The 57,671-nt window shown below is 62.3% G+C and carries 47 protein-coding genes (1 of these 47 running past the window's edge); 21 read left to right on the plus strand and 26 right to left on the minus strand.

The genetic code is table 11. The features are described 5' to 3' along the window. Nucleotides 1–225: 225 nt before the first annotated feature. Complete coding sequence (locus ATN37_RS19125) at nt 226–1,638, minus strand: C4-dicarboxylate transporter DctA (RefSeq protein ID WP_007734438.1); 1,413 nt, start codon at nt 1,636–1,638, stop codon at nt 226–228. A gap of 119 nt (nt 1,639–1,757) precedes the next feature. Between ATN37_RS19125 and ATN37_RS19130 the strand changes: the two genes are divergently transcribed. Beyond that, nucleotides 1,758–3,344 (plus strand): sensor histidine kinase, encoded by a 1,587-nt coding sequence (locus ATN37_RS19130; protein ID WP_218695505.1) that lies wholly within the window; start codon nt 1,758–1,760, stop codon nt 3,342–3,344. Continuing rightward, the gene (locus tag ATN37_RS19135) at nt 3,341–4,030 is read left to right on the plus strand and encodes a response regulator (protein ID WP_003945570.1); all 690 of its coding nucleotides are present in this window, start codon (nt 3,341–3,343) and stop codon (nt 4,028–4,030) included. Before ATN37_RS19130 ends, ATN37_RS19135 begins: the two co-directional genes overlap by 4 nt. A 44-nt stretch (nt 4,031–4,074) precedes the next feature. Here the strand turns inward: ATN37_RS19135 and ATN37_RS19140 are convergent, their stop codons facing one another. The 3 genes from ATN37_RS19140 to ATN37_RS19150 all read right to left on the minus strand — a co-directional run bounded on the left by ATN37_RS19140 (nt 4,075) and on the right by ATN37_RS19150 (nt 8,269). Then, entirely contained in the window at nt 4,075–6,189 is a 2,115-nt protein-coding gene (locus ATN37_RS19140; RefSeq protein ID WP_058039169.1) for a S9 family peptidase, read from the minus strand. After that, entirely contained in the window at nt 6,186–7,079 is an 894-nt protein-coding gene (locus ATN37_RS19145) for a phosphoribosylaminoimidazolesuccinocarboxamide synthase (RefSeq protein ID WP_003945463.1), read from the minus strand. The genes ATN37_RS19140 and ATN37_RS19145 overlap by 4 nt, the downstream gene beginning before the upstream one ends. A gap of 155 nt (nt 7,080–7,234) precedes the next feature. After that, the gene (locus ATN37_RS19150) at nt 7,235–8,269 is read right to left on the minus strand and encodes an ABC transporter substrate-binding protein (protein ID WP_218695506.1); all 1,035 of its coding nucleotides are present in this window, start codon (nt 8,267–8,269) and stop codon (nt 7,235–7,237) included. Between the two features lie 250 nt (nt 8,270–8,519). On the opposite strand from ATN37_RS19150, the gene ATN37_RS19155 reads away from it, so the two are divergent. Continuing rightward, nucleotides 8,520–9,452 carry a tyrosine-protein phosphatase gene (locus ATN37_RS19155; RefSeq protein ID WP_042452657.1) on the plus strand — a complete coding sequence of 311 codons (933 nt, stop codon included), beginning with the start codon at nt 8,520–8,522 and terminating at the stop codon, nt 9,450–9,452. Nucleotides 9,453–9,548: 96 nt separating this feature from the next. Here ATN37_RS19155 and ATN37_RS19160 read toward each other — a convergent pair whose 3' ends face one another. The 3 genes from ATN37_RS19160 to fepB all read right to left on the minus strand — a co-directional run bounded on the left by ATN37_RS19160 (nt 9,549) and on the right by fepB (nt 12,628). Further along, entirely contained in the window at nt 9,549–10,211 is a 663-nt protein-coding gene (locus tag ATN37_RS19160; RefSeq protein ID WP_003945911.1) for a response regulator transcription factor, read from the minus strand. Continuing rightward, complete coding sequence (locus ATN37_RS19165; protein ID WP_007734428.1) at nt 10,208–11,485, minus strand: sensor histidine kinase; 1,278 nt, start codon at nt 11,483–11,485, stop codon at nt 10,208–10,210. Before ATN37_RS19165 ends, ATN37_RS19160 begins: the two co-directional genes overlap by 4 nt. A gap of 147 nt (nt 11,486–11,632) precedes the next feature. After that, on the minus strand, nt 11,633–12,628 hold the full coding sequence (fepB, locus tag ATN37_RS19170) for a Fe2+-enterobactin ABC transporter substrate-binding protein (protein ID WP_039973419.1): 996 nt from the start codon (nt 12,626–12,628) through the stop codon (nt 11,633–11,635). A 66-nt stretch (nt 12,629–12,694) separates the two neighbouring features. On the opposite strand from fepB, the gene fes reads away from it, so the two are divergent. Continuing rightward, nucleotides 12,695–13,930, plus strand: coding sequence for an enterochelin esterase (gene fes / locus ATN37_RS19175; RefSeq protein ID WP_218695507.1), 1,236 nt, complete (start codon nt 12,695–12,697; stop codon nt 13,928–13,930). Nucleotides 13,931–13,943: 13 nt separating this feature from the next. On the opposite strand, the gene ATN37_RS19180 is transcribed toward fes, so the two are convergent. The 5 genes from ATN37_RS19180 to ATN37_RS19200 form a co-directional block, all read right to left on the minus strand. Beyond that, nucleotides 13,944–15,332: a DUF1254 domain-containing protein gene (locus tag ATN37_RS19180; RefSeq protein ID WP_218695508.1), complete on the minus strand. Its 1,389-nt coding sequence runs from the start codon at nt 15,330–15,332 to the stop codon at nt 13,944–13,946. A 55-nt stretch (nt 15,333–15,387) separates the two neighbouring features. After that, nucleotides 15,388–15,801 carry an HIT family protein gene (locus ATN37_RS19185; RefSeq protein WP_042920316.1) on the minus strand — a complete coding sequence of 138 codons (414 nt, stop codon included), beginning with the start codon at nt 15,799–15,801 and terminating at the stop codon, nt 15,388–15,390. Between the two features lie 66 nt (nt 15,802–15,867). Then, nucleotides 15,868–17,289, minus strand: coding sequence for an adenylosuccinate lyase (purB, locus tag ATN37_RS19190; protein ID WP_003945775.1), 1,422 nt, complete (start codon nt 17,287–17,289; stop codon nt 15,868–15,870). Nucleotides 17,290–17,344: 55 nt separating this feature from the next. Then, a complete protein-coding gene (locus tag ATN37_RS19195; RefSeq protein ID WP_003945736.1) occupies nt 17,345–17,950 on the minus strand; it encodes a TetR/AcrR family transcriptional regulator in 606 nt (201 codons plus the stop codon). Between the two features lie 64 nt (nt 17,951–18,014). Then, complete coding sequence (locus ATN37_RS19200; RefSeq protein ID WP_070162182.1) at nt 18,015–19,175, minus strand: pyridoxal phosphate-dependent aminotransferase; 1,161 nt, start codon at nt 19,173–19,175, stop codon at nt 18,015–18,017. A 162-nt stretch (nt 19,176–19,337) separates the two neighbouring features. Here ATN37_RS19200 and ATN37_RS19205 point away from each other — a divergent pair, with 162 nt between their 5' ends. The 4 genes from ATN37_RS19205 to ATN37_RS19220 all read left to right on the plus strand — a co-directional run bounded on the left by ATN37_RS19205 (nt 19,338) and on the right by ATN37_RS19220 (nt 27,265). Beyond that, nucleotides 19,338–20,948 carry an ABC transporter substrate-binding protein gene (locus tag ATN37_RS19205; protein WP_218695509.1) on the plus strand — a complete coding sequence of 537 codons (1,611 nt, stop codon included), beginning with the start codon at nt 19,338–19,340 and terminating at the stop codon, nt 20,946–20,948. 54 nt (nt 20,949–21,002) lie between these two features. Then, complete coding sequence (locus ATN37_RS19210) at nt 21,003–24,371, plus strand: serine hydrolase (RefSeq protein ID WP_218695510.1); 3,369 nt, start codon at nt 21,003–21,005, stop codon at nt 24,369–24,371. Nucleotides 24,372–24,373: 2 nt separating this feature from the next. Next, on the plus strand, nt 24,374–25,789 hold the full coding sequence (locus ATN37_RS19215; protein ID WP_256933397.1) for a serine hydrolase: 1,416 nt from the start codon (nt 24,374–24,376) through the stop codon (nt 25,787–25,789). Nucleotides 25,790–25,876: 87 nt separating this feature from the next. Continuing rightward, the gene (locus tag ATN37_RS19220) at nt 25,877–27,265 is read left to right on the plus strand and encodes a HAMP domain-containing sensor histidine kinase (protein WP_054188020.1); all 1,389 of its coding nucleotides are present in this window, start codon (nt 25,877–25,879) and stop codon (nt 27,263–27,265) included. 3 nt (nt 27,266–27,268) lie between these two features. Here the strand turns inward: ATN37_RS19220 and ATN37_RS19225 are convergent, their stop codons facing one another. Further along, nucleotides 27,269–27,943 (minus strand): response regulator transcription factor, encoded by a 675-nt coding sequence (locus tag ATN37_RS19225; protein WP_037132434.1) that lies wholly within the window; start codon nt 27,941–27,943, stop codon nt 27,269–27,271. A 117-nt stretch (nt 27,944–28,060) separates the two neighbouring features. On the opposite strand from ATN37_RS19225, the gene ATN37_RS19230 reads away from it, so the two are divergent. Then, nucleotides 28,061–28,894, plus strand: a complete 834-nt coding sequence (locus ATN37_RS19230) for a phosphatase PAP2 family protein (protein ID WP_230359515.1) — start codon at nt 28,061–28,063, stop codon at nt 28,892–28,894. Here the strand turns inward: ATN37_RS19230 and ATN37_RS19235 are convergent. Continuing rightward, on the minus strand, nt 28,830–29,912 hold the full coding sequence (locus ATN37_RS19235) for an ABC transporter substrate-binding protein (protein WP_256933398.1): 1,083 nt from the start codon (nt 29,910–29,912) through the stop codon (nt 28,830–28,832). The genes ATN37_RS19230 and ATN37_RS19235 overlap by 65 nt on opposite strands. Before the next feature lie 42 nt (nt 29,913–29,954). Between ATN37_RS19235 and ATN37_RS19240 the strand changes: the two genes are divergently transcribed. Next, nucleotides 29,955–30,467: a MarR family winged helix-turn-helix transcriptional regulator gene (locus tag ATN37_RS19240; protein WP_308125223.1), complete on the plus strand. Its 513-nt coding sequence runs from the start codon at nt 29,955–29,957 to the stop codon at nt 30,465–30,467. 74 nt (nt 30,468–30,541) lie between these two features. Here the strand turns inward: ATN37_RS19240 and ATN37_RS19245 are convergent, their stop codons facing one another. Next, nucleotides 30,542–32,110 (minus strand): GMC oxidoreductase, encoded by a 1,569-nt coding sequence (locus tag ATN37_RS19245; RefSeq protein WP_218695585.1) that lies wholly within the window; start codon nt 32,108–32,110, stop codon nt 30,542–30,544. Between the two features lie 242 nt (nt 32,111–32,352). Continuing rightward, nucleotides 32,353–33,609, minus strand: a complete 1,257-nt coding sequence (gene purD, locus ATN37_RS19250) for a phosphoribosylamine--glycine ligase (RefSeq protein WP_007734401.1) — start codon at nt 33,607–33,609, stop codon at nt 32,353–32,355. A gap of 171 nt (nt 33,610–33,780) precedes the next feature. Here purD and ATN37_RS19255 point away from each other — a divergent pair, with 171 nt between their 5' ends. From ATN37_RS19255 to ATN37_RS19280, 6 genes are all read left to right on the plus strand, one after another. Further along, nucleotides 33,781–35,403: an ABC transporter substrate-binding protein gene (locus tag ATN37_RS19255; RefSeq protein WP_218695511.1), complete on the plus strand. Its 1,623-nt coding sequence runs from the start codon at nt 33,781–33,783 to the stop codon at nt 35,401–35,403. Next, nucleotides 35,400–36,434 carry an ABC transporter permease gene (locus ATN37_RS19260; RefSeq protein WP_007734398.1) on the plus strand — a complete coding sequence of 345 codons (1,035 nt, stop codon included), beginning with the start codon at nt 35,400–35,402 and terminating at the stop codon, nt 36,432–36,434. The genes ATN37_RS19255 and ATN37_RS19260 overlap by 4 nt, the downstream gene beginning before the upstream one ends. Further along, entirely contained in the window at nt 36,427–37,248 is an 822-nt protein-coding gene (locus tag ATN37_RS19265; RefSeq protein ID WP_007734397.1) for an ABC transporter permease, read from the plus strand. The genes ATN37_RS19260 and ATN37_RS19265 overlap by 8 nt, the downstream gene beginning before the upstream one ends. Further along, complete coding sequence (locus ATN37_RS19270; RefSeq protein ID WP_218695512.1) at nt 37,245–38,162, plus strand: ABC transporter ATP-binding protein; 918 nt, start codon at nt 37,245–37,247, stop codon at nt 38,160–38,162. The genes ATN37_RS19265 and ATN37_RS19270 overlap by 4 nt, the downstream gene beginning before the upstream one ends. 1 nt (nt 38,163) lies before the next feature. Next, complete coding sequence (locus tag ATN37_RS19275) at nt 38,164–38,811, plus strand: ABC transporter ATP-binding protein (protein ID WP_218695513.1); 648 nt, start codon at nt 38,164–38,166, stop codon at nt 38,809–38,811. 70 nt (nt 38,812–38,881) lie between these two features. Next, nucleotides 38,882–40,186 carry an HNH endonuclease signature motif containing protein gene (locus ATN37_RS19280; protein WP_218695514.1) on the plus strand — a complete coding sequence of 435 codons (1,305 nt, stop codon included), beginning with the start codon at nt 38,882–38,884 and terminating at the stop codon, nt 40,184–40,186. Between the two features lie 85 nt (nt 40,187–40,271). Here the strand turns inward: ATN37_RS19280 and ATN37_RS19285 are convergent, their stop codons facing one another. Both ATN37_RS19285 and ATN37_RS19290 read right to left on the minus strand, forming a co-directional pair. Continuing rightward, complete coding sequence (locus tag ATN37_RS19285; RefSeq protein ID WP_218695515.1) at nt 40,272–42,419, minus strand: glycosyltransferase family 39 protein; 2,148 nt, start codon at nt 42,417–42,419, stop codon at nt 40,272–40,274. Beyond that, nucleotides 42,416–43,657 carry a glycosyltransferase gene (locus ATN37_RS19290; RefSeq protein WP_007734387.1) on the minus strand — a complete coding sequence of 414 codons (1,242 nt, stop codon included), beginning with the start codon at nt 43,655–43,657 and terminating at the stop codon, nt 42,416–42,418. Before ATN37_RS19290 ends, ATN37_RS19285 begins: the two co-directional genes overlap by 4 nt. Before the next feature lie 87 nt (nt 43,658–43,744). Here ATN37_RS19290 and ATN37_RS19295 point away from each other — a divergent pair, with 87 nt between their 5' ends. The 3 genes from ATN37_RS19295 (at nt 43,745) to ATN37_RS19305 (ending at nt 46,100) form a co-directional block, all read left to right on the plus strand. Then, entirely contained in the window at nt 43,745–44,173 is a 429-nt protein-coding gene (locus ATN37_RS19295) for an HIT family protein (protein WP_064074148.1), read from the plus strand. A 238-nt stretch (nt 44,174–44,411) separates the two neighbouring features. Then, nucleotides 44,412–45,047: a ScbR family autoregulator-binding transcription factor gene (locus tag ATN37_RS19300; RefSeq protein ID WP_064074149.1), complete on the plus strand. Its 636-nt coding sequence runs from the start codon at nt 44,412–44,414 to the stop codon at nt 45,045–45,047. A 156-nt stretch (nt 45,048–45,203) separates the two neighbouring features. Further along, nucleotides 45,204–46,100, plus strand: coding sequence for a serine hydrolase (locus ATN37_RS19305; RefSeq protein WP_007734380.1), 897 nt, complete (start codon nt 45,204–45,206; stop codon nt 46,098–46,100). Nucleotides 46,101–46,171: 71 nt separating this feature from the next. Here ATN37_RS19305 and ATN37_RS19310 read toward each other — a convergent pair whose 3' ends face one another. The 7 genes from ATN37_RS19310 to ATN37_RS19340 form a co-directional block, all read right to left on the minus strand. Then, on the minus strand, nt 46,172–47,791 hold the full coding sequence (locus tag ATN37_RS19310) for a CdaR family transcriptional regulator (protein ID WP_003945928.1): 1,620 nt from the start codon (nt 47,789–47,791) through the stop codon (nt 46,172–46,174). A gap of 47 nt (nt 47,792–47,838) precedes the next feature. Next, complete coding sequence (gene menC, locus ATN37_RS19315; RefSeq protein WP_218695516.1) at nt 47,839–48,954, minus strand: o-succinylbenzoate synthase; 1,116 nt, start codon at nt 48,952–48,954, stop codon at nt 47,839–47,841. Then, nucleotides 48,951–49,889: a GNAT family N-acetyltransferase gene (locus ATN37_RS19320; RefSeq protein ID WP_202426978.1), complete on the minus strand. Its 939-nt coding sequence runs from the start codon at nt 49,887–49,889 to the stop codon at nt 48,951–48,953. The genes menC and ATN37_RS19320 overlap by 4 nt, the downstream gene beginning before the upstream one ends. A gap of 2 nt (nt 49,890–49,891) precedes the next feature. Continuing rightward, nucleotides 49,892–50,986: a M20 family metallopeptidase gene (locus ATN37_RS19325; RefSeq protein WP_003945833.1), complete on the minus strand. Its 1,095-nt coding sequence runs from the start codon at nt 50,984–50,986 to the stop codon at nt 49,892–49,894. Between the two features lie 143 nt (nt 50,987–51,129). Beyond that, entirely contained in the window at nt 51,130–51,987 is an 858-nt protein-coding gene (locus ATN37_RS19330) for a tryptophan 2,3-dioxygenase (RefSeq protein ID WP_003945883.1), read from the minus strand. A gap of 14 nt (nt 51,988–52,001) precedes the next feature. Continuing rightward, a complete protein-coding gene (locus ATN37_RS19335) occupies nt 52,002–53,282 on the minus strand; it encodes an MFS transporter (RefSeq protein ID WP_218695517.1) in 1,281 nt (426 codons plus the stop codon). A 208-nt stretch (nt 53,283–53,490) separates the two neighbouring features. Further along, entirely contained in the window at nt 53,491–54,336 is an 846-nt protein-coding gene (locus ATN37_RS19340) for a M55 family metallopeptidase (RefSeq protein WP_007734371.1), read from the minus strand. Between the two features lie 203 nt (nt 54,337–54,539). Between ATN37_RS19340 and ATN37_RS19345 the strand changes: the two genes are divergently transcribed. Continuing rightward, complete coding sequence (locus tag ATN37_RS19345) at nt 54,540–56,015, plus strand: amidohydrolase family protein (RefSeq protein ID WP_218695518.1); 1,476 nt, start codon at nt 54,540–54,542, stop codon at nt 56,013–56,015. A 47-nt stretch (nt 56,016–56,062) separates the two neighbouring features. Then, entirely contained in the window at nt 56,063–57,373 is a 1,311-nt protein-coding gene (locus ATN37_RS19350; RefSeq protein ID WP_218695519.1) for an alanine racemase, read from the plus strand. A 25-nt stretch (nt 57,374–57,398) separates the two neighbouring features. On the opposite strand, the gene ATN37_RS19355 is transcribed toward ATN37_RS19350, so the two are convergent. After that, a protein-coding gene (locus ATN37_RS19355; RefSeq protein ID WP_218695520.1) for a cell wall metabolism sensor histidine kinase WalK crosses the window boundary here: on the minus strand, nt 57,399–57,671 show its 3' portion. The gene runs 1,179 nt beyond the window's last position; 273 of the gene's 1,452 nt are visible here — the last part of the coding sequence; its start codon lies beyond the right edge, outside the window; it ends in the stop codon at nt 57,399–57,401.

The raw sequence follows: 57,671 nt of genomic DNA on the forward strand, positions 1-57,671 counted from the left end.
CAGCTCTTTGAGCCGCGCATCGCTGATACCCGGCTGAGCCGAGTTCGTCTCTGTCTCACGATCAATCACATCAGTCATAGTGGCGTATCTCCTTTCAGAGTTACACCGTTGTTCTTACAGTCCCGTTGGTGCGGCGGTCTCTTTCATCGTTACGACCAGGATCACTGATCGTAGATCGGGTTCCGCGCCTGCAGCGCAGTCAAACGTTCAGCAGAGCGGACGTTTCTAGTGATGGCTCACGAACGACTGTTTGGTGCCGGTCGGAGCCGTTTCGAGCTTGTGCTGCTCTTCTTCGTCCTCGTCGTCGAGCATCGTGGCTTCGTTGAACGGAATCTTCCCGTCGAGTACCTCGACGACGCGTTCCTTGTCGATCGTCTTGGTCCAGGCGCCGACCAGGAGAGTCGCAACCGCATTGCCCGAGAAGTTGGTGATCGCTCGCGCTTCCGACATGAAGCGGTCGATTCCGACGATGAGTCCGACGCCGTCGAGAAGCTCGGGGCGATGGCTCTGCAGTCCGCCTGCCAGCGTGGCCAGACCGGCGCCGCTGACTCCGGCAGCGCCCTTGGAGGCGATGATCATGAACACCAGCAGCGAGAGCTGTTCACCGAAACCGAGTGGCTGTCCCATGGCGTCGGCGATGAAGATCGAGGCCATCGTCAGGTAGATCGCGGTGCCGTCGAGATTGAACGAGTAGCCCGTGGGAACGACGATGCCCACCGTGGTGCGCTCGACGCCTACGTGCTCCATCTTGGCGATCAGACGCGGCAGTGCCGATTCGGAGGACGACGTGGCGAAGATGAGCAGGTACTCACGGGCCAAGTACTTGACCAGCTTGAAGATGTTGAATCCGGTGACCGCGCGCAGCAGCGTTCCGAGAACACCAAAGACGAAGATCAGGCAGGTCAGGTAGAAGCCGATCATCAGCGTGCCGAGCTGGACGACGGCGTTCAAACCGGTCTGGCCGACGACGCTGGCGATGGCACCGAAAGCACCGATCGGGGCGAGCCAGAGGATCATCGTCAGGATCTTGAACACGAGCTTCTGGATGTATCCGACGGCCTTGAGGATCGGTTCACCCGACTTGCCGAGCGACTGGATCGCGAAGCCGACCAGAAGGGCGACGAACAGAGTCTGCAGCACGCTGCCGGCTGTGAGGGAGGACAGCATCGACGTCGGAATGATGGACGCGATGAAGTCCCAGGTACCGCCCGCGCTGTGGGCCTGATCTGCAAGCTTGGCCACGGAGGCCGCATTGGGCGTGATGTTCAGGCCACTGCCCGGGTTGAGCAGGTTGCCGACGCCCAGGCCGATCGCGAGTGCGATGGTGGACATCCCGATGAAGTAGGCGAGTGCGAGGCCGCCGACCTTGCCGACCTTGGCCGCCGCTCGAACCGAGCCGATGCCGAGCACGATGGTGCAGAAGATGACCGGGCTGATCATCATCTTGATCAGGCTGACGAACAACGTGCCGAGTACACCGACGGACTTACCGAACTCGGGTGCGAGCCAACCGACGAGGATGCCTCCGATGACCGCGACGATGACGCTCATGTAGAGCCAATGCGTCTTGTCGCGCTTTGCCTTGGTGCCCTCGGGCTGTGGGGAACCGTCTACTGTCCCTGTTGCCGTGCTGCTCATGGGGTGTCCTTTGGATCGGATATCTGTGAAGTGATCGGGATCACTTCGAGTCGTGGAGAATTCTTGTTGCAAACAGGTGGGCCCGGAAGTTTGTGTTCATTACGTTCAGGAGGCGCTCGATGGTCGAACGAAAGACCGGCCGACGTATGAGCGTCGCCAGGCAGATCCTGCTCCTGCAATTGGCGTTGTTGGCGCTGGTCATCGGTGTGGGGGCCGCGCTCGCAGTTGTCGACGAACGCCGAGACAGCGACGACGCGATCCGCAGGCAGGTGAGCTCGATAGCGCAGACTCTCGCCCTGTCGGATTCGACGGCGGCAGCCCTGACGAGTCCGGACCCGACCGCGATTCTGCAACCACAGACCGAGAAGATCCGACAGGCAACCGGCGTCGATTTCATCGTGGTGATGGCGCCTGATCGCACTCGGTTCACCCACACGAGCCCGGAGCTGATCGGTCAACTCTTCACCGGGAACATCGACCGCGCACTTGCCGGCGTGACCTTCACAGAGACGTACGCCGGGTCGCTGGGGCCGTCGATCCGCGCAGTCACTCCTGTCTACGATTCCGGCGGAACCTTGGTCGGTCTGGTTTCTGCCGGTGTCACCCGCGAGCAGATCACCAAGCAGTTCGCCCAAAGTGTTCCGGTCATCCTGTTCGTTGCCGGCGGCGGTCTTCTTGCCGCCCTCCTGAGTTCACTTCTGGTGAGTCGGCGTATCCGGCGACAGACCTTGGGGATGGCGCCGGATGAACTGCGCACCATGTACGAACACCACGACGCCGTCCTGCACAGCATCGGTGAGGGTCTGGTGGTGATGGGGCGAGGCCGAAGCAGAGATGCGCGAGTGGATATCGTCAACGACGAAGCGCGTCGCCTCCTCGATCTACCGGACGGGCCCGTGCCACTTTCGTCCATCCCCGAGACCATGCGATTCGACGACGCCTCTCCCGCGAAGGATCAAGTGCACCTCACCGACAAGCGTGTGCTGGTGGTCAACCAACACCCGGTTGAGTGGGAGGGCAACAGAATTGGCACCGTGCTGACAATTCGCGATCACACCGAATTACAGAACGTACTCGGGGAATTGGATTCGGTACGCAGTTTTGCCGAGTCGCTTCGATCGCAAGCCCACGAGAGTGCAAATCGTCTGCACACGATCATCACGATGGTCGAGTTGGGCCGGAACGAAGACGCAGTAGCCTTCGCCACCAATGAATTGCGAGTGTCCCAACAGTTGATAGATCGTCTGATGAATGCGGTCCACGAACCGGCGCTCGCCGCACTGCTGCTCGGGAAAATGAGTGAAGCGACCGAACGCGGGGTCGACCTGACCATCACCGAAGACACCGCGCTCGGTCCGGTTCCTTCGCTCAATGCACGCGAGTTGGTCACGCTGGTCGGCAATCTCGTGGACAATGCTATTGACGCATCGCGCGCGAGCGAGTCTCCGTGGGTGGAAGTGACGGTAATGGAAGAGGATTCGATGATGGTTGTTGCCGTCGCCGACAGCGGCCCGGGAATGACACCCGAAGCACTCGAAAAGGCCAAGGGCCGAGGCTACTCCACAAAATCCGGCTCTCGCGGACTCGGTCTCGCACTGGTCTCTCAAGTGGTGAAACGGCACGGCGGCACGCTCACCAGCGAACCGGCGATGGGCTCCATGCTGGTGGTCCGCATCCCGCTGCGCGAGGCGGAAGCGCCGCGATGATCCGTGTACTGATAGTCGACGACGAACCGTTGATCGCGCAGGCACACCGTTCCTACGTCGAGCGAGTGCCGGAATTCGTGGTCCACGGCGTGGTTCATTCCGGGAACGCCGCCGTGCGTGCAGTTACGGCGGCCAACGCCACCGACCAGCCCATCGACCTGGTCCTGCTCGACATCGGGTTGCCCGACGCCAGCGGTCTCGACGTGGCTTCCGCCCTGGGCGGTTTGCGGCCCAGTCCGGACATCATCGCGGTTACCTCGGCGCGCGATCTGGAGGTGGTCCGAAGCGCCGTGGCTCGCGGGATCGTCCTCTATCTTCTCAAGCCGTTCACTTTCGCAGCATTCCGCGACAAGCTCGAGCGCTACCTCGAATATCGTGCAGCGCTTCCCGCTGGAGAGTCTGCGGTCAGTCAACACGACATCGACCGCGCGATGTCCGCGCTACGAACGTCCGACGATCGAGCAGCGGCACCGAAAGGCTTTGCGTCTCAAACACTCGGACTCGTCGCAGCGTCTGTCCGGGATTCTGAGGGACCCGTGACCGCTGCAGAGGTGGCAGCATCGGTCGGCGTGTCCCGGGTGACAGCCTGGCGCTACCTGGAAAAGCTGGCAGACGACGGCATGCTCACCCGGGAGACCGAGTACGGGCGCGCTGGGCGCCCTCAGGTTCGTTACCGCAGAACCTGATTGACACAGAACCTGACAGTCACCGAACCTGATTGACACAGAAGCTAGTTCGCGCCCACGGTGTCCAACACCCAGGCGAACTCGAACGCGACCTCTTTCCACTTCTCGTACCGACCGCTGACACCGCCGTGTCCGGCGCTCATCTCGGTCTTGAGAAGTAGCGGAGCATCACCGGTCTTGGTGGCGCGCAGTTTTGCGACCCACTTGGCCGGCTCCACGTACAGAACACGGGTGTCGTTGATGCTCGTGATCGCAAGAATGGCGGGATAGTCCTTGGCTTCCACGTTCTCGTACGGGCTGTACGAGCGCATGTAGTCGTAGACGTCCTTGTTGTGCAGCGGATCTCCCCATTCGTCCCACTCGATGACCGTCAACGGCAGCGACGGATCGAGAATCGACGTCAACGGGTCGACAAACGGAACGTTGGCGAGAATGCCGGCAAACAGTTCCGGAGCAAGGTTGGCGACAGCGCCCATCAGCAATCCACCTGCACTACCGCCGTCGGCAACCATCCGGTCGGCCGACGTGACACCGGTGTCGATCAAATGCTTTGCGCAAGAGACAAAATCGGTGAAGGTGTTCTTCTTGGTGAGCGTCTTGCCGTTTTCGTACCAGTGACGGCCCATCTCGCCGCCGCCGCGCACGTGTGCGACGACGAAGACGACACCGCGATCGAGCAACGACAAGCGGGCAACCGAGAACGACGGGTCGATGCTCGCCTCGTAGGAACCGTAGCCGTACAACAGCAGCGGCGCGGGACCTTCCGGCGCACCTACGCGCCTCACGATCGAGAGCGGAATGCGGGTTCCGTCGTCGGCTACTGCCCAGTCGCGACGCTGCTCGTAGTTACTCGCATCGAAGTCTCCGAGAACGGGCTGCGACTTACGCAGTGCCAGTTCACCACTGGCGACGTAGTAGTCGTACACCTGCCCGGGAGTGATGAATGAGGTGAATCCGAGCCGGATGGTGGGCTGCGCCCATTCCGGGTTGGACCCCATGCCGATGCTGAAGAGTTCTTCGTCGAAGTCGATCTCGTGGCGTTCGCCGTAGCCGTCATCCGTCAACGGCCACACGGCAACCCGAGTGAGCGCCTCGCGGCGGTAGCTCAGGACGAGGTGTCCGGCAAAGGCTTCGGCTTCTTCCAGACGAACGTCTGCGCTGTGCTCGATCAGCGTCGTCATGTTCGTCGGATCCGACACGGGAGCTTCCACCAACACGAAGTTCTCTGCCTTGATGCCGTCGACGACGTCGTTGTGGAGGATCAGGAAGCGGTCCTCTCCCCCGATCACGGCGTGCTCGGCCCCGTACTCGACGCCCTCGCGACGCGGGATGATGACGCGGAAGTCGCCTTCCGGGTTCGCCGATTCCAGCATCCAGCCTTCGCTGGTCACCTTGGAACCGACCCAGATCATCAGGTACTTCTCGCTGCGGGTGGACCCCACCGAAACCCAGTACCGTTCGTCGGGCTCGTGGAACACCGAAACATCTTGACTCTGCGGCGTTCCCAGCTTGTGACGCCACACCGTGTCCGGACGCCAGGAGTCGTCGACCGTCATGTAGAAGACGTGACTGTGGTCGATCGCCCAGGTGGCGCCAGGCGCGGTATCGGGAATCTCGTCGGCGAGCATCTCACCGGTCTCGAGGTTCTTGAACCGCAAGGTGTACCGCTCGTCGCCGACGATGTCCACCGAGTACGCGAGCAACGTGCCGTCCTCGCTGATGGAGAACGCGCCGAGCGAAAAGAACTCGTGCCCTTCGGCTTCGACGTTACCGTCCATGAGGATCTGCTCGTCGGCCAGCTCGACGCCGGGCGTCAGGTCGGGCGGAGTCCAGTCGTCTTCACCGGCGATGGGGCACCGGCACTGGACGGTGTACGACTTGCCTTCCACGCTGCGCGAGTAGTACCACCACTTACCCATGCGCGTGGGCACCGACATGTCGGTTTCCTGCGTCCGCGACTTGATCTCCTGGAAGATCTTCTCGCGCAAGGGCTCGAGCGCGGCCGTCTGCTCGTCGGTGTACGCGTTTTCGGCTTCGAGGTATGCGACTACCTCGGCGTTGTCCTTGTCCCGCAGCCACTCGTAGTCATCGACGAACGTGTGTCCGTGATGGGTACGTTCGGCGGGGACCTTCTTTGCGACCGGCGGGATCAGGCTCATGCGCTGGGACCGACCCAATCGTCGAAGGACAGACCGGAAATGCGCTCGTACGCCTCGATGTAGCGTGCCCGGGTCGCGTCGACGATCTCCTGCGGCAACGGCGGCGGTGTCGTGTCCGAGCTACGGTCCCAGCCGGATTCAGGGCTCGTGAGCCAGTCGCGCACGAACTGCTTGTCGAAACTGGGCTGCACCTTGCCCGCTTCGTAGCCTTCGAGAGGCCAGTAGCGCGACGAGTCGGGGGTGAGCACCTCGTCGGCGAGCACGAGGTTTCCAGCGGAGTCGAGACCGAATTCGAGCTTGGTGTCGGCAAGGATGATTCCGCGATCGGCTGCGAAGTTGGAGGCGCGGGCATAGACGTCGAGAGTGTCCTCGCGAAGCTGCACTGCCAGCTTCTGGCCGACCTTCTCCACTACCTGATCGAAGCTGATGTTCTCGTCGTGATCCCCGAGAGCCGCCTTGGACGCCGGGGTGAAGATCGGGTCGGGCAGACGCGAGGCCTCGACGAGGCCCTCGGGCAACGCGACGCCGCACACTGCGCCGGTGTTGTTGTAGTCGACCAAGCCGGAGCCGGTGAGGAAGCCACGAACGACGCATTCGACGGGAACCATGTCGAGGGAGCGCACCACGAGAGCGCGGCCGAGAACCTCTTCCGGGATGCGATCGTCGTCGGGCTCGCCGGCCAGGTGGTTGGTGCCACCGAGGACGTTGAAGAAGAACACGCTCATCGCGGTGAGCACGCGACCCTTGTCCGGGATCGGCGTGCTGAGCACGTGGTCGTAGGCCGAGATCCGATCACTCGCGACAAGCAGCAGATGCTCGTCGTCGATCGTGTAAAGGTCACGGACCTTGCCACCGGCCAGATGAGTGTAGGAATCAAGTGTAGGACGCACCCGGTCACCCTATCGGGCGTTCGCAGTTCGTACAGAACCCCGGTAGCCGGGACAGGTAAGCGTCCTCGCCGTTCGGAGAGCTGTCCGCCCTGCTCATCCGGATATGCAGGTGGCCCCTCGCCAGCAGGCGAGAGGCCACCGTCACAGTCGATGAACTACTGGTTTGCGGGCAGCTTCGACAGGCCCCCGTCGATCGAATCCAGCGTCAGAAGAGCCGTCTGATAGGTCGCGGCCAGCGAATGCTGGACCTGGACGACGTTGCCGGCCTTCACTGCGGGCAATTCCTTCCACAGCTCGGAATTGACCAGCTCCTGCAACTGCGGAGACATCGAGCCGTCGGCGTTGAGGCCGTAGACGATCACGTCGACATTTCCGAGATTTTCGCCGATCTTCTCGATGGATACCTGTTCGACGTGGATGTCGGCGGGGTCTGCGGGGGTGCCGGGGAACTGCAGTCCGAGTCCGTCGAAGAGATTGGTCGTGTACGAGGACGCGTACTCGCGTGAGAAGGTGCCGGCTTCCGGCTTGCAGACGTTGCACACGCCGCCGAAGGTCAACGAGCCGAGCTTGTCCTTGTACTTCGCGGCCAGTTCGGCGGTTTTGGCGTCGTAGTCGTCCTTGAACTCGCCGTAGGTGTCGGAGACATTCGCGGCATCGGCGAACTGCTCGCCCAGCACTCGCCAATCAGCAGGAACCGTCGGTCCCAGGAAGACGACGGGAGCGGCCGCCTCGAGCTGCGCCATGTCCAGCTGGCTTTCGACTCGAGCGGGAACGCCCATGATGATCAGATCGGGCTCGGCAGCGACGATTCCCTCGTAGTTGAGCTGGGAGACGTTGCCGTCGGGTGCGACCTTCGGCAGAGCTTCGTAAGCGGCCTTGGTCTTGTCGTCCATGTTGCCGAGTTCACGGGTCCACTCACATACTGCTGCCAGGTTCGCTCCCGCCTGAATCAGCGGCAGAACTGCGTATCCGCAGGCCACGATCCGTTGCGGGTCGCTCGGGATCTCGATGGATCCGTTCTGTGCCTCGAAGACACGGGTCTGCGAGCTCGCGGCTGTCGTCGACGATTCGGACGACGCCTCCTCGGAGTTGCTACAGCCGGCGACGCCGACCGCCAGCGCAGCTGCTGCGCCGATCACCACTGCGCGGCGAAACCGCGACAGACCTTGAACCCGCATGTTGAACTCCATCTGAACGCACCGGACTGCTCCGGAATTGATTTGGTGAGGCTAACCAATATCAGGGCACTGGACCTTTACACAAACACAGCTCCCGAGGAATGAACTGCGCCTCCCGAGCCGCCCACGCTCACAGCAGCACGCCTCCCACTGAGAGGGAGCAAAGCAAGATTCCTCTCGAATCAGACACGCGAACTCGCTACCTTGCCTTCGCGATACCTCATCGACTCGCCACTCTCTCCGCTCGACGAAGGGCTCACACATGTCCCGATCCACCCGTACCTGCTCACTACGGTCTGCCGCGGCCATTGCGTTGACCAGTAGCTTTCTCATCACCGGTTTCGGCGCCTCGATCGCGCAGGCCGAACCTGGCCCCTCGGCTCCGCTGTTCGGCTCGCTGGATTTCGGATCCAGCAACTTCGGCAGTTCCGAGCAGACCCCAGATGCGCCGCGGCTGACCGGGATCGACAATTTCCGCGACGTCGCAGGCACCGGCGCCGGATACTCGGGAACTTTCGGCCTGCCCGTGAACAAGGGAGTCTTCTACCGCGCGAACGCGATCACGCCCAAGGGCGATGACATGAACAATCTCGAAAAGCTGGGACTGACAAAGGTTTACGATCTGCGCACGGAACCCGAGATCGCCAGTAAGCCCGATGTCTTGCCCGACGGGGTTGCGTACGAGAACATTCCGATCCTGTCCGGGAACATCGCCGAGATGATCGCGAAGATCAAGTCCCCCGAGGACTCACGATCGATGATGCAGGACATGAACCGCGCCTTCGTCACCGGAGCGACGGAGCGAGCCGGGTTCGCGCAGTTGCTCACGGGTCTCGCGGAAACCGAAGGTGCACAGGTCTTCCACTGCACCGCAGGCAAAGACCGCACCGGCTGGACGTCGTTTCTGCTGCTGAGTATCGCCGGTGTCGACCGCTCGGTGATCATGAACGACTACTTGCTGACCAACGAGTACACAGCCGAAGGCATGAAGGCCACGCGCGCGGGCATCGCGGCGAGCCTGGGCGAACAGATGGCCGTCAACATGGAGCCCCTGTTGGGTGTCGAGGCAAGCTATCTCGATGCCGGTCTCGCCCAGTTGGACCAGACCTACGGGTCGGTCGATCGGTACCTGACCGAGGGCCTGGGTCTGAGCCCGGCGACTGTCATGACGCTCAAAGCCAAACTGCTGGGCTGAGTGGCACGGATGCCCCGGGTTCGACGAGGGATCGGACCCGGGGCACGTGTACTTCTCTGCCCGTGCCGCGGCGGATGCGCCGCAGCGTCCCGTGCGTCAGCGCGATACGGCGATCACGTTGTTTCGGTACGCCCAGATGACGATCTGCACACGGGTACGCACCTGCAGCTTCTTGCAGATGTTGCTGATGTGCGACTTCACCGTGCTCTGTTCGAGGCTGAGGGAATCTGCGATGTCGTTGTTTCCCAAGCCTTGTGACAGCAACTGCACCACATCCATCTCACGCGCACTGAGACCGTGATCCGATCCGGAGCGCGCCGTGGACATCGGTGCCGGCTTGCGCCTCGCGAACTCCACGATCAGTCTCGACGTCAATCTCGGCGAGAGCACCGAACCACCTTCGGCCACGGTCAACACTGCCGACGAGAGCTCTTCGGGATCGGCGTCTTTGAGCAAGAACCCTGCGGCACCGCTGTCGAGCGCCTCGAAAACGTACTCGTCGAGATCGAACGTGGTGATCACGATGACGCGGGTCCCGGGAAACTCGGCAAGGACCTCCCGGGTCGCAGTCAACCCGTCGCCGTGCGGCATTCGGATATCCATCAGCACGACGTCCGGACGCAGTGCACGCACCTGCTCGTACGCCTCGACTCCCGTCTTGGCATGCCCGACGACGCGAATCTCGGGGTGACCGGAGAGAAACAGCTCGAACCCCTGCCGTACCACCTGCTGGTCGTCTGCAATAAGGACATCGATCATGCGTTGATCCTCCCGTTCACCGGCACCAGTGCCTGCACAGCCCACTCACCTTCCGAATTCGGTCCGGCGTCCAGTTGACCACCCATGAGCGTCGCGCGTTCGCGCATTCCCACAATTCCGAGGTTTTGCCCGTCGGAGGCCGGGCGAGCATTCCCGAGAGTATTGACCACCCGTACCCTCACCGCACCGGCTTCTCGACTCAGACACACCTTGGACTCGCTACCCGGCGCATGGCGAAGGACGTTCGACAACGCCTCCTGCACGATGCGGTAACACGTCAACTGGACTCCGCTGTCCAGGTCGTCGAAGCGGCCGACCTTCTCCAACGAGATCGACGAGATGGTGCGCTTGCAGTCGTCCACCAACTCGTCGATGTCGGAGACCATGGGCGTCGGGAAATCGGGGTCTTCCTCACCCAGGCGAAGTATCCCCACGATCTGCCGCAAGCTGTTGAGGGCCCGCTGTCCCTGCTCGATGACGCCACCCAGAAGGGCTTGCGCTTGTTCGGGATTGCTCGAGAAGAACTTGTCGGCGGCACGAGCCTGGATGATCATGCCGGTCATGTGGTGGGCAGCGACGTCGTGCAGTTCACGTGCCATGTCCTGCCGTTCGGCGACAACGGCATTCGCGATCTTGCGTTCGCGGTCCCGGTGCAGATCCGCTACTGCCTGACTGTTCTCCACTGCTTGTTTTCGCAGGCGCGCGACAATCTTTCCCATGGCTGCGACGACCAGGAAACTCGTGACGGTGTTTGCCGCCGGTTCGAGGAACAAGTGAGGCAACTCCCCCACCTGAACCTCGGCGACCGTCAGCCCGTCCCGTTCGGTGAGATACATCGCCAAGATCACGTCCATCGCCATTCCGAGGACCAGCAGTCCGACCAGGCGCATGCCTGTCACTCGGATGGACACTGCCATGATCGCGAACCAGAAAAGCGGCGTGGCCCCCAGCGATCGACTGCCGAGGAAGAGCATCAATCCGCCGGATCCTGCCAACGTCAGGAGGTAGTACGCGATCGGGTACCGCCGGCGCGCACACGCCACAACGGTCAACACCGTCAGGAAACCCATGATGCCGACGACGGTTCCCGGATCGCTCAGCACTCGATTGCTCGTCTCGGGTTCAGTCTTGAGACTGGCGAGACCGAACACCCACGGCACACTCAGCAGGCCGACGATCACGGCCGCCGTGGCCGGGTTGTTCAGGTTGAAACGTCCCCACCCTCGCGATGCCAGGGCTTGCCCCGGGGCATTCTGACCAGCCGAGTCGAACATCCACTCCCCATTCCGCATCCGATGATTGACGTTCATGGTGGCATGCGCGCACCACTTGGTCCCACATTCGGCGAACGTGAAGGGAATGTTCGATTCCCGGCTCCTACCAAAGCACTAGTTGAAGGTGAAAGGCCTAGTACTTATGGCTCAGCTGAACTGCTCGACCAACCGGTTCACCATGTTGGTTGCGCTGTAGTAGTCGAGACGGAAGGTGTCCAGACCCACGGCATAGACGTGGTGATCACGAATTGCCGGATGCTGGGCCAACAGTGGAAGTGCCTCGACCGCCTTCACCGCACCGTCGTCGGCACTGACCAAGATCAGGGTGTTGCCCGCGATACCGTCGTAGAGGTTCTCCGCCGAGACCTGAATGATGTCCTTGCGCTTACCCATGGATTCACTGCTCTTCGCGGACTCGGGAATGTCGGCGACCGTGAAACCCATCGCCGTGAGCAACTTCGCCTGCCCCGACTCGTGCGTCCAGATATTGGCGCCGCTGCCGTCCTCGTAGTAGACCAGCGCAGTGGTCGGCTGCGGGGGAAGTGTGATCTTGGCCTTCGCGGCCTCTACTGCGCTGTCGAACTTCGCGACCGTGGCCGCCGCGTTGTCTTCGAGACCTGTCGCCTTACCCAGCACAGCGGCGACTTCCTGCCAACTACTTCCGCCGTAGTCCACCACGATTGTCGGCGCGATGGCCGTGAACTGTTCGTACAGATCGACGACGGAGTCACCTCCAGTTGCCGAGACGACGATCAGGTCCGGGTTCTGCGCCAGAACGGATTCCGCGTTCGCACCGCCCATCGGCAACACTGCAAGTCCGCGTTCTTCTGCTATGTCGCCCCACTGTGTGAACAACCCCTGCGCATCCGAGACGTCGGTGTTCGGTCCCGTCGATGCGGTAGCCACCACCGGAGCGTCGATCGACAACAGCGTGCCCGTCAGCGTCACACTGGTCGAGACGATCCTCTCCGGCTTCGACGTGATCTCCACCGGCCCCTTCGGCGTTTCCACGGTACGCGGCCAATTACCCTGCGATGCAGCTGAGTCAGCATCGGAATCGGCATCCGCAGAACTACAACCGGCGAGGGCGAACCCTGCTACCAAGACTGCGGAGAGCACCTTCAGGGTGCGTGATTTTTTCATTGTGACGCCCACTGGCGGACCACTCCTCGAATTCAAAAGCCCATCAAATTAGGTTAGGCTGTGCTCATGCTAACTCAGGCGGTGACCGAATTGTCCGCTACCCTCGCGGCCTCGCCCGACATCGAGACGTCCTGGAATCGGATAGTGCAACAAGGAACGCCGATCATCGAAAGCGTTGATACACAGACTGTTCGAGTTACGTTCCTCTGGCGTCAGCCCGAGGAGACCGAGGTCGAGCGCGTTTACCTGGATGCAAATTCGCTGACCGACCATCACGCAGAACAACTCAGCGTGATGCAGCGACTCGGAGACAGTCCGGTGTGGTTCTACACCGCCGAAGTCTCGAACACCTGGCGTAGCAGTTACAGCATCATCCCGGTACCGAAGTCCGTAGTCGACGAGTTCGACTATCCGGGAGCAGGCAAGGAAGACTCGACCCGCCGCACACGCTGGTTGGGGTTGCTCGAGCACCGAATTGCCGACCCACTCAATCCGCTTTCCGCAGGTGTGAACACAAGGCGTTCCGTCGCCGAGATGCCCTTGGCGCCGGTCCAGTTCGGTTGGGATGCTCCAGTTTTCAGGAAGTCGGTACAGCTCACCTGGGCTAGTTCGACTTTGGACGTCGAGCGGCCGGTGTGGATCTACGAGACCGTGGACGACGGATTGACACCGCTCGAAGAACGGCCGCTCGTGATACTTCTCGACGGGCGTCACTGGGCCGAGGTCATGCCGGCAGGCGCCGCCTTCGATCGTGCGGTCCAGACCGGCAAACTGAAATCCTGCGTTCTGCTGGCCATCGATTCCGTTGACAATCAACGCCGTTCGCAGGAATTGCCGTGCAACCGCGACTACTGGAGTGCAGTCGTCGACGAACTGCTTCCGCAGGTGCGCGCCGTCACACCTTTCTCGTCTGATCGAACGCGAACGGTGGTCTCGGGGCAGAGCTTCGGCGGCCTGGCTTCGATGTTCGCAGCACTCGAATTCCCCGAACACTTCGCGCTGGTCGCCAGCGGGTCCGGTTCGTTCTGGTGGCCAACCGGCTTGAAGCGCGGGGAAGACGGCCCGCCGGGTGGAGACATAGCCGCACGCATCGAGCGCGACGGCGTACCGGACGGATTACGCGTTGTCCTCGAAGTAGGTAAGCACGAGTCCGACATGGTCGGGCACAGCGCAGCGGTCGCACAGGCGCTGGAGGCCGCAGGAGCGCAAGTGTCGTGTCGGATCTTCGACGGCGGCCACGACTGGTTGTGCTGGCGCAGTGTCCTTCTGGACTCCGTTGTCGAACTGATCGGCAGTCCGTGAGACAGACCACGCTCTAGGCCGGCTCGATGTCACCAAGCTTCCAAGTCCGATCGAAATATGGTTCGAGCGGTCCGTAGAAGCGGAAGTACGAGAACCAGTGCTGACCCGCAATGGTCTGAACCCAATTGGGTTCCTTCCCTACCGGAGCTGTAGGTCCGTAGTAGAGATCCACCGAACCGTCCTCGTTGACAACAAGATCGGGATCTCGCGAGCCACGGTCGCCTCGGCCCTGCTGGTTGTCGACAAGGCAGCGTGTGTCGACCGAGTAGACCGTCGCGGACCAGAACAACTTTGCCGGGACATCGGCGGGTACGTGGAGTGTGTAACTCTTTCCTCCGTCCAACCAGTGCCCCTCGGCGTCGGCGTAGCTACCCAGATACGCCTGCCCGAGTCCGGGCGTCGTACTCTTCATCGCCTCGGAGAAGCTGACCGCCTCGTAGAACCACGACGCGCGTTCGTAGAACTCGTCGTAGTTGTCCCCTCGCTGAGCTGAGTTGTCCAGGACAATCGCCAAGTCCCACTGGCGATCCGGCCAGTAGCGCGAACCGGGGAAGCGTTTGACGAACGCATTCGCCTGGGCGAACACCTCCCCCACTTCGACGGCCCGTTGCAAGATCTTTCTCACTCGATCATCCGGGGCGAAGGGCTTGCCCTTCTCAATCCCCAGCTGCCGAAGCCACGCCATCGGGAAGCGGTCGCGCTCTTCGACAGGTTCGTCCTGCACGATGTCGTGCAGGAGTTCCCAGTATCGAAGGTCTCGCGGCTGAATTCCGCTCCAGGGCTTGCCGTCCGGTGAGACCAGATGCGTCGGACTCGGATTCTCACGATCGGAGTACGGGTACACCCGGACGGCGTCGACCAACGCGTCCGAGCGCGCCGGGTCGGGATCGAGCGTGCGGAAGCCGAACATGATGTGCATCATCGGGGAGTGGACAACGGTGTAATCACCTGTGTCCTCGACACTCTGACCTGGGCCGACTACAAGGGTCTTGCCACCCTTGCCTGCATCGGGGCCCATCTCACCGAGCACCGCGAATTCTCGTTGCCAGAAATCTGCGATGCCCCCGGCGGTCGGCCCTGGCGGCAATTCGATCACCAACGGCCCCGTTGCACCGAGATCGAAAAAGTTCAAGATGTACGGAGTCGTCGCGTTGGCGGTGATCAGGCCTAGTCGGTCACGATATGAGCGGTAGACGACGATATCGGAGGCAGTTGCTCCGAAGATGTTGGTATGCACGTCCATCCACTGAGCCCAGGACACGATGGGTATGGCCCACAAGTACGCCTGCACTGCTGTTTGGAAGTCGAGCTCGTCGAAGACCGTTGCGATGGTTTCGCGAGCGGGAAGCTCTCCGTCCCTCGGGACAAGTCCGGAGGAATACGTCAGTTCGATGTCGGCCATACCCAGATGGTGCTGGGAGAAACCTCGGCGCGAATCACCCACACCGGGTGAACCTCTAGTTCAGTGCGCCTCGAATGACGGCAGCCGTGCTGTCGAGGATTGTCCGATTGGGCGTGCGAGGTAGGGCGCGCAGGCCGAAGCCGTCGCCGCGATTTCGCGGAATGACATGCAGATGAACATGGAAGACTTCCTGCCCCGCAACAGCTCCGTCGGAGAGGTGCAGATTCACTCCGTCGACGGGAAGAGATCCGGTACGCATCGCCGCGGCGATCTTCTGCGCGACGGCGAAGATCCTGGCACCGTCGTCGGGATCGAGCGTGGACAATCCACTGGCATGGCGCTTCGGCACGACCAGGAGATGGCCGGATGTGAACGGCCGAATATCCATGAAGGCAAGAACGTTCGCATCGTCGTAGACGACACTGGCCTCGGCCTCACCGGCGATGATGGAACAGAAGATGCAGTCCATGGTCTCCGGCCCCTGTGCGCCTTTTCGGTAGTGGTGACCACCGAAAAGGCGCACGGGGCGTAGCCCTTACAGAATCGGCGACGGCGCGTACGCCGCAGCTTCGGGGTTGGCGTCGACAAGTTTCTGCACCTCGGCGACAACGGCATCGACCTGAGCCGAAGCGGCACCGACAAAAGCAGCCTTGTCGGCCAGGGCCTCGTCGAGTGCAACGCGGTCGAGCGGCAAACGGTCGTCGGCGGCAAGGCGATCGAGCAGGTCGGGCTCCTTGCCCTCTTCACGCATCGCCAGCGCAACTGCGACGGCATTCTCCTTGATCGCCTCGTGTGCGGTCTCGCGTCCGACGCCGGCGCGGACGGCGGCCATGAGCACGCGCGTCGTGGCGAGGAACGGCAGATACCTGGTCAGTTCCTTCTCGATGACGGCCGGGTACGCGCCCATCTCGATCAGCACGGTCAGGAAGGTCTCGAACATGCCGTCGATCGCGAAGAACGCGTCCGGGAGCGCGACGCGGCGCACGACGGAGCAGAAGACGTCGCCCTCGTTCCACTGTGCACCCGCAAGCTCAGCTGCCATGGAGCCGTATCCGCGCAGGATCACCTGAAGTCCGTTGACTCGCTCGCACGAGCGGGTGTTCATCTTGTGCGGCATCGCCGAGCTGCCGACCTGGCCGGGCTGGAAGCCTTCGGTGACCAACTCGTGGCCGGCCATCAGGCGGATCGTGTGTGCAAACGACGACGGGCCCGCGCCGACCTGAACGAGCGCGGAGATGACGTCGTGGTCGAGGGAACGCGGGTACACCTGGCCGACGCTGGTCAACACGTGAGCGAATCCGAGGTGCTCCGCAACCTTCGCTTCGAGCTGCTCGAGTTTGGCCGCATCGCCGTCGAGGAGGTCGAGCATGTCCTGAGCGGTCCCCATCGGGCCCTTGATCCCACGAAGCGGGTACCGGTCGATCAGCTGGCGCAGACGCGTCAGTGCAACCAGCAGCTCGTCGGCGGCCGAAGCGAAACGCTTGCCCAAGGTGGTGGCCTGAGCTGCGACGTTGTGCGAGCGGCCGGCCATAACGATGGACGAGTACTCGGCAGCGCGCTCACCCAGACGGGCGGCGACGGCGATGCCGTGGTTGTAGACGTGTTCGAGAGAACGCACGATCTGCAGCTGCTCGACGTTCTCGGTGAGGTCGCGGCTGGTCATGCCCTTGTGAACCTGCTCGTGTCCGGCGAGTGCGTTGAATTCCTCGATGCGTGCCTTCACGTCGTGGCGGGTGACCCGCTCGCGGTCCGCGATGGACTCGAGGTCGACGTTGTCGATGACACGCTCGTAGTCGTCGATGGCGTCGGCCGGAATGTCGATGCCCAGCTCTGCCTGCGCACGCAACACCGCCACCCACAATTGACGCTCGAGCACGATCTTGTACTCGGGAGACCACAGAGCAACGAGCTCCGGGCTGGCGTAGCGGTTGGCAAGGACATTCGGGATGCGGCTCACGAGGCCTCAGTCTAACGGTGGCCGAGCAGTGCCGTTACCCCCGATAGAGACCGAGCTAGACCGGCGGCGCCATCACGTCGATCGATTCCAAGAGCATTCCCCTGGCCAACCCCCGTGGGTCCGGGTCGTACTCCCCCAGAGCCGTGATCATCGCACCGTCGACCATCGCGACAAGACGGCGCAATTGCCCCTCGGGAGCCGACCGGCCCGAGCGTCGAAGCGCATCGGTCAACAGGTCGTCGAGCTGGGCTCGTAGGCGCAACTGCACGTCACGAAGTGCGGGATGACGGGCACATGCCACAAATCGTTCGTAGCGCGAGATCAAACGCTCGCGGCTCTCCGGCCGCTTCTCTTCGTCTCCGAGCAGCAGCTCGACCAACAGTTCGACGGTTGATTCCGCGCCCCGCCGACGTTGGGTCACCGCAGCCACTCTGGCGCGCATCGCTTCCATGTCGGCGTTGCCGTTGAGCTCGACGGCACACGCGATCAGATCGTCGAGTGAGTCGAAGTAATAGGTCGTCGAAGCCAGTGGAAGGTCAGCTCTGGTTGCCACCGCTCGGTGACGAACGGCGTCGAACCCGCCCTCCAGCAAAAGTTCAGCAGCGGACGCCACCAGAGCTTGGCGACGTCGTTCGCCCTTGGGCGTAGCTGCAGAAGACACCACGACATCGTGCCAGCAGAGGGCACCTCCGCATGGCGAAACAGCTCGAAGACCCTGCTGTTTGTTACCCGAGCCACTTCTCGAGGCGGGTCAGTGCCTCCTGGATGTCGGCTGTCGCACCCGCGAACGAGAGTCTGACCATCCGGTTTCCGTGGACGGTGTCGAAATCGATTCCAGGTGCCAGCGCGACCCCGGTATCTGTCAGCAACCGGGCACACCACGCGGTGGCGCCCTCGTCGCCACACAGATGGCCGATGTCCGCGTAGACGTAGAACGCACCGTCGGCGGGAGCCAACTCGGTGATGCCCAGTTTCGGCAACCCGGTCAACAACAGTTCACGATTGACGGCGTACCGCTGAACGTGCCCGTCCAACTCGACCTTCGCCTCGTCCGAGAACGCCTCGACGGCGGCGTACTGAGAGATCGCGGGCGGACACACGGTCATGTTCGACGCGAGTCTCTGCAGCGGGCGCCGAAGATAGGTCGGCACCAACATCCACCCGAGTCGCCAACCCGTCATCGAGAAGTACTTGGACACCGAGCCGATCACGACGGATTCGCGTGAGGTCTCCCAGGCGCTCGACGTGTGCTGATCGCCGTATCCGATGCCGTGGTAGATCTCGTCCGAGATCAGAAGAGTTCCGTGCTGCTCGCACCACGTCGCCAATGCAGCGAGCTCCTCGGGCGAGATCACCGTGCCCGTGGGATTTGCCGGGCTCGCGACGATCAGACCGGCAGGCGGCGACGGCAAAGCCTCGAGCATTTCCACTGTCGGCTGGTATCGAGTTGCCGGCCCGCAGTCGAGTTCGACGACGTTGCAGCCGAGAGCGGCAAGGGTATTGCGGTACGCGGGATATCCGGGTCGAGCAACCACCACGGTGTCGCCCTCGTCGAACGCGGCCAGGAAGAGCAAGGTGAACGCCCCGGACGAACCGGTCGTCACCACCACGTCTTCGGCGTCGACGGCGATTCCCGATCGCTCGCTGTGGTAGCGCGCAATAGCCTCGCGTAGCTGCAGGATCCCGAAAGTCTCGGTATACCCGAGTAGTTCGGTGCCCAGAATCTCTCGCGTCGCACGTAGCACCGGCGCCGGCGCGGGCGTCGACGGTTGACCTGCCGCCAAGGTCAGGACGTCACCATGTGTCCGCTGACGTTCGGTCGCGGCCTTCCATACATCCATGACATGGAACGTCTGGATATCTGATCGACGAGATTCTGAGCGCACACTCCGACGGTAGTCGAACCGTGGTGCGGCAAGAAACGACGGCCACCCATTGTGACGATCCGACAGATTCAGGCGCTCAGCATGAGTCGATTCAACGAGACCTGGGCCACGTCCCTCGCGCAACATTGATCAACGACTTCCTTCGATCAAAAGGTGCATCAGATGAAAGCTCGCTCAGTGCCCACTGCGGCTCTGGTCACGATCGGCGTTCTCACGGTTGCCTCGTGCGGAAGCACCTCTGATCCTGGCGGCAATTCTTCCGGCGACTACGCGAAGGACGGCAGTTTCACCACGATCGTGAACACCGATCCCGGCAACCTTCATCCCCTGATCACCAATCTGACTGCCACGCAGGCGATCAACAGCTATACGAACGACTCGTTGTTGGCCATCGACCCCAAAACCCGCGCAGCGGGCTCGTATCTGGCCGAAAAATGGAGCGAGAACGGAACTTCGCTGAACTTCACCCTCAAAAAGGGGATCACGTGTGAAGACGGCACGACCTTCACTGCCCAGACAGCGGCAAACAACATCAACTGGGTCGTCGACACGACCAACGGCTCGCCGTGGTTGGGAGCATCCGTACCCGAAACTGCGGTAGCAACCGCTGATGGTGACGAGCTCACGATCAAGACAACGGAACCCGCGCCCTTCCTCCTCGAGCGCATCGGCGGTCTCAAGATGGCGTGCCAGGCAGCCCTCGACGACCCTGCCAGTGTTCGAGGCAGCAGCAACGGAACCGGACTGTTCAAGATCACCGAAGTAGTGGCCAACGATCACGTCACGCTCGAACGCCGCGACGGATACAACTGGGGGCCGAACGGCGAAACCACGTCGGACACGCTCGGAGTGCCCAAGACGGTCACGATCAAGGTCGTGACCGACGCCGCGACGACGGCGAATCTCGTCCTCACCGGAACGGTCAACGCGGCCCCGGTTGCCGGCGCGGATATCGAACGTGTGGAAGCTTCAGGCCTCGAGTCGATGACGTCCAACACCCTGAGCGGACAGTTCATCTTCAACCACAATGCGGCTCTCCCCACCAAGGACGAAGCCGTACGCACCGCACTCGTGCAAGCGATCGATCTCGACGATTACACGGACATCAACACCGGTGGCAAAGGCTCACGAGCTACGGCACTGGCAGTAGTCGATCCGCGGGCGTGTGACTTCGACAGCGTCACCGGTGTAGTTCCGAAGTTCGACATGGCCGCTGCGAAAAAGACTCTTGCGGACGCCGGTTGGAAACCCGGATCCGACGGTGTCCTGACCAAGGACGGTCAAGCGCTGCAATTGACGGTCATCTTTGCCAACTACCGCGACACCACCTCTGCAGCAGCAGAATACGCGATGAAGCAGTGGCAGGAGCTCGGCGCGAAGGTGGAGCTTCGTGGTGGTGACAACAACTTCATCATTTCCAACACATTCGCAGCGAAAGACCTTACGTCATGGTCGATCTCGATCGGACTGACCGTCCAGAGCGATACCCCCAGCATCTTCGTTCCGTACTTCGCCGGCCCCACCCCACCGTCGGGTGTCAACTTCGCATCGATCGACAATCAAAAGTACGCCGAACTGGCGGCGAAGGCCTCGGTTCTGCCCGGGCAGGAATCCTGCTCGGTGTGGAAGGAAGCGGAACAAGCACTGTTCACCTCGTCCGACGTCATTCCGGTGTCCACGTCGCCGAACTTCATGTTCTTCAACGGCGCAACGGCCCTGTATGCACCAGTTGGCGGCACCCTGGCCGGCCCTGGCATTCGCGTTCTGAAATAAGCCGGAAGACAAAGCTTTACGTCTGCATCTATTTCTCCGATTCGAAGGATCTACATGACTGACCGTCCATTTGTTCTCGACGACCTCCACCGTGTGGTCACACCAACTGAGACCTCAATCTCTCCCGACGGCACCGTGGTCGTCTTCGTTCGCTCGGAAATTGTTGCCGGAAAGGCAACTACATCGCTCTGGGCGGTGTCCCGCGATTCCCAGGCTCACCGCCTCACCGCAGGGCCCGCCGATTCTGCCCCTCGGTTCTCTCCGGACGGAACCTCGATTGCCTTCCTGCGTAAGGTCGGCGACTCCGCGCAGCTGCACCTGATCCCGCTCGCCGGTGGCGAGGCCGAAACTCTCACCACATCAGCATCACTCCCCCTCGGCGCCGGTGCAGCAGCCTGGAGCCCGGACGGAAATGCCATCGCGTTCGCCGCTGTGGTCTCACGCTCGGACTCCGCCGATCCGAATGCTCCCATCGTCACCGACCGACTCGGATACAAGGTGGACGGTGCCGGTTGGCTCGGCACCTTCCGTCGCCACCTTCACACCGTCGATCTGGAGACGAAGGCAGTTCGACGGCTCACCGACGGTGATTGGAATGCCGACGTTCCGTCCTGGTCGCCCGACGGCACGGCCCTTGCCTTCACCGCGAATCTCGAACCGGACAGCGATCTGAACCTCACGTTCAGCGCTTACCGCATCCTCGTCGACGATCTGTCGGTTCCCCCGCAGCGACTCGGTCATGCCACCGGAGTGCAGGGCTCCACACTGTGGCATCCGCAGGGAGATTCGGTCGTCGCCATCGGCACTCCCGAGGTCCGTGTCGGAACTGCAGACCTGATCCGGCTGTCCGTCCCCGGCCCAACCGAGACACCGGTCGACGTCACCCTCACAGCTCATCTCGATCGCAACGTGATGCCCGGTGCACCCGGTTACCCCGGCGGCACACCGGCACTGTCGAATACTCGCGACGAAATCGTGTTCTGCCTACGCGATCGTGGATGGACGCATCTGTACGCGGCCGACATCGAAACCGGCACCTCTCGATCCCTCGTCGCCAATCCCAACGAGGTCGTCTCGGCGCTCTCCGTTGCCCGTGACGCCCGCGTCGCCTCCGTCATCGTCACCACGCAGCAGTCCTTCGGCGAGGTCGCACTCGTCGATCTCGACAGCGGCGCGGTCACCACGCTGACGAAATTCACCGCAGAAGCACTCCCCGAGGTGACACTGTTTGCCGCCGAGGAACGCGAGTTCACCATCTCCGACGGCCGCACCGTGCATGGTTGGTTGCTGTCCGCTCCCGAAACCAGTGGTGCCGCACCCCTTCTGCTCGACATTCACGGCGGACCGCACAACGCGTGGACCGGCGTTGCAGATACCTATCACCCCGCCCACCAGGTTCTCGCCGCCCAGGGTTGGCGCATCCTGACCCTCAATCCACGTGGGTCGGACGGGTACGGCGCAGACTTCATGTACGCCGTCAACGGCGCCTGGGGTACCTCCGACCAAGCCGACTTCCTCGAGCCGATCGACGCGCTTGTCGCCGAGGGACTTGTCGACGGGGACCGTCTGGCGATCACCGGGTACAGCTACGGCGGATACAGTACGTGTCACCTGACGTCCGCGACGGATCGTTTTGCCGCTGCGGTTGCCGGCGGGCTGATCTGCGATTTCAACGCCATGGCCGGAGTCTGCGATTTCGGTCCGCACCTCGCGTCACTCGCCACCGGCACGACTGTTCCCGAGAACTCCGCGGGGCTCCTGGCAACCTCACCGCTCGCCGCCGTGAAGAACGTGGTGACCCCGACGCTGATCCTGCACGGAAAGTCGGACGAGCGGTGCCCGCTGGGTCAAGCCGAGGCCTGGTTCGCCGCACTGCGCCAGCAGCACGTACCCACCCGTCTGGTGGCGTATCCCGGTGCAAGCCACGGGTTCCTCGTCAACGGCTCGATCTCGCACCGAATCGACTACAGCACACGACTCATCGAATGGGTCAAGCGATACACCTCCGCGAAGCTGCCCAAGACCGGCCTGGCCAACGCGTCTGCCGGAGCCGACGCGTGGAAGCGTTCGCTGGACGTACTGTGTGAGCGTTACGGCGTCACCGGTGCTCAATTCGGTATTCTCACACTCGATTCCAACGGCAAGGAAATCACCCGTACGACGGTGGCTTCCGGCGTGATCAATGCAGACACCGGGGTCGAGGTATCCACCGACTCCCTGTTCCAGATCGGATCCATCACCAAGGTATGGACCGCGATGCTGGTCATGCAGCTTGTCGACGAAGGCTTGCTCGACCTGGACGCGACCGTCCGGTCGATTCTGCCCGATTTCGCACTGCAGGACGAGGAAACAGCTGCCCGCATCACGGTTCGCGCACTTCTGAACCATCGCAACGGAATCGACGGTGACCTGTTCATCGACAAGGGTCGCGGCGACGACGTCGTCGAACGCTACGTCGAGGGCCTGCGTGACTTCCGTCAGGTTCATCCACTCGAGGACGGCTTCGCGTACTCGAACTCCGCGTACGTCCTTGCAGCTCGTATCGTCGAGGTTCTTCGCGGCGGCATCTGGGACGACATCCTCAAGGAGCGGATCATCGATCCGCTCGGCCTCGCGCACACACTCACGTTGACCGGAGATACACCGAGATACTCTGTGGCAGCGGGTCATACGGGGAACTCCGTCGTGATGCCCGTCTGGCCGATCACGCGCTCGATGGGGCCCGCGGGTTGCATCACTGCCAGCATCGGAGATCTACTCACGTTCGCGGAACTCGGTCTTCTCGAAGGACAGAGCGTCGACGGCGTACGGATCGTGTCGGAAAAGTCAGCCGCCGCGATGCGCACACCCGAAATCGACATCAGCGAACTGTTCCCGGACAAGTCGGGTTGGGGCTTGGGCTGGTTCCACGAAACCTGGTCGGGCGAAGAGATTTTCGGGCACGACGGCAGCACCATCGGCCAGCACGCGTATCTGCGCATCTTCCCCCGCCACAATGTCGCGATCGCACTGCTGACCAGCGGCGGCAAGGCCGACGGCCTCTACCGTGATCTCTTCACCGAAGCCGCGGCCGCGTTGGTCGGACTCGAACCTCCGCAAGCCCTCGCCCCGAACCCCGCGAGTGTGGAGTCGATTCCGGATTCGGTTCTGGGAAAGTACAGCTCGGGCGGAATAGCAATCGAGTTCCGTCGTGGAGAGTCCGCTGACGAGGCCGTGATCACCGTCATCGGCGACGTAATCCCGAATCCCGAGGAAGACGAGACAGCTCCGAAGAAGCCTGCAACGGTAGCCACTCTCGTACCGTCGCAGATCCCGGGGACCTGGACCACCCGTCAACCCGGGGCCGCGGGTTGGACGACGGTACGGCCGCACCGAGACGGAGTGTACGTCGGATTCCGCTTCCTACCACGGGTTAACGCGTGACGATGACCGATACACATACGATGACGGAAACACAGAACGCCGAAACACAGAACGCCAGCGAACTCGAGGAATCAAAGATGCAAGAACAGCTTCAAGAACTCGTCGATCAGTGGAGGGTCGAGGCAAACATCCCCGGCGTCTCGGTCGGCATCGTTCACGGCGACAAGGACATCGTCGTCACCAGTGGCATCGAGAGCGTCGAAACCCAACTCCCGGTCACCGACAAGACGATGTTCATGATCGGCTCCACCACAAAGGTGTTCGCCGCAACAGCCGCGATGGCACTCGTCGAGGACGGCCTACTCGATCTCGACACCCCGTTGGTCGAGTACGTCCCCGACCTGACCTTCGCCGACGAAACAGCCACGCGCACAGTCACGATGCGTCATCTCCTCACCCACACCGGCGGATTCACCGGCGACGCGGGCCTCTCGGCAGGCTGGGGCGAAGACGCCCTGGGACGCTCGGTTTCACGGCTGAACGAACTGCGACAAGAATTTCCCGTCGGAGAAGTCTTCTCCTACAGCAACTCCGGATTCGTTCTCGCCGGACATGTCGTGGCCAAGATCAGCGGATTGACCTTCGAAGAGCTGGTCAAGCAGCGCGTGCTCGACCCCCTCGACATGAAGAACTCGGCCTTCCTGCCCTGGGACGTGATGACCCACCGGTTCGCACTCGGTCACTACATCCGCGACGGTGTGCCGTTCGTGTCCAACGAAACCGGGCTGGACCGCGGCATGATCCCTTGCGGCGGAATGTGGTCCTCGGTGCGAGACCAACTCGTCTGGGCACGTTACGCACTGTCTGGCGAACACCCCGGCGAAGGACAGCCGCTCGACGAGTCCACCCGGTTGTTGATGCAGAAGCCGCAGCGTCCCGCCGCGATGATGTTCGAGGAAGTCGGCCTGGGATGGCTGTTGACTCGATACGGAACCACACAGGTAGTGCGGCATGGCGGAAACGTGAGCAACCTCCAGGTCTCCGAGTTCATGACAGTGCCCGAGAAGAACTTCGCCGTCACCGTGCTGACCAACGCCCTCGGCGGCGGAATCGGCAAGAAGATCGTCGACTGGTGCATGGCCAACCTCACTGAACTACCCACGCCGGCATCCCTCGACGTGGTCGAGCCCGAACCCGCTGCCGTCGACGCAGTCCTGGGCAAGTATCAGGCCGGCTCACTGACGATGACCGTCGCCCCCGGTGACGAGGGAATCGGCATCCGGATGGGCAGCGCGCAGGATCTCGGTGAATACGAGGACATCGTCTGGCCGCCGGCAATCCCGATCGCCTTCCTCAACGACCGTGACTTCGCTGCGCGCGCCGACACCACCCGGGCGTTGGGACGCTTCGTCACCGACGACACCGGTCGCGCCGTGATGCTCGAATTCGGCGGCCGCACCGCCAAGCGAGTGGCCTGATCCTCTAGACGGGTGACGCGGTCCGATTACGGGACCGCGTCACCCGTCTTCGTAAATGCACAGCCGAGAAGGTACAGACTGGACGCCATGAACTTCATCGGCGAGTCGATTCTGCACCCCTCCCGGTGGAGCGTGCGTGCCCGTTCGACCGTGGCTTCGACACTCGTGATCGCCTTCTGCCTGGTGATCGCCGGGCTTGCACTGGTTTTCGTGCTGGCAAACTCCCTGCATCTGTCCGCGCTGAACAGCTCCGACGCTCGCGCCACGCAATTGGTCCAGCAGCTCAACGGAAAAAACCCGGCCGATCTCGACCCTTCGCTTCTGTCCACAGACAGTCAGATCGGAATCGTGCAGATCGTCGACGCCGATCACCGAATAGTCGCCCAATCACCTGGAACCGACAGCGACCTCCTGTCCGAACGTTTTCTCGGCCCTGACGAGTCGGACGCTCTCGGAAGGGTCAAGAAGTCCGACGACGAGGACTACTGGCTGATCGGGCGAGGCGCTCAGACGGCGACCGGACCAGTCACCGTCTTCGTCGGCGCCGACCGCGAACCGGTTGAAACCGTGGTGACGACCGTTGCCGTTCTGCTGGCCATCGTCGGACCTCTGGTCCTGGGGCTGGCAGCGTTTGCCACCTACCGCCTCGTCGGTTCGGCCCTCGCTCCCGTCGAACGCATCCGCGCTCGGGTAGCATCGATTTCGAGTGGGCGTCAAGGTGAACGAGTGCCTGTCCCGTCAGGGAACGACGAGATAGCCCGACTGGCAACAACAATGAACGACATGCTGGCGCGCCTCGACGAAGGTGCGCTGGCCCAGCAACGATTTGTCAGCGATGCCTCACACGAGTTACGCAGTCCGCTGTCCACGATCACGACGGCCCTCGAACTGGCACACCGACGCCCGGATCTCCTCGACGACGCGCTGATCGAAGACGCACTACTTCCCGAGGCGCGCCGGATGCGGCAGTTGATCGAAGACCTGTTGATTCTCGCGCGCTCTGACGAAAGCGAACTCGAAAAGTTCGGCATCGTCGTCGACGTCGACCTCGATGACATCTTGTTCGCCGAGCAGAAAAGGATCGACGGTATCTCCGCAGTTACGGTCGCCGCTGCCGTGGCTCCGGTTCGGGTCTCCGGAGACCCGAGAGCATTGACGCGGATGGTGCGAAACCTCGTGGACAATGCAGTGCGGCATGCGGAGACCCTCGTGTATCTCGAGTGCTCCGAAGCCGGAAACGAAGCCCACATCGTGATCGAGGACGACGGGCCCGGAATCCCTGCAGCAGAACGCGAACGAATCTTCGGACGCTTCGTCCGCCTGGACCAGCCGCGGTCGAGGCAGGGAGGCGGGTCCGGACTTGGACTCGCCATCGCGTCGGAAATAGTTGCGGCGCACCACGGAACCATTTCCGTCAGCGAGAGGGCGGGCGGTGGAAGTCGATTCGAGGTGACGATTCCGGTACCGAACGACTGACGATCAGGCAGTGCCGACAAAGCGGTACCCGACGCCTCGGACCGTTTCGATGCTCTGAGTTCCGAACGGGAGGTCGAGCTTCTTACGAAGGTAACCGATATACACCTCGACGATGTTCTCGTCACCTTCGTAGTTGGTGTCCCAGACAGAGCGAACGATCTCGGTCTTCGTGACCACCACACCATTGTTGCGCATCAAGAATTCGAGAACGCTGTACTCCCTTGGCGTCAGGGTCAATTCGATTCCCGCTCTGCTCACCTGATGTTTGGCCGGGTCGAGGGACAGGTCTCCAACGGAGAGTATCGCCGGACGTTGTGGAGCGCCGCGACGCACCAGTGCGCGCAGCCGAGCGAGAAGCACGACAAACGAGAATGGCTTGACCAGGTAGTCGTCGGCGCCGAGATCGAATGCATCAGCCAGGTCGTATTCGCCGTCCTTTGCCGAGAGCATGAGGATCGGCGTCCAGATCTCCCGGGCGCGTAGATCCCGCACGATGTCGTACCCGTGTTTGCCCGGCAACATGATGTCGAGAACGATCACGTCGAATTCGTCACTGCACGCAGTCGCGAATCCGTCGTCACCGTTGAGTTCGACGGCGGTCACGAATCCCTCGGCCACCAATCCCCGCCGGATCGTCTCGGCCAAGCGCACTTCGTCTTCGACCACCAGTACTCGCACCACCGGCCCCGTTTCGTCGCCACGCAGTTGTTCGGATGCACCCAGTAGAGCAGACGGTAGACCCAGAGCCGAGTTCCGTTCAGCGTTTCTTCAGCTTCGGCTCGTCACACTGCATTCATGCCTGCAACTGTGTCGACCGTGCGAAACGTGGTCACCGAAGTCCTGACCGAGAGCACCACCGCAGAGATCGCGGTTGCCGCAATCGTGGTGGCCGCAGCTCTGTTCGCGTTCGGTTCGATCTACCGAGCTTCCAGCGTTCGGTCTACAGCCCTTCGCACGTGCGGACTCGTGCTTGCACTGGTGACGCTGTCGATCCAGGTGTATGGAAGCGGGTGGTTGACGAGCTTCGACGGGCCGGTGACCGACTGGATGGTCGATCATCGGAGCGGCGCCCTGAACCAGATCGCGGTCGCCGTCACAGATCTCGGTAGCCCGGTCGCCACCGCGCTACTCGGGATCACCAGCGGAGTGCTCATCTCATGGCGAGCGCGTTCGGTCGTTCCGGGCTTGATCGTGATCGGAACCGTTGGCGGGGCGGCGGTCGCCAGCACGGTAATCAAAGCGCTCGTCGGTCGCGAACGTCCGCCGACCAACATCCAGGTTCTTCTCGAGACCGGCCACTCGTTCCCGTCTGGTCACGTCACCGGGACCGCTGCACTGTTCGGCATCGTCGTCCTCGTTCTGAGCGCGCACCGCACACCCGCCGTCAAGAGACTGCTGATGCTCCTCGCCGTGACAGTCACAATCGTCGTAGCCCTGACTCGCCTGTATTTGGGAGTTCACTGGCTCACCGACGTCATCGCCGGGGCCATTCTCGCGACGCTTGCCGTCACCGTGGGCGGAGCCGTCTTCCGGTTCGTCAGCACTCACAACCAAGCTGAATCGACTACTGCTGCAATGCGCTCTGCAGAACCTTCAGCACTTCACGAGCCGCAGTCGGCCCGGTATTGAGGTAAAAGACGTCATCGTCAACAGCGACGGCGTGGTTGGCGACCACACCACGTAACTGCGCCCACAACGGCGCGTTCGTCAATGTCGCCGGGTCCCCGCCCTGCACGCCGTAGAAGATCCAGTCGGCGTCCGCCACGTTCAACTCTTCTTCACTGATGTCTCGGGAAGTGTCGTCGAACTGCTGCGACTGCGGACGGGTCAAGCCGGCATCCTCGGCGATACTGCCGGTGAACGAAGGAATACCGAAGATGCGCAGACGATTTCCGTTCTGGCGCGTGAACGACACCGTCGGCGGCGACGAGAGGGAAGCACCGAGGGCCGCGGCATCGGTATTGAAGGTATCCAGCAGTGCCGTCGCCTGCTGCGTCTTACCTACCCCGTCGGCAACCAGCAGGAAGTCCTGCTTCCAGTAGACGCCGGTTCCCTGTGTTGCCACCGTGGGTGCGATGGCGGAAAGCTGGTCGTACAGCGAATCAGCGTCCTTTCCTGCAACATTCATCAAGATCAGGTCAGGATCGAGCGTGACGATCGCTTCGAAATTCGGTGTGAAGCGTCCACCTGCGTCAACGACATCACTTAGCTGAGTACGGAATTCGGGGTACGCAGACAACAAGTACGGAGGCACCAGGTCCGCACCGTCACCACGCGTCGAACCTGCGGGCACGACACCGAGCGACAGGAGTGCATCTGCTTGCCCGGTCGAGATGACAACAACCTTTTCGGGCTGCGATTCGATCGTGGTGTCCCCTTTGAAGTGTGAGACGGTACGAGGGAACTCGCCGTCCGACTTTCCGCTCCCCATTCCAACCGGGACTTCTCGCGGAGCGACAAACGCAGAGTCCGCCGGAGCTGACGCACTGATCTCGGCATCTGTGGGCGAGGCGTCCTCGCTCGAGCAGCCACTGAGAGCTGCCACCAATGTCAGTGCGCCGATCAGCATTACACTGCGTGACTTCTGTCGAAAATTCATGATCGTGTCCCGTACGTCGTGAAGCATGACAGCTTCATCTTCCGTCATGGTTAGGTGACCCTACCCTTTGAAGAACTGTAAACTATATCTGTGTCAGATACAGTTCCAGGGCGTGGATCACACGAGGTCGATCGCTACTCCGATCGCGTGCCCACCGCGGAAGAAGCATCGAGATCACTCATCGCTGCGGCGTTCGAATTGCGTCGAGCGCTGCGGGAATACATGGATACGTCGGGTACCGACGCGACTCTGCCAGAGGCACAATCCGAAGCACTTCACGATGTCGCACACCATCCGGGCACTCGCATCGGGGCCGTGGCCGATCGCCTCTCCAGACGCCCGAACACCGTCAGCACGCTGGTGCGCATCCTCTCCGACAAAGACCTGATCGAGCGGCGACCCGATCCCACGGACGGCCGAGTGAGCACACTTTTCGTGAAGGACGAGCGAAGCGCGCGACGAGACCGTCGATCCGAACTACGCATCGGCGTTCTCGCCGAAGAATTGGCGGCCCTCGACGAGGGCGACCTCGACACATTGACCACTGCCGTCGGTATCCTCGACCGAGTCAATCGATCATTGCGAGATCACGCACCGCGGTGACACTCCGGGACATACAGAAGCGGTGCGGTGCAGCACCTGCCGCACCGCACCGCACCTGCTGACGAGTTACCGCCCTAGTTCATGTCGTTCGCAATGATGTTCTCGATATTCCGTTCGGCCAGAGCGGTGATGGTGACGAACGGATTGACTCCCACATTGCCCGGTACGAGGGATCCGTCCATGACGTACAGACCCGGGTACTCCGGCAGACGACCGTAGCCGTCGGTCGCCTTGCCGAGCACACAACCGCCGAGGGGGTGGTACGTCAACTGATCGCCCCACGTCTGCGTCGGGCCGAAGAGGTCGGTCCGGTAGATCGTGCCTTCCTTCTTGTTGATCTTGTCGAAGAGCTTCTTCGCCATGTCGATCGACGGCTGGTTCTGCGAGCGCTGCCAGTTCAATCCGACTTTGCCTGTTGCCGAGTTGAATTGGAACTGAGCACGTTGCGGATTCTTGGCAATCGCCAAGTACAGGCTGACCCACAGTTCGGTACCGGCCGGGAAGGGTGCGATTTCCGCAAAGACGGGAGCGGATGTGTCGGCCCAGTTGTCGATACCCATCACGGGGATCGCGGACTGCTTCGCACCGGTGGCGTCCCACATGTGATTGGCGCGGCCCACCATCACGTTGCCGTTGTGACCCCATTCCTGTCCAACTGCACCCGGCAAATTCGCCAGCTGCCCTTGCGCTTTCATCGCGACCAGGAGCTTGCTGGTCCCGATACTGCCGGCCGCGAAGAAGACCTTGTCCGCCGTCACTGTCTTGGTGCCGACGGTATTGCCCTGCTCGTTGATCTGGTTCATCACCACTTGATAGCCACCGCCGGTCGCGGCCGGGGCAACCGAGGTCACGACGTGCAGAGCTGAAATGGTGAGCTTGCCGGTGGCGGATGCCGCAGCGAGGTACGTCTTGTCCAGAGATTTCTTTCCGGCATTGTTGCCGTAGATGACCTCACTGACCAGAGCAGACTTGGTGACCTGGCCGGCAGCTTCCTGCTTCATGTAGTTGAAGTCGTAGACATTCGGCACGAACATTGTTGTGTAACCGGATCTCTCAGCGGTCTTTCGCCCCGTCCGCGCGAACTTGTAGTACTCGGTCGATTCGAACCAGGCCGGGTCGATGTTGTTGACTCCGAGCGCAGCGTTCGCGCGCGGGAAATACGTCGAGTACATCTCGTTGGAATCGACACCGGGCAGGATCTCTTCGAAGTAGTTACGCTTGGGTGTGACGGCCATACCGCCGTTGACCAGCGACCCACCGCCGACCCCTCGGCCCTGGTAGACCTTGATCCCGCCGAAGTCCTCGGCGTCGAGAACACCGACGTAGCGGCTGATGTTCTTGTCCACCGAGCCGCCGGAGAAGTGTGAAACCGGTTGAACTGTACGGTCTCTGAGCCAGAAGGACCGACCGTCGGGCGAGAGCATCGGGCAGAAGATCTTGCCGTCGGACCCTGGTGTGGTCCACGACTTCCCCATCTCGACCATGTGCGTGTCGATACCGGCCTGTGTCAGGCGAAGTGCCGCAACGGCACCGCCGTATCCACTGCCGATCACGAGCGCGGGGACACGGTCACCGTCGTTCAATGCTCGTCTGGGCGCAGCGGCCGCCGTGGTCCACGAGGACGAGAGTGCGGCGGCCCCCACAGCTAATCCTGTTGCTGCCAAGAAGTTTCTACGCGAGAGCGTGGAATTGGTACGTGCGTGCCGTTCGTTGGATTCAGCGCGAATGCTCAAGTGTGCCCTTCTCTTTCCGTGACCCCCGCGCTGAGATATACCGGGAGAAACCGAACGAGAAGTCCATACTCGTGGGTAACTTCGAGGAACCGTTGATTTTCCATGAAAAGGGCCGATGAACAGAAAGTTCACCGGCCCTCCGAAAGAACGAGTCAGGGAATTGAGATGCGACCTTCGACGGCGCCGAGTCCGATGTCCTTGCGGAAATGACCGCCGGGAAGCTTGACGTCGGCGATCTTTGCGTAGGCGTCGTCGCGAGCTTCGGTCAGATCCTTGCCCACTCCGACAACACTCAGCACACGCCCGCCGGCCGAGACGACGGCACCGTCTTCACGCTTCTTGGTACCGGCGTGCAGGACTCCGTCGGCGTCGGCTCCGGTGATCACGTCGCCGGTGCGTGGGGTTGACGGGTAGTTCTCCGCGGCAATCACGACCGTGACAGCGGAACCGTCGCGCCACTGCAACGGACCGACCGAATCGAGTGTTCCGGTCGAGGCTGCATTGAGTAGACCGCCCAGCGGCGTTTCGAGGAGAGCAAGCACGGCCTGAGTTTCGGGGTCACCGAACCGGCAGTTGAATTCGACGACGGCCGGGCCGTCGACACCGATCGCCAGACCGGCGTAGAGAAGGCCGGAGAAACTGCTACCGCGCGCGACCAACTCGGCAGCGACGGGCTTGACGACGTCGTCGACGATCTGCGTGACCATCTCGTCGGGCAGCCACGGCAATGGGGTGTACGCGCCCATGCCGCCGGTGTTGGGTCCGGAGTCTCCGTCGCCTACTCGCTTGTGGTCCTGAGCCGGGAGCAGCGGGATCACGGTTTCGCCATCGACGAGGCAGAAGAGCGAAACTTCCGGACCGTCGAGGAAGGACTCGAGGAGAACCGGGTGTCCGGTCTCGAGCAGTTCTGCGGCATGATCGCGCGCGGCGAGACGATCCGTCGTGACGACTACGCCCTTACCCGCGGCCAATCCGTCGTCCTTGACCACCCAGTTGGGACCGAAGCGGTCGAGTGCTTCGTCGAGCTTGGCCGGATTGTCGACGATCTCACTGTGAGCGGTCTTGACGCCGGCGACAGCCATCACGTCCTTGGCGAAAGCCTTCGATCCCTCGATGCGGGCGGCGTCGGCCGAAGGCCCGAAGCAGGCGATACCTGCTGCGCGCACCGCGTCTGCGACACCGAGGACCAGCGGAACCTCGGGTCCGATGACGACGAGGTCGGCTTCGACCTTCTGGGCCAGCGCGGTAACCGCGTCACCCGAAGCGACGTCGATGGGGTGCTGCTCGGCGATTTTTGCGATCCCGGCATTGCCAGGCGCGCAGATCAGGGCCGTGACACCTGGATCGCGAGCAAGAGAGAGAAGGAGGGCATGTTCACGGGCTCCGGAGCCGATTACTAGTACGCGCACGGTGAACAGACTACGGCCTGCGATAACAGGGCTCTCGGAGTGCCACTGGCGGGGCCAAGGTCCCAGCGTTCGGCCTTTGTGCGAAATATCCGTTTCGAGATGAGATCATATGAATACCTGAATAGGTGAACAGATGTTTTCGTACACCTGTCCACCAAGGAAAGGACACCCGTGAAACTCCACAAACCAGGCGTTCTGACGCTCACCGCAACCGCCGCAATCGGCGCACTTCTGATCACGTCGTGCAGTAGCCCGACTGGCACCGACTCCTCGGGCAACAACGACGGCCTGGTCTTGGCCGACGGCTACGAGCTGGGCGGCTACAACCCGGTCGCAGGCTTCGGCGCTGCCGGTGAGGCCAAGATGTACGACGGCCTCGTCCGACTCACCGGAGGGACCGGCATGCCGGGCTTCGAGCCGTCTCTGGCCGCGGAGATGCCCACTGCCAACGCCGACGCGACGGTCTGGACGGTCAAACTCCGCGACGGGGTCACCTTCTCCGACGGATCGACCTTCGACGCCGCCGACGTGGTTGCCACGTACAAGGCGATCCTCGATCCCGCTTCCGCCTCCGAAGCGCGTTCGTCGTACGACATGATCAGCGACGTCGTGGCCGTCGACGACAGCACAGTCGAGTTTCGTCTCGCCTACTCGTATGCGCCCCTGCTGACGAAGATGCTGATCGGCATGGTCCCGTCGGAATCCCTCGCGACATCCGGACTGGCCGCCGAATCGCCGTTGAACACCGCGCCTGTCGGTACGGGTCCGTACACACTCGTCGATCTCTCACCGGATCGAGCGGTCTTCGAGGCGAACGAGAACTACTGGGACGGTGCACCGGAGATCAAGAAGCTCACTCTCCTCTACGTTCCGGACGACAACACCCGCGCCCAACGTATGGTGTCGGGCGAGATCGACGGAACCAACCTCCCTCCACTGCTTGCCAATACGTTCTCGGGCAAAGACAACATGTCGGTGACTGCCCATCAGTCAGCGGACTGGCGCGGTCTCTCACTTCCGACGAACAATCCCGTGGCAGGCGACAAAGCCGTACGGATGGCGCTCAACCTCGCCGCCGATCGCCAGTCGATGATCGACAACGTCCTGGGCGGACACGGCCGCGTCGCCGCCACTCCGATCCCCGAGGTCTACGGCGATTCGTACAACCCGAACGCAACCTTCGCCTACGACCCGGCCGAGGCCGAGCGAATTCTCACCGAAGCGGGCTGGATCGAAGGTGCCGACGGAATCCGTTCGAAAGACGGTCAGCGGGCGCAGTTCACGATCATGTACAACTCCGTCGACACCGTTCGACGTGATCTCGCTCAGGCATTTGCCTCCGATGCTCTCGCTGTCGGCATCGAAGTGGATCTCGAAGCGCTCTCCTGGGACCGCATAGACCCTCGAATCAACCAGGATTCGACGCTTCTCGGTGGTGGAGACGAACCTTTCGATCCAGACACGCAGGCGTACGACGCGCTGAACTCGAAGTACATAGCGCCCGGGGTCGGCAGCATCTACGACAACGCCAGCGACTACTCCAATCCAGCAGTCGACGCAGGCTTGGAAGTAGGACGCCGCAGCCTGGATCAGGCAACGCGTGACGCCGCGTATCGCGACGTGCAGCAGGCGTACGTCGAGGATCCCGGATTTGTCATCCTCGTATTCCTCGACCATACGTACGTTTCGAAGGATTCCGACTGGCAGATCTCCGGACCTGTACTCGAGCCACACTCACACGGTGTGACCTGGGGCCCGTGGTGGTCACTGCAGACGTGGGCCAGAGGGCAATGACAGCGGTCGACGTTCGGGTAGACGCGCGGCAATCGCTCGACCACCGTGGCAACTCCCGCCGAAAGGCCATCCTCACGATGGTCGGTCGGCGGGCGTTGTTCATCGTGCCGGTGATCGCCGTGGTGTCCGCGGGACTCTTTGCCGCCGCCGCGATCTCACCGTTCGATCCACTTGTCGGCTACCTGGGCACGCGATACATGACGACCAGCGACGCGGACAAAGCGTTGATCGCCGATCAGATGGGTTTCGACAACCCCTGGTACAGCACGTACTGGAATTGGCTCCAGGGCGTGTTCACCGGTGATCTCGGGATCTCCAGATCGTTCAATCAGCCTGTTTCCCAAGTTATCTCCGAGCGTCTGCCATGGACCCTGCTGCTGGTCGGTATCTCACTCCTCATCGCGATTCTCGCCTCGCTGACACTCGGTGTTCTCGCCGGAATCCGCAGTGGAGGATTCTTGGACAAGACCGTGTCCGGGCTGAGCGTCGTGGTCCAAGGACTTCCGCCGTTTGTCTTGTCGCTGGGTGCCATCGCGCTCTTCGCGTTGACTCTCGGCTGGCTCCCGGTCGCCGGGTTGACCGACGGGGGTGCCGATCCCACACCGGGACAGGTGATCCGGCACTTGGTCCTACCGGTGACGGTCCTCTCCATCTCGCAGATGCCGTGGCTCCTACTCGCGGTCCGAGAATCCGTCGTGGGTTCGAAAAGTGAGGGATTTGTCGCGGGCGCCGTAGCACGCGGAATCCCGACGCCGACCATCACGAAACGCCACATACTGCCGACCTCACTGGCGCCTTTCGTGAACATCGTCGGCGTGCGACTGCCCGAGCTGATAGTCGGGGCAGTGCTGGTGGAAGAGGTCTTCAGTTGGCCAGGGATCGCCGGCGCCATCGTCTCGTCAGCCCGTGACCTCGACATGGCACTGCTCGCGTTCCTCACCGTCGGTACGACATTGACGGTCATGCTCGGCTCACTGATTGCCGACGTCCTCGTTGCAGTACTCGACCCGAGAGTGAGTACCGATGGCTGAACGACGCTTCAAGATCGCCGTCGGCGTGCTGATCCTCGTGGCGCTGTACGCGGCGTTGGTCCCATGGTTGGCCGACGTCGACGACCGAGTCACAGACTTCTCGGCGGCTCGCCTGGCTCCGTCGTTCGATCACCCGTTCGGAACTGACTCGGCGGGCCGAGATCTATTCGTGCGCATAGCTGCAGGCATCAGAACCTCACTTCTGATCGCACTCGCCTGCGCGCTGCTCGCCACGGTGATCGGCGTCGCCGTCGGCACTACGGCCGGACTGGTCGGCGGCTGGGTGGACAGGTTCGTCATGCGCGGCACCGATGCCGTCAACGCACTCCCCCACCTGTTGCTCGGCATCGTCATCGTCGCGATGTTCCGTGGAAGCATTGCCGCCATCGTGCTTTCGATCGCACTGACCCACTGGACCCAAGTGGCCCGGATCATCCGCTCCGAGATCTTGAGTCTGCGCGAGCGTCCCTACATCGACGCCGCCATTCTCGCGGGAGCCAGTCGACGTCACGTGATCATGCGCCACCTCGTGCCGGCGACGGCGCCGCAGGCTTTGATCGCAGTCGTTCTCCTGCTGCCCCACGCCGTCTGGCACGAATCGACGTTGTCCTTCCTGGGATTCGGCCTTCCCCCGCACAAGCCCAGTCTCGGGACGCTTCTCGAAGAGGCACGCAGTTCTCTACTCCTCGGCGGTTGGTGGACGCTGGCATTCCCCGCCGCAGTTCTCGTGATCGCCACCGTCGCAGTTGCCGTCGCCGGTTCGGCCCTGCGGTCGATGCTCACGCCCCCTCGACCTTCGGAGTTGCGACTGTGAACCACGGCCTGCGCATCGAATCTCTCACCGTCAGGATCCCTCTACTCGGAGGATCGGTAGTTCACGCTGCGAGCGACATCGACCTCGACGTTCCAGCCGGCACGGTGACCGCACTTGTCGGGGAATCGGGGTGTGGCAAGTCGATCATCGCCACCTCGGTCATGAACATGTTGCCGCCGAATGCTTCTCGAACCGGAACGGTCACCGTCGGAACACCGGACCTCGAGATCGACGTCTTCTCCGGCGCCGCGTTCCGTGGGCGGCACGTGGCTCTCGTTCCACAATCCGCCGCAACACATCTCACCCCCGTCCGGACTGCGCGATCGCAACTACAGGAGACGATCGACGCACTCGGCAGCGATCACACTTGCGATGCCTTGGCACTTCGCGTCGGACTCGAACCGTCGGCCCTGGACTGCTACCCGCACGAACTGTCGGGCGGCATGGCGCAACGCGTGGCCATTGCCGGTGCGCTGGCCGGGAATCCGTCGGTGATCGTCGCAGACGAACCCACCGCCAACCTCGACCGCGAACTCACCGACCACGTCATGGGATTACTTCGAGAGTGCGCGGACGCCGGAACGGCGGTCCTGCTCATCACCCATGACCTGGCATCCCTCACCCGCAGCGGTGTCGCTGATCGACTTGCCGTCATGTACGCATCACGCATCATGGAGACCGGTCCGGCCGCGCTGGTGTTCAAAGATCCGCTTCACGATTACACCCGAGACCTTCTCGGCGCCTTACCTTCCAGAGGTTTGACTCCCATGCCGGGATCGCCACCGCAACTCACCGATCTCCCCGAGGAGTGCGTCTATCACCTACGACGCCCGGAGTCGAAACAATCCGGTGGCCCGACCGAACTCGTCACACTGGGTGACCGCACGTACCGAACGCTGCGGAAGGTGGGCTGACATGAGTTTGCAAGCTCTGGGAATTACCAGCGGTTACCACCGGGACCGACCGGTGCTCGGGAACGTCTCGCTCGAAATTCCGCCGAGAAGGCTGATCGGCCTGAGCGGGACTTCGGGCACCGGAAAAACAACACTTGCAAGGATTCTCGCCACGTTGGACGCACCGTGGTCAGGCGAGGTGCGGATCGACGGATCACCCGTCGTGGGTACCAAATTCTCGGTACCCGCGGCACTACGCGGGACGGTGTCCATGCTGTTTCAGTCACCTCGCGCATCAACCGACCCTCGGCAGACGCTCGCCTCGATCATCGGTCAACCCAGCGATATTGCCAGTAGGTCAATCGATGTGGTCGCACTGGCAGCAGAAGTGGGCCTCACTCCCGATCTCTTGTCCCGTAGACCCCACCAGGTGAGCGACGGCCAACTACAGCGCGCCTGCCTGGCGAGATCGCTGGCGCAACAACCGAAATACCTCATCTGCGACGAGGCGACTGCGATGCTCGACGCCGCCACGACGGCCGCGCTCATTCGATTGATCGAGAGTCGCGCCTCCGAAACCGGCGTCGGCGTATTACTCATCAGCCATGATCGCGAATTACTCGACGCCTGCTGCGACGTGGTCCACGACCTCGACAGTATCAGCGCTTAGCCCCTGCGAAATCAACTCTTGACTCGAACACGTGTTCGAGTATGATTTGGGGAGGGGATCGGGGGATTCAATGAGCGTCTTGTTGTCGGATGTGGTGTCTGGTTCTGCGGTGGGGTTACGCGGACGCCTGTGGCAGTTGACTGCTGCCGAGTTGCGCGCTGCTGCTGTCGAGGCGAGTGCGGAGATTCTGCGCCTGGAAGCCGTTCGAGTGGCGGTGGTCGACGAGTTGTCGTTGCGCCCGGATGATCAGGTGATTGCCAGCCGCGGAGTGGGTGCGTGGTTGGCGGCTAACACCATGCTGCAGGTTCGGGACGGGAAAAAGATCGCCGCTCTCGGTGCAGCGTTGCGGCCGTTTCCGGCGGTGGCTGCTCGGTTCGATGGCGGGGATTGCTCGTTCGATCATGCTGTGTTGATCGTGGCGTTCTGTGAGTCACCGCCGAAGGGGATGCCGGAGGAGGCGCTCCCTCGTTGTATCGACCTACTGTTGGCGGCTGCGTCGGGGGTGGAGGCGACGACGACGAAGGTGCGGAACGTGATCGCGACGTTGGAGAGGTTGTTCGAATCCGATGAGATTCCGCCCGCCGAGGATGTCGATCTCAATGAGTTGCGAATCGCGTCGACATTGAACGGTCGGGTGGTGGTGCGCGGCGATTTCGACGCCCTCACCGGGGAAATGCTGCTGTCGGCGTTGTCGAATCTGACGATGCCCACCCCGGCACCCGATGGAACCCCGGATGCTCGGTCGACGGCGAAGCGCACGGCGGACGGGTTCACCGAACTGATCCGCCGTTACCTGGACTGCGCGAAAACCGGTACCGATGGTGGCCAACGCCCGCACGTGAACGTGCACATCAACGCACGTGATCTCGCTGAGCACCGTGACTGCGCCGCAACACCCTCCACTGCTGATGGTGAAGAGTCTGCGTCGGATCTCGATGTCGGGCACATGCCCTGGCTCGGACCACTGTCCGTGTCGCAGACCAGACTCCTCGGCTGTGATTGTTTCCTGTCCACCGTCCTGCTCGACAGTCACGGCGCGCCGTTGGATGCGCAACCAGGAAAACGATTGGTCACCGCCGAACAGCGAGTGGCGTTGATCGCCCGGGACAGAGGCTGCGCGTTCCCCGGCTGCACATGTGTACCGGCCTGGACTGATGCGCACCATATCCGGCACTGGGCGAACGGCGGCCCGACGGTGATGAACAACCTGGTCCTGCTGTGCCGTTCACACCACCGACTGATGCACCGAAAATCCGGGTTCGTCGGCAAATGGGAAATCCGAATAGGAGTCGACAACAAACCCTGGTTCATCCCGCCACCCTCGATCGACCCGCAGCAGCACCCGCGGCCGGCGAACACCACCTTCAAAACCTGAGGACGAACCTCAGGCATACAACTTCACGCCAGGTCCGCATCGGAGGAAGCACCTCCGATGCGGACCTGGCGTGCGTTCCTGTTGGTCAGCCTGCAACCGTCAAGTCGTAGAGGGTTACTCCGTCCACCGTTGTGGCGGTGAAGTTTTCGGTCACCCACGTCGAGATAGCGGTAGCGGTGCCTTCGGCGTTCATACCGCCACCCATCCCACCGCCGGCGATGAAGAAGTGAATCTTGCCCTCTGCCACGTACTGCTGGAACTGCGCGAGTGTCGGCGACGGATCGCTCCCGTTGAACCCTCCGATAGCCATGACCGGTGACTGCGTCGCAAGCTGATAACCCGAGGCGCTGTTGGACCCGATTGCCGCGGCTACCCACGTGAACTGGTCGGAGTTCTCTTCGAGTGTGGACACAACAGCGGCTCCCGGCGTGCTGCCCTGCAGTAGACCACCGGCACCGCCTCCCATTGCGCCTCGCGTTCCGTCGGTGGTCGGCGTGGTACCGCCCGGAACTGTTGCACCACCGGGTATCTGACCCATTCCTGCAGGGGGCGTGCCCGGCATTCCGGTCCCAGCCCCGTCAGTCCGACGGTTACCGCCATCAGCCGTGCCACCGAATCCGCCGAATCCTCCGCGGCCACCGCCGGGCCCGCCCATTCCACCTTCGACGCTCGGTCCGGCCGAAACTATGGAACCGGTATGCGGAGTGTTGATCGTGTCGATCGCGTATGCAGTCGGACCTGCCAGACCGGTGAAGATCGCTGCGAGAATCACTGCCACAGCCAATCGACCTCGCGTCACTGCCGGAATCAGCACTGCCACGGCACTGACGATGCCGACCACCAGAATGGTCCAGCGAAGCCACGGTACGAACGTAGGCGAGCGTCCGAGCAGTACCCACGCCATCGCGACGGTTGCGGCCAAGGACACCGCCAGAATGATGCGAACCCAGAGGACGTCACGATGACGCCACGCCACTACCGATCCTGAACCGATCAGCGCGGCGATCGCCGGCGCCAGCGCAACGGTGTAGTAGGCGTGGAAGATTCCCGCCATGAAACTGAAGGTCAGTCCGGTCACCAACAGCCACAGTCCCCAGACGCTGAATGACGCGCGCTGTGTATCAGCGCGGGGTGCCCTGCCTCGCAGCACGATTCCAGCCACCAGAAGTATCAGCGCAGCAGGAATCAACCAGGCGATCTGTCCGCCCTGGGCCGATTCGAACAGTCGGGCAATGCCGGTACTCCCCCACATACCACCGCCGGCCCCACCACCTGGTGCCATACCTCCCCCGGCCATACCACCTGCCGCCTCGCCCATACCTGGGAAACCGCCCGCAGCAGCGCCGGCCGCGGCATCACCAGCACCGCGCATTCCGCCGCCGCCGACGCTTCCGGTCTCGTTGCCGCTCAAGCGCCCGAGCCCGTTGTAGCCGAGCGTCAGTTCGAGAATCGAATTGTTCTGTGAACCACCGATCCACGGACGCGAGTCGGCCGGCCACAGTTCGACGATTGCCAACCACCATCCGGCGGAAACGATCAGTCCGCCCAGTGCCGCGAACAGTTGGAGTACGCGCTTACCCAGTTTCGGCGGTCCGGCGACCAGATAGGTGAGCGCCAGCGGTGGAACCACCAACATGACCTGTAATTGCTTTGTCAGGAAACCGAATCCGCAGAAGATACCGACCAACACGAGCCAGCGGGTGCGGCCGTCCTGCACGGCGCGCATCATCGCCCACACTGCTGCGATCATCAGGAGCACCAGCAGAGCATCCGGGTTGTTGAACCGGAACATCAGCGCCGCTACGGGTGTGAGCGCAAGTACCAGGCCCGCGAGGAGGCCGGCGGCCGCACCGAAATACCGTCGAACCGTTCCCCACAACAGTGCAACCGATCCGACCCCGAGGAGTGCCTGCGGCACCAACATCGCCCAGGAATTGAGTCCGAAGATGCGAACCGACAGCGACATCAACCACAGGGACATGGGCGGCTTGTCGACGGTGATCGAGTTTGCAGCGTCCGAGGAGCCGAAGAAGAAAGCCTTCCACGACACCGAACCTGCCTGTACCGCAGCGGCATAGAACGAGTTGGCCCATCCGGACGCGCCCAGGCCCCAGATGTAGGCGACTCCGGTGCCCACCAACAACACTCCCAGCGCCCACGGTTCCCAGCGCACCTGACGTTGCGGTTCCGGCGCTGGCAGCGGCGCGGCGAGTGTCTCTGCAGTGGCGGTCATCGATTGGCTCCTACGGATTGTGCGGTGCGAAACACCCAGCGCAGTGCGATGAATCGACTGACTGTGGCAACAAGATTGGCGATGACGAGTACGGCAAGCTCCACGTGCTTGGAAGCATCGGGCGCCATGACGTCGAGCACGAACAACGATCCGCTGGTGAGCAGTAGACCGAACCCGAACACGAGCAGGCCCTGCATCTGGTGACGAGCGGATCCTTCCGACCCTCGGATCCCGAAGGTGAAGGCCCGGTTGGCGGCGGTGTTGAATACCGCGGTCACCAGCAATGCGACGGCGTTGGCCCACTGCGCACCCATGATCGAGTGCAGAGCGAGGTAGAGCAGCGCGTACGCGAGCGTCGAAATGACTCCCACCACGGCAAAGCGTGAGAGCTGCCCGACCATTCCTCGTGGAACTCCGGGAACCAACGGTTCACGTCCGAAACTTGCCCTGAGCTCGGCCAATGGAAGGGAACCGGTAGACAGTGCTCGCCCGACACGGACCACACCTTTGAGGTCGGCAACTGCCGTGGCAATGATGTCCACCCGACTGTCCGGGTCGTCCACCCAGTCGACAGGGACCTCGTGAATCCGCATGCCCGCTCGCTCGGCCAGCACCAGCAATTCGGTATCGAAGAACCACCCGGTGTCCTCCACCAGCGGAAGTAGTTGCCGTGCAACATCGACGCGCATGGCTTTGAATCCGCACTGGGCGTCGGAGAAGCGAGCATGCAGTGCGCTTCGGAGGATGAGGTTGTAGCTACGTGAGATGAACTCACGCTTGGGGCCGCGCACCACGCGGGACGATCGTGCCAGCCGGGAACCGATGGCGATGTCCGAGTGTCCGGAGAGCAACGGAGCAATCAACGGCATCAGGGCGTTGAGGTCGGTCGAGAGGTCGACGTCCATGTACGCGACCACGTCGGCATCGGAGTCGCTCCATACCTGCCGCAGTGCTCGACCACGACCCTTCGCATCCAGGTGGACGACCCGGACGTCGTCGAATTCTTCGGCGAGGGAACGTGCGAGTGCCAACGTGCCGTCGACACTGGCGTTGTCCGCGATGGTAATTCGTGCAGAGAATGGCACCTGCGTGCGTAAATGCCGGCGCAGGCGCCGCACGCACGTCTCGAGGCCTGCCTCTTCGTTGTATACCGGGACGACCACGTCCAGCACTACAGTCGTCGCGGAGACCTCCTCTGCGTCCGTGCTGCCCGCGGTCTGCATGGCTTCTGTCGTCATGCGTCCTAGATTTGTCGGGCCGGCTCCGACGAACCTGCGTCCAGCCTGGGAGTTTCCTGGCAACCGGACGCGGGCTAATCTCGGGGTATGCCTTCAGTCTTCAGTGCCATCATCAACGGGGATCTACCAGGACGTTTCGTGTGGGAGGACGAGGACGTCGTCGCGTTCTTGACCATCGCGCCGGTAACGCAGGGCCACGTGCTTGTGGTTCCGCGAGCCGAGGTCGATCAGTGGCAGGACGTGGATCCTGAACTCTTTGCCAAGGTCACCGCTGTTGCCCGCAACCTCGGCCAAGCCGTGCGGAAGGCGTTCGACGCGCCTCGGGCGGGTCTCCTCATCGCAGGTCTGGAAGTTCCGCATCTTCACGTTCATGTTTTCCCCGCATACGACATGGGGAACTTCGACATCAGTGGCGCCGACACCTCGCCGTCACCCGAATCTCTCGACGAGGCACAGACCAAACTCAAGTCGGCGCTACGCGACCTCGGCTTCGAGGCAACTGTCTCGACTCGTTGATCGCATACCTTCGACCGAATTTCGCTGGCCGATAACTGGACTCCCCGCCGCAGCCTCCAACGGAGGTTGCGGCGGTCGCATTTGTCGCTCCTACCGACCGTGACCTGCGATTGCACACCGAACAGTCCGTTTCGCGCTGTCGCGCGAGCACGAGATTCGCTGCTACCGTGGGTCGCTGGTCCGGGACCTAGGGCCCTAAAACTGGTTCACGTGTTAACAGTCGGAGGACAAGGGAGCAATGCAGGAACGTGCCAAGATCAGTCGCCGACAGATTCTTCAAGGTGCTGCTGATCGGTTCGAAGTCACGGGGTACGGCAGCACGAGCATGAATGACATCGTGTCCGCGGCGCAGATGACCAAGGGCGCGGTCTATTTTCACTTCTCGTCCAAAGACGAACTGGCTCAGGCGGTGATCGAAGAACAGCACCAGATCTCGATCAGTGCCTTCACCGCAGTTGCAGCCACAGGCGCACCGGCACTGGAACAGCTCGTCATGGTGTGCCACGAGATGGGCCGCCAACTCGTCGCAGAACCTATTGTTCGTGCGGGAATCCGACTTACCCTCGAGTTGGCCTCTGCCGACGGTTCGCAAGGCCCGTACGTCGCGTGGATCCGCGAGCTTCGAAAACTGGCCGAGGCCGCGAAGCTCGAAGGCGACATCCGCGACGATGTGGAGCCGGAATCGGTGGGTCGCGTAGTGATCTCGGCATTCACCGGCGTTCAACTGGTTTCGAACGTGCTCACCAGACGAAGCGATTTGAACGACCGTATCGACGAATTGTTCACCCTCCTGTTGGCAGGCGTGGTCTCCGACAAGCGACGCAGCGACGTCGCCGAACTGGTCGGATGTCGCCTCGAAACTTATGCGTCCTGATCCGGAGAACACCCCGACGCCCGGATGATTCGGCGTATCAGCACCGAACCGTGCGCCAACCTTCGTCGATTCGTACAAGACCCCCCGTCGTCGACTCACTATCGTCAGATCCACGAATAACCCAGATACATGGATACCGACGAAAGGGCTTCTCGAATGACCGAAACCGCCACGTACGTTGAGAGCGCACAGCAGGAGATCGCTGCTGTACTCGCCGAAGCGAAGACCGATGCCTACGTCCACGCACGCGACATCGATTCCGGCGAAGAGTTCGGCTACGGCGCGGACGAAGGTGTCATCCTCGCCTCCGTTTTCAAGATTCCTGTTGTGCTTCAGTACGCCCGTGAAGTAGCGGCAGGCACCCTTGATCCGACCGAGCACGCCACGGTGACCGCCGAGTTCCGCTCCGGCGGCATCGGTATCGGCGGCTGCGCCGACGACGTGACTGCAAGCTGGCGAGACCTCGCTCTGCTCATGATGAGCTTCAGCGACAACGCCGCCACGGATTTCTTGTACGAGCGTCTCGGACTCGACAACATCGTCGCAACGCTGCGCGGGCTCGGTTTGGAGAAGACCAACTTGGTCCGTGACTGCCGAGGCCTCTTCAAGACGGTCTACGACGACCTCGGCGTCGACAAGGGCACCTTGCTGGAAATGCCCCCCATCGAAATTCTTCGGACAATTTCCGTCATGGATCCCGCCCGCTCCAATTCCAGTACTCCTCGTGAGATCACAATGTTGCTGGCTGCAATCTGGAGGGATGAAGCCGGCCCCGCATCGGCTTGTGAAGAGGTCCGAACCATCATGAGCAAGCAGGTCTGGCCGCACCGCCTTTCGTCCGGTTTCCCCGACGAGGTCACTGTCGCCGCCAAGACCGGAACGCTGGGACTGGTACGAAACGAAGCCGGCGTCGTGGCGTACCCGGACGGCAAGCGTTACGCCGTCGGTGTCTTCACCAAGTCCCACGAGCTCACCCACCGCGCCCCGAAGATCGACGCCTCCATCGGAACCGTCGGCCGCATCGCTGTCGAAGCACTTCGCAACAACAGCTGATCCGAACCCACTGACAAAGAATGCGGGTCGCGCTGAGAAATCAGTGCGACCCGCATTTTTCGGCTTTCGAGCTAGCGTGGACCGCGCAGACGAAGATGCACCATCAACCGGAAGCGGACGTTGGGGTCGTCGAGATCCAACGCGGCCATACCCTTCAACTTGCTGAGGCGATACCGAAAGGTGTTGGGGTGCACGTGCAATGACGCCGCGGCGTCACCGACATCACCGAACGCGTTGAGCCACGCATCGAGAGTGTCCACGAACGAGGTCGCATGAGCGGCGTCGTGGCTGGCGATCGCCTCGATCGGTCCGAGGTCCGAGAACCCTTCGGCTGCAGCTTCCGACGCGATCTCCAACAGGATGGCATCGACGTGGACGCTACTGAAGGTGGCGACGCTGCCCGACGCTCGTCCCGCCAACAACACTTCGAGGGCATGTTCGGCGTCGCGCTTCGATCGGCTCAGCTGCGCCGGTCTGGTCACGACCCGGCCGATCCCGATGATCGTGTCGCCGGACGCTCCGGTGCGGTCCAGGAAGTCCGAGGCCACACGGAACGCCTGCAACTCGGCTTCGGCCGGGGAATGCCCTCGTACAGACAGCACCGCGTAGCCGGTTCCGTTGACCAAGGCTGCCGCCGACTGCGAGTGGACGGCGCCGAGGTGCATGGCCAGAGCGTCGGTCAGTCGCACCACGTGGGCGGCATCGTCCGGCTTCGACGATCCCTCGAAAGACCTACGACCCAAAGCCATCACGAGTGCGGGGCCGGTCCCGAGACCGAGGCGATTCATCGCGTCGACCGCACCTGACCCACCGTCGAGAAGGGTTGCGATCAGGTCTGCGCGCAGTCGGCGCTCGGCGTCGGCACCGCCGCGCAACCGCAACATCTGCAGCGCGATCAACCCGGCAGAATCGCGCAGAGCACGCATCCGGTCGTCGGACATCGGCTCACCGGTTGCCACCCACATGGAGCCGAGGAACTCGTCGCCGGCTCTGATGGACACGGCGATACGACCCATTTTGGTACCGAGGGTCTCGGCCGAGACCCACACCGGATCGTCGCTGCGATAGAGCCGGTCGAAGACCCCGGCCTCTTCGAGCACTCGAATGTACTGGTCAGGAACTTGCCGCTCCAGAACGGTCGCGATACGTGGACCGTCTCCTTCTTCCTGGCGGCCGGAGAAGGCGATGACCCGTGAGCTGCGGTCCTCGATCGTGATCGGCGCATCGAGAAGTGCGCTGACAGCGTTGGCGAAGGCGAACAGATCGCCGGCCGGGCCGCCTCCGCGTGAGTGGATGTGCCCGACTTCGTTTCGGGCCGAGAGCACCGAATGAAGCAGGCTTGTCAGCTGAACCCACGAAACTCCACGCGCCAAGGCCAACAGCACGACGCCCGAGGCGATGACGGATTCGCGGTCCGCATCGCTGACCTCGGTGGTCACTCGCGCGACCACCACGCGTACTCCGCGCTCGGCCAGGCCGGCCACGGACTCCGCGATACGTTCGCCTCCGGTGACGCCGACGAGCAGCACCATGGAGTCCGGTGTCGAGGGTGAGTCGTCGTCGGGGTCGTGAATGACCACCGAGGCGATCTCCTGGACCGCCTCCGGGTCGCCGACAACCGGATTCAGCACCGTAGTTCCCACGTCTTCGAGAAGCCGCACCAAACTGATGCGAGGTCGTACGGTGCCCACGTCTATCACTCCTTCGTCCTGTGAACGAAGTGTGTCATAGTGATTCGTCAAAGCCGATCCATGCCGATCCATTCGACCGACGTGGTAATTGCTTCGAGCAGGTCGGGGATCGGTTCGACGCCGATACCCGGTCCTTCCGGAACCTTCACGTAACCGTTGTCGAGTACGAACGGCTCGGTGATGTCTTCGGCGAAGTACCGGTCGGAAGCCGATGTATCGCCTGGTAGGGCAAATCCGGGGAGCGCGGCAAGCGCGACGTTGGCGGCCCTGCCGATTCCGGTCTCGAGCATTCCGCCGCACCACACGGCAATTCCGTTGGCCTTGCAGACGTCGTGGATACGACGCGATTCCAGATAACCGCCCACACGTCCCGGTTTGATGTTCACCACGCTGCACGCACCGATTGCCAGCGCGTCGGCGGTGACCTTCGCGGAGGTGATCGACTCGTCGAGGCAGACCGGCGTCCGCATCATCTCGGCCAGCCTGGCGTGGCCACGCAGTTCCTCTTCGGGAAGCGGCTGCTCGATCAGCAGGAGGTCGAAGTCGTCGAGTCGCTGGAGATGACGGGCGTCAGCCAGGGTGTACGCGGTGTTCGCGTCGACCTGGAGGAGTACGTCGTCGCCGAACCTCTCGCGGACTGCGCGAACCGGCTCGATGTCCCAGCCCGGTTCGATCTTCAGTTTGATGCGCAGGTATCCGGCGTCGAGGAACCCGCCTACCTCTTCGAGCAGTTCGTCGATCGAATTCTTGATACCCACCGAAACACCCGCGGGTACGCGATCGACTACTGCACCCAAGTACGAAGACATGCTCGTCCCGGCAGCCCGTAACTCGGCGTCGAGAAATGCGGTTTCCAGTGCCGCTTTGGCCATGGGGTGCCCGGCGAACTGTTCCATCGTCGCGCTCAGTGCGTGCACGTCGGGATCGGTGAGTTCACCCAGAGACGGAATCAGGAACTTACGAAGGACTTCGGCGGCGCCGTCCGTGTATTCGGAGCAGTAGCGAGGCTCGGACATCGCCACGCACTCGCCCCAGCCCTCCGATTCCGAGGTGACCACCTTGACGAACAACACGTCCTTGGTGGTCTCGGTGCCGAACGAGGTACGGAACGGCGCCTTCAACGGCATTGCCGCCCGGCGTAGTTCAACTCCGTCGATCTTCACGATGTAACCTCCGCTGTTGTCCTGCCTGCCTGTGTTCCCGGCGCACGGTCCAGCACGTACTTTCCGGTTCTGGTAACTGCGAGAACCACTCCGTTCTCGGCGAGCACACCACCGAGAGTCTCGCGGACTGCCAGGCGCCAGTCGTTCGCTGCCGTCGGGTCCGACTTACGCAGTGTGTACACGTCATTCGGTGTAGCCACAGTGACGAATCGATTCTTGGTCGACTTCAACACGGGCAGGCCGGCTTCGGAGACGGACAGCAGTTCGCTCGCCCCCAAGGACTCGGGAGTCGGGACTTCTCCCGAACCGGCGACGACGTCGGCAACCTTGCTACTACCGATTTCCCAGTCGATCAACAACCGGTCGCTGTCTGCGCCGCCGTTGAGACTGTCGTTCATCGGCGCGTAGAAACGCGGCAGATACTGGATCGGGAACGCACCGAGTTTCGAGACGTTGAAGTAGGCATTGCGTGCGACGAGCGGGTCGAAAGTCCACCGCACGTGGAGAATTCCCCGTTCCAGTGCCCACGCTCGCTGGAACAGTTTCAACGCGAGGCCGATGTGCCCGTTCTGCACGTTCGGCAGGATCCCCGTGATGTGTGAATGCAAAGAACGATGTTGCGGTTCCTCGAAGAATGCAACCGAGCCGCCGATCAGATCTCCGCCACGAAACGCGCCGGCGACGTAGTTACCGGAGTGTGCGAGCGCTTTCATCATGTCCCGATGGACGGGAGGGTTACCGCTCTCCGGCTGCCATACCTTCTCGAACAGACCGAATACCTGTTCCAACTCGGCATGCCCGGTGACGGTTTCGATAGTCACACATGCAAGCAGAGCGGCCTGCTCGGCCTGGCTGATTGCCTGCCGCATCCGTGAAGGCGATACACCTCCGAATGGTTGAACGGTCTTGCGTTGGACATTGTTCGGCGACGTCATCGTCACAGTCCTCCCTCCAGGATTCGAGTCACCAGACCGGCCAACAAGGTGGCGCGCGGGATCATCTGATCTATCTCTACGTGTTCTGTCGCTGCGTGGGCGCCACCGCCGACGGCACCGAGGCCGTCCAACGTGGGAGTTCCTACTGCGGCAGTGAAATTTCCGTCCGATGCACCGCCGACGGCACAGTCGCGCAGCATCCCCAAACCGCTCTCACTGCTGACCTGGTGAGCGAGAAAGTACAGCTTCTCCGAAGACACTGATTCCAGTGGTCCACGGTTGGGGCCTCCGGACACCGAAATTCGACTTTCGGCCAGCGCCGGTGTCAGTGCACGGATCGAACGGTCGATGCGTTCCTGTTCCTTCGCCGACCACATGCGAACGTCACACCACAGTTGCGCTTGCGCTGCAACAGTATTGGTGGTCGTGCCGCCACTGATCACGGACGGAACCACCGACGTTCCCGCCGCCGGGTCCGCGAGCTCCACCACGGCCTGAATCTGGTGTGCGAGCTCCACTACAGCGTTCACACCTCGTTCCGGTTCCAGTCCGGCGTGTGCAGCGCGTCCCTCGATGTCGACGCAGTACAGCGACATACCCTTGCGCGCGGTCTTCACTGCGCCGTCGGCTGCGGCTTCGAGGACCAGCACCGCGTCGACCTGACGTGCTTGCTCCTCGATCAGTGCGCGCGAGGTCGGGGAGCCGATTTCCTCGTCGGAATTGAGGAGCACGACCACCCCGTCGAGCGACGGAAGCGATGCGAGCGCGTGGAAGAGCTGGACGATGCCGGCCTTCATGTCGAAGACTCCGGGTCCGGTGGCGATGTTGTCGGTGACAGACCAGGGCAACTCCGCGAGCGTTCCGAGCGGCCAGACGGTGTCGAAATGGCCCAGGAGCATCACCTTCGGCTCCGCGCCGAACGACCAACGCAAGTGCTGGCGCCCGTCTATGCGGATACGTTCGGGGGTGCTTCCGAGGTGGCGTTCGCCGATTTCGGCCACCACGTCCGCACATGCATCGACTGCGCCGAGATCGGAACTGGGCGACTCGGCGGTTACCAACGCCGCCAGGTCTGCCACCATTGATTTCTTGTCCACTCCGACGCTCTCCTGTCACCGACTTGCAACTTCGCAGTCAAGCTTGGTCGAAGCGACCCTGTCGGATCTTGTCCAAGACTCCTGTCCTTCGGGCTCGGATTCGTCGTGTGTCACGAACAGCTGGGTGTCATCAAGCAGGTGTGTCAGGTACCGATCTCTGTTCGGGCGGCAAACAGCTCGGGAAAGAAGCTCAACTCCAGCGCACGTTGCAGGAAGCCGGCACCACCACTCGAACCGCCGGTCCCCTTCTTCATGCCGATCACCCGCAGCACGGTCCGAAGGTGCCGGAACCGCCACAGCTGAAAGCTCTCCTCGAGGTCGACCAACTCCTCGAACGCCTCGTACGCCGTCCAGTGCTGTTCGACGTTCTCGTAGATTGCTTTGACCAGCGGAATCAGTTCGTCGTTTCGCACGTAGGGCGCGCTGACGTCTCGTTCGAGAGCCGACGCCGGAACGTCGTACCCCTGCCTGGACAGGTACCGCCAGAACTCGTCGTACAGTGTCGGCTCCCCGAGCAGGGTCTCCAACAATCGATGGGCGGACGGATCCGATTCGAACACCTTCAGCATGCCCGCGTTCTTGTTTCCGAGCACGAATTCCACGGCGCGGTACTGGTACGACTGGAACCCCGATGAGTTGCCGAGAACGCCCCTGAACTCCGCATACTCCGCCGGCGTCAGTGTCGCCAACACCGACCACTGCTCGGTCAAGGTGGCCTGAATGTGTTTGACACGTGCGATCCGCTTGAACGCAACCCGAATGTCGTCGGCAGCGATCGCTGCTCTGGCCGCCCGAATCTCGTGGAGAAACAGCTTGAGCCACAACTCGCTGGTCTGGTGCTGAATGATGAACAAGAGTTCGTCGTGGTGTTCCGGCTCGCTCACCGGGTGCTGCGAATCCAGGAGGGTATCGAGTCCGAGGTAGGCCCCGTAACTCATCTTCCCGGAAAAATCGGTGACGACGTCGTCTTCGATCTTTCGTGTGCCGTCCGTTGCCGACATCTTCGGTCTCCTTGTCAGAATTTCGCCGGGGTCTGAGGAACGATCATGGCCACCAATGCGGCAGCGCTCGTCGCTCCGACCAGGACTCCGAATGCAGCCATGTACGAGAACTGGTCCACCATCCATCCCATCACGAGCGGGGTGATGAAACCGGCGAACTGACCACAACCGTTGATCAAACCCATTTCGGAACCGAGGAATTCGGCCGGAAGTGCCCGCAACGGCATCGCGAAGATCGACATCGAACACAGACCGCTGATGCCTAGAGCCAACGTCTCGTAGAACGTGAACATCGCGACGGTGTCAGCGGTGGTCATCAGGAACAACAGGACTGCCGACGTGGCCATACACGGAACCAGAAGGATCCTGGCCCGGTCGTGGAAGTACTTGTCCACCAACCGCCCGCCCACAATCGTGGCCAGCGCCGTGACGATGAAGGGGATTGCGGCAAAGATTCCCGTGTCGATCAGCGAGAGTCCCTTGTCGTTGAGCAGATAACTCGGCACCCAGGTCATCAGCCCGTACGCGGACATGTTGGCCAGGCAGAACAGAATCGCGAACTTCCACACCGACGCGGACTTGAACACGGCGGCGCGAGAGTGCTCGCTCGCCAGAGGTTGCAAGGCTGCCTCGGGATCTTCCGAGATTTCCGTGTCCAACGGTGCGGGCAGCACCAACCACACCACCGTGCCGATCACTGCGCCGACGATCGCCACCAGCCAGAACGCGTCACGCCACCCCACGGCCATGAGGACCGGCGCGATGATCAGCGGTGCGATGCCGGGGCCGAGGTTGTTGGCGCCGAGCATGAAACCCATCGCGGTCGCCCTGGTTTTCGGACGCGTCCGCTCAGCCAAAGCCTTGAACGACGCCGCTGGAAAGAGCCCCTGGCTGATGCCGAACATCGCACGCATGACCATCAGCGAGACGAGACCCCACGCGAACCCTGTCAACGCTGTGAACACCGACCACAGGATCAAAGCAACGATCAACAGGGGCCTGGGTCCGAAGCGGTCGGCCAACATTCCGCCGGGGACCTGCCCGAGCATGTAGAAGATCGCGAATACCGAGACCACGCCACCCAACTGCGTACTGCTGAGCGAGAATTCGTCGCCGATCATCGGAAGCGCAAGCCCGATCATGACGCGATCCACCATGTCGATCAACCAGATGGTACTGAGCAGCCCCACCGTAACGGTGGTCGTACGACGAATCGACCTGTTGTCCATCATATTTCGAACCGGACCGTCGCTCGCCCGCGACGGTCCTTCCACTGTGACGCGTTCCGCCTTCATCAAGCCTCCCGAATTGTCTTGTGCCGCATGGACTGGAACATTGAAAAGACTGATGAAGTGTGACAGCGAACACGTCTACCGCATTGGTCCGTTTCACCAATAGCCGAAGCAACGTTTGGTCGGTCGGAACATGTTCTGCCCCAAGAGATGACAAATGCCGCCGGCGCACACGGCGTCGGCGGCATTTCGCGATGGAGTCGCTACTTCACTACGTGCGATTGGCGACTGCCACGATCGTCGAGACGCCTGCGGCTGCAAGCCGGGCATTGACAGTGATCAGACCGAGAATGTCGTCGACGCTGCCGAGTGTGTGCGAAATCGTACGATCCGAAATCCGTCGCGAGCCGGGAACAGCCTCGGCGAGTTCAGCTCCCGTGGTGGTGGGGTGAACGATCTCGAGGGTCCATTCGTCACGCAGCTCGACCGGCTTCAGTGTGTCGGCCTTACGCACTGCGCGCTCGGCTCCTGCTCGGATCTGCTCGCACGCCAGCGACGGCGGCAGCGAATTGGTTGCCGACCATCCATGTGCCTTCTTGACCTCGACGGTCTCGGTTGTCGGCGAGGCCGCGTCGACCAAGCCGCAGATGATGTCGTCACCCGTCACCAGGCCGACGGGAACGCCCTGGGTGGCAGCGTAGAGGGTGTTGACGTCGGTCTCCGAGACGGACTTGCCGTCGAGGCGGACGTCGGCGAACAAGCTCGAGAACGTGTGCGCCAGGACGCCGGGCCCACCGGCGGGTGCGTGATAGCCGACAAACAGCGCGACGTCGTGATCGGACGTCAGTCCCTCCGCCATGCACTGCATCTTCGGTGTTCCGAAGATCAGACGCGCCCGTGGATCCAGGTCGGCGTGAAGCAGATTGTCCATCGTTCCGTGGCTGTCGTTGACCAGGACGCTCGTCGCACCGGCGTCGAACGCACCGGCGATCGCGGCATTGGTCTCGGCGGTCATGAGCATCTGCGCACGGTGGTAGCCGCCACCGCCGCGGATCGTCTGATCGAGCGTCGCGATACCCGCGATACCCTCCATGTCCACCGAAATATAGACGTGCATTCCTGTCCTCCATCGATCTCAATCGGCTGAATTGATAACTTCGCTTTCACCTTCACACTCGAGCGCATCCGTTTCTTGTCCGCTCGAACGGTGAGTCGGCCTCCATTTGGGACGTTCACACCAGAATCCGATACCCGAGCCGTGAAACCATCGGGACATTCGCCGGGCCAGGCGGTTCGACCAACGACAGGAGTGCAGCGCTGATGCAGGTCCACGACATCGTGTTCACCGGCGGCCGTGTCGTCGATCCCGCATCGGGGACTGACGAGGTTCGGGGCATCGCGATCACCGACGGCAAGGTCTCGGCGTGGGGTCGCGACGCGATCGAAGCCCGGCAGACGATCGACGTGACCGGTCAGGTCATCTGCCCCGGATTCATCGACCTGCACAGCCACGGACAGGAAATCGCCGAGCAGCGACTTCAGGCATTGGACGGAGTCACGACGGCCCTCGAACTGGAAGCCGGCGTCATTCCTGTTGCAAAGGCATATGCCCGGGCCGGCGCCGAGGGCCGCCCGATCAACTACGGCTACGCGACGTCGTGGGCGCACGCCCGAATGATCGAACTCTCAGGGGCCGATCCCGACGGCGACATCAGAACGCTCCTGCACCATCTCGGTTCCCCGAGCTGGCAGGGCGAGCCCACCGCCTCCCAGCGCGCCCACATTCTCGAACTCCTCGAAAACGATCTGGCCGCAGGCGCTCTCGGCATCGGCGTGGTGGTCGGGTACGCGCCGAAATCCGATCCGGTGGAGTACCTACAGGTGGCGGATCTCGCGGCCCGAGCCGGTGTTCCCACCTATACCCATGCGCGCCCGCTCATCTCGGCCGATCCGTCGAGCCCGGTGGATGGTGCCGTCGAAATCGCCCGTGCAGCAGCCGAAACCGGCGCACACATGCACTACTGCCACGTCAACAGCACCTCGGGAATGCACGTCGACCACGCGCTGTCGGTGGTGGCACAAGTTCAGGCAGCCGGATCGCGCGTCACGACGGAGGCGTATCCGTACGGTTCCGGGTCGACGGCCGTCGGAGCTGCGTTTCTCGATCCCGACAAGCTGCACCTGATGAATCTGACACCACGGTCGCTGACATTCGTACCCACCGGTGAACGTATCGCGGACCGCAAGCAGCTGGAACATCTTCGGGCCACCGACCCCGGTGGACTGGTGCTGGTGGAGTTCCTCGACGAGAACGACACCGTGCAGCGCGAATTCCTCGAACGGGCGATGACTTTCGATCGCGCCGCCATCGCGAGCGACGCGATGCCACTGACCTGGCCCGGCCGTTCGCCTGCCGACGCATTGCAGTGGCCACTGCCGGAGAAGGCACTCGGCCACCCCCGCGGCGCCGGCACCTATGCACGTGCGATTCGTACGCTGTACCGCGAGCGTCGACTGCTGTCGCTGTCGGAGATAATCGCGCGCTGCTCGTTGATCCCTGCGCAGATTCTGGAGGAGTCGGTTCCCTCGATGGCGACGAAAGGTCGGATCAGCCCCGGTAGCGACGCGGACATCCTCGTTTTCGACCCCGAGCGAATTACCGACAACGCCACGTACATCGACGGCACCCGCCCCTCCACCGGTATCAGCCGCGTGCTGGTCGGCGGAGTACCCGTCGTCGAAGACGGTGTCGTGGTCCAGGACGCGTTGCCTGGTCGCCCGGTACGCCGCTCGTAGCCGGATCTCATTCTGACCTGCATAGTTCTGACAGAAAGTCACCACACATGAACACATCGTCTGCAATCAACGGCACAATCGATGCCATGACGGATTTCGCGAACCCCCCGATCGGTTGGCAGCACAAGGCCTTCGGCACCGACCTCGAAGGTCGCGACGGTTCCGACCTCGAGCCGCTGGGGATCTCGGCACTCGACGGCAACCTCCTGCTACCCGTGATGACACTCAACCGTGCAGCGATCGCGCACAATGTCGACCTCATGGCGCAGTTCTGCTCCGACCACGATGTGGATCTGGCGCCTCACGCGAAGACCACGATGAGCCCCGAACTGGTTCGACGGCAACTCGACGCCGGGGCTTGGGCGATGACGGCGGCAACCGTTGCGCAGGCACGCATTCTGCGTGAGTTCGGTGTGGACACCATCATCATCGCCAGCCAGGTTCTCGATCCCGCCGGTATTCGGTGGATCTGCGACGCCCAGGCCACCGACCCCGATTTCTTCGTCACCACCCTCGTGGACTCGGTCGAGAGCGTCCGCCTGATGGAACAGTTGATCGCGAAAGTCTCACCGGCCAGCCGTATCCGGGTTCTCGTCGAACTCGGCTACGACAGCGGACGCGCGGGCGCTCGCACTGTCGAGCAAGCACTCGACGTTGCACGCGCAGCATCGCAGGCACCTTCGTTGATACTCACCGGAGTCGAGGGGTTCGAGGGCATGATGCCCGGAGCCTCGGTAGCAGCCCGCCGTATCTCCGTCGATTCGTATCTCAAATCCGCGCGGGTTTTCACGGAAATCTGTGTGGCCGAGAACCTGTTCGAGAACAACTCCGCGAAGGCTCCCCAGCCACTGGTCACTTTCGGCGGCAGTGCGTTTCACGATCTCGTTGTGCGCGAACTGGCCGGCCGATGGGCACTCGACAACGGTGTACGCATCGTGCTGCGCAGCGGTTGCTATATCACCCATGATCACGGTCTCTATGCCGAAACTTCGCCGTGGGCTGACGGTCCGCGAACTCTGCAGGGAGCCGCAGAGGTCTGGGGTGTAGTGCTCTCCATACCTGAACCCGGACGGGTGATCCTGGGCTTCGGCCGCCGCGATGTCGGTTCCGACGCAGGCTTTCCCATAGTCCTGTGGCGCCGACGCGACGGATTCAACCGATCAGCGCGAGAGCTGACGATCACCGCACTCAACGACCAGCACGCGTACGTCGACGTTCCGGCTGACTTCGACGTGAAGGTCGGCGATCTGCTCGGTTGCGGAATCTCGCATCCCTGCACCACATTCGACAAGTGGTCACTGATTCCCGAGGTCGATTCGGATTACCGCGTCGTCGGTACGGTGCACACCTACTTCTGAGGGGACCGGTTGCGGTAATCCGGCGTCAGTCGTCCTTCGGGTCACGCGGCAATTCGACGCGGAACGTCGTCCCCTGCCCGAGGGAGGTCTCGACGCTGACGGTTCCGTCGTGCGCTGCAACCAAAGCCGAAACGATGGACAGGCCGAGACCGGCGCCCCCGGTCTCACGGGTGCGAGAGGTGTCGGCGCGGTAGAAACGCTCGAAGATCCGCGCGGCATCCTCGTCACTCAAACCCTGACCGGTATCCGAAACCTCGACCACCGCGGAGTTCTCGGTCGTACCGACACGAACGGTGAC

Origin of the sequence: Rhodococcus sp. MH15, from assembly GCF_019266045.1 — a bacterium.
Lineage (GTDB): Bacteria > Actinomycetota > Actinomycetes > Mycobacteriales > Mycobacteriaceae > Rhodococcus_F > Rhodococcus_F qingshengii.

Excerpts from the sequence above, each read along its gene's own strand:
- ATN37_RS19150 (WP_218695506.1), bottom strand. The coding sequence starts at position 8,269 with ATGGAGTTCAACATGCGGGTTCAAGGTCTGTCGCGGTTTCGCCGCGCA.
- ATN37_RS19285 (WP_218695515.1), bottom strand. The coding sequence starts at position 42,419 with ATGACCGCCACTGCAGAGACACTCGCCGCGCCGCTGCCAGCGCCGGAA.
- ATN37_RS19330 (WP_003945883.1), bottom strand. The coding sequence starts at position 51,987 with ATGTCGGCAACGGACGGCACACGAAAGATCGAAGACGACGTCGTCACC.
- ATN37_RS19205 (WP_218695509.1), top strand. The coding sequence starts at position 19,338 with ATGAAAGCTCGCTCAGTGCCCACTGCGGCTCTGGTCACGATCGGCGTT.
- ATN37_RS19265 (WP_007734397.1), top strand. The coding sequence starts at position 36,427 with ATGGCTGAACGACGCTTCAAGATCGCCGTCGGCGTGCTGATCCTCGTG.
- ATN37_RS19155 (WP_042452657.1), top strand. The coding sequence starts at position 8,520 with ATGTCCCGATCCACCCGTACCTGCTCACTACGGTCTGCCGCGGCCATT.
- ATN37_RS19350 (WP_218695519.1), top strand. The coding sequence starts at position 56,063 with ATGAACACATCGTCTGCAATCAACGGCACAATCGATGCCATGACGGAT.
- ATN37_RS19140 (WP_058039169.1), bottom strand. The coding sequence starts at position 6,189 with ATGAGCCTGATCCCGCCGGTCGCAAAGAAGGTCCCCGCCGAACGTACC.
- ATN37_RS19210 (WP_218695510.1), top strand. The coding sequence starts at position 21,003 with ATGACTGACCGTCCATTTGTTCTCGACGACCTCCACCGTGTGGTCACA.
- ATN37_RS19300 (WP_064074149.1), top strand. The coding sequence starts at position 44,412 with ATGCAGGAACGTGCCAAGATCAGTCGCCGACAGATTCTTCAAGGTGCT.
- ATN37_RS19130 (WP_218695505.1), top strand. The coding sequence starts at position 1,758 with ATGGTCGAACGAAAGACCGGCCGACGTATGAGCGTCGCCAGGCAGATC.
- ATN37_RS19235 (WP_256933398.1), bottom strand. The coding sequence starts at position 29,912 with ATGACGGAAGATGAAGCTGTCATGCTTCACGACGTACGGGACACGATC.
- ATN37_RS19125 (WP_007734438.1), bottom strand. The coding sequence starts at position 1,638 with ATGAGCAGCACGGCAACAGGGACAGTAGACGGTTCCCCACAGCCCGAG.
- ATN37_RS19305 (WP_007734380.1), top strand. The coding sequence starts at position 45,204 with ATGACCGAAACCGCCACGTACGTTGAGAGCGCACAGCAGGAGATCGCT.
- ATN37_RS19295 (WP_064074148.1), top strand. The coding sequence starts at position 43,745 with ATGCCTTCAGTCTTCAGTGCCATCATCAACGGGGATCTACCAGGACGT.
- ATN37_RS19260 (WP_007734398.1), top strand. The coding sequence starts at position 35,400 with ATGACAGCGGTCGACGTTCGGGTAGACGCGCGGCAATCGCTCGACCAC.
- ATN37_RS19165 (WP_007734428.1), bottom strand. The coding sequence starts at position 11,485 with ATGTTCGACTCGGCTGGTCAGAATGCCCCGGGGCAAGCCCTGGCATCG.
- ATN37_RS19220 (WP_054188020.1), top strand. The coding sequence starts at position 25,877 with ATGAACTTCATCGGCGAGTCGATTCTGCACCCCTCCCGGTGGAGCGTG.
- ATN37_RS19275 (WP_218695513.1), top strand. The coding sequence starts at position 38,164 with ATGAGTTTGCAAGCTCTGGGAATTACCAGCGGTTACCACCGGGACCGA.
- ATN37_RS19185 (WP_042920316.1), bottom strand. The coding sequence starts at position 15,801 with ATGGACTGCATCTTCTGTTCCATCATCGCCGGTGAGGCCGAGGCCAGT.
- ATN37_RS19345 (WP_218695518.1), top strand. The coding sequence starts at position 54,540 with ATGCAGGTCCACGACATCGTGTTCACCGGCGGCCGTGTCGTCGATCCC.
- ATN37_RS19335 (WP_218695517.1), bottom strand. The coding sequence starts at position 53,282 with ATGAAGGCGGAACGCGTCACAGTGGAAGGACCGTCGCGGGCGAGCGAC.
- fes (WP_218695507.1), top strand. The coding sequence starts at position 12,695 with ATGCTAACTCAGGCGGTGACCGAATTGTCCGCTACCCTCGCGGCCTCG.
- ATN37_RS19135 (WP_003945570.1), top strand. The coding sequence starts at position 3,341 with ATGATCCGTGTACTGATAGTCGACGACGAACCGTTGATCGCGCAGGCA.
- ATN37_RS19215 (WP_256933397.1), top strand. The coding sequence starts at position 24,374 with ATGACCGATACACATACGATGACGGAAACACAGAACGCCGAAACACAG.
- ATN37_RS19290 (WP_007734387.1), bottom strand. The coding sequence starts at position 43,657 with ATGACGACAGAAGCCATGCAGACCGCGGGCAGCACGGACGCAGAGGAG.
- ATN37_RS19320 (WP_202426978.1), bottom strand. The coding sequence starts at position 49,889 with ATGACGTCGCCGAACAATGTCCAACGCAAGACCGTTCAACCATTCGGA.
- ATN37_RS19340 (WP_007734371.1), bottom strand. The coding sequence starts at position 54,336 with ATGCACGTCTATATTTCGGTGGACATGGAGGGTATCGCGGGTATCGCG.
- ATN37_RS19160 (WP_003945911.1), bottom strand. The coding sequence starts at position 10,211 with ATGATCGATGTCCTTATTGCAGACGACCAGCAGGTGGTACGGCAGGGG.
- ATN37_RS19180 (WP_218695508.1), bottom strand. The coding sequence starts at position 15,332 with ATGGCCGACATCGAACTGACGTATTCCTCCGGACTTGTCCCGAGGGAC.
- fepB (WP_039973419.1), bottom strand. The coding sequence starts at position 12,628 with ATGAAAAAATCACGCACCCTGAAGGTGCTCTCCGCAGTCTTGGTAGCA.
- ATN37_RS19280 (WP_218695514.1), top strand. The coding sequence starts at position 38,882 with ATGAGCGTCTTGTTGTCGGATGTGGTGTCTGGTTCTGCGGTGGGGTTA.
- ATN37_RS19230 (WP_230359515.1), top strand. The coding sequence starts at position 28,061 with ATGCCTGCAACTGTGTCGACCGTGCGAAACGTGGTCACCGAAGTCCTG.